This is a genomic window from Acidiphilium sp. MT5, from assembly GCF_054767495.1.
Map to the genome: position 1 here is coordinate 1 of NZ_BAABMR010000010.1, position 55,896 is coordinate 55,896.

A 55,896-nucleotide genomic window follows, 5' to 3' on the forward strand; every position below is an offset into this window, starting at 1 on the left:
CCGTCAGATTTGTCGCACGCGCATGAAAAAATCAGACCAAATTACGAGTCAGACTCTGAGATTTTTGGGATTCGCCGTCGCCGGGTCGCGTATTTTGAGCAGCCGGTGCAGTTGCTCGGGGGCAGACGGGGATATTTAGATTTATTTTGGAAAGGCACACTGCTCGTTGAGCAAAAAAGTGCCGGGCGGGCCTTGGTTCCTGCGAAAAAGCAGGCGCTCGATTATTTTCCGGGTCTGACGGATGACGAACTGCCGCGTTATTTGCTGCTCTCAGATTTTCAGAATTTTGAACTTTATGATCTTGATGAGGGCACCGAGATTAGGTTTCGGCTCGCGGATTTGCCGCAGCATGTTGAGGCCTTTGGCTTCATTATGGGGGTTCAGGCGCGGACGTTTCGTGACCAAGACCCGGTGAATTTGCGCGCTTCGGCGCTGATGCAGCGGCTTCACGATGATTTGAAGGCGTCCGGGTTTGAGGGGCATGCGCTGGAGTTATTGCTGGTTCGGCTGCTATTTTGTTTATTTGCCGATGATACGGGTATTTTTCCGGAACGTGGCATGTTTCAGGCATTTTTGGCTGAGCGGACGCGGGCGGATGGTTCGGATGTTGGGCCGCTGATTGGCAAGTTGTTTGAGGTGCTCAATCAGGCTGAGGACCGGCGGCAAACGACGCTCGATGCTGATTTGGCGTTGTTTCCTTATGTTAATGGCGAATTATTTGCTGAACGGCTGCCGCTGCCTGATTTTGATGGTGGGATGCGCGCGACGCTGCTTGAGGCTTCGGCGTTTAATTGGGATGCGATTTCGCCGGCGATTTTTGGTGCGTTGTTTCAGGGGGTGATGACGCCGAAGGAGCGCCGGGCGAAGGGGGCGCATTATACGACTGAGAAGAATATTTTGAAGGTGATTGAGCCATTATTTCTTGATGAATTGCGTGCCGAATTTGGGCGGTTGAAGGCTCGGCGAGGTGCCGGGCGCGAGGCTGCGCTGAAGGCGTTCCATGATCGGCTTGCGACTTTGACATTTTTTGATCCGGCCTGTGGATGCGGCAATTTTTTGATTATTGCTTATCGGGAATTGCGGGCGCTGGAGATTGATTTGTTGCTTGAAATCCATCGGGATCGGCTGGCGGATATTAAGGGAAGTTTTGCGACGTTTAATGTTGCAACGTTTGTGAAGCTGGATGTTGATCAGTTTTACGGAATTGAATTGGAGGAGTTTCCGGCGCGGATTGCAGAAGTTGCGCTGTGGATGATGGACCATATTATGAATAATCGGCTGTCGCTGGCGTTTGGCGAAGCCTATGCGCGGATTCCGTTGCGGAAGGCGCCGCATATTTTGAATGCGGATGCGTTGGAGACTGATTGGAGCACGCTGCTTGCGGCGGAGCGATGCAGTTATGTGTTTGGCAATCCGCCGTTTATTGGTGCGAAGATGCAGAGCGAGGCGCAACGGGCGCAGGTTCGCCGACTGGCGGCTCTTGGTGGATCGGGCGGGACGCTTGATTATGTTGCGGCGTGGTTTTTGAAGGCTGGGGCCTATGTGGGGAAACGGCCCATCCGCATTGGTTTTGTTGCTACCAATTCGGTGACGCAGGGCGAGCAGGTTGGGCAGCTTTGGCCGATTTTGTTTGATCGGCTTGGTCTGGAGATTGCCTTTGCCCATCGCACTTTTGCCTGGGGTTCTGATGCCAAGGGGGTTGCGCATGTGCATGTGGTGATTATTGGGCTGACGCCGCGCGATATTGAGCCTGCGGAAAAACGATTGTTTTCCTATGCGGATATCAAAGGCGACCCAACCGAGACACGACACGCGGCGCTATCGTCGTATTTAGTTGATGCAACCGGGCTTGCTGATCGGCATTTGGTGGTGCGGGAGACGGCGCAGCCGTTATGTGATATCCCGAAGCTTATTATCGGTTCGAAACCTATTGATAATGGACATTTTATTTTTGACGAAGGCGAGCGGCTTGCATTGCTAAAAGCCGAACCGGATGTTGCTCCATTGTTGTTTCCGTTTGTTGGGTCAGAGGAATATTTGAATGGCGGGAACCGCTGGATTTTATCATTGCAAGATGCAGATCCCGATAGGCTTAGAAAGATGCCGCGCGTTATGGATCGCGTTCATGCGGTTCGGAAGTTTCGTGAAAAAAGTCGTAGTGTGCAGACCCGTAAATTAGCCAATTCGCCAACGCGGTATCATGTGAACGTGATTCCGACTCGACAATTTTTGGTTATTCCAAAAGTCAGTTCTGAGCGACGGCCTTATTTGCCGATTGGTTGGTTAAACCCGCCTGTTATACCCAGCGACCTTGTATTCGTGCTGCTTGATGCGACGCTTTGGCATTTTGGGATTCTGACGTCGGCGATGCATATGGCTTGGCTGCGCCATGTTGGCGGGCGGCTCAAAAGTGATTATCGTTATTCTATTGGCTTGGTTTATAATAGTTTTCCTCGGCCTGACGTGGAGCCAAAGCAGCGGCAGCAGGTTGAAAAGCTTGCTCAGGCGGTGCTTGATGCGCGGGCGCAATTTCCTGATGCGACTTTGGCGGCGCTGTATGATCCGGATTTGATGAAGCCGGTGCTGCGGCGCGCGCATGCAATGCTGGATGTTGCGGTGGATCGGCTGTATCGGGCGGTGCCGTTCGGCTCTGAGCGGGAGCGGGCGGAACATTTGTTTTCGCTCTATGAGCGTTTGAGTGCTCCGACGGTGGCGGCGATGCAGACGCCCGCAAAGCGGCCGCGGCGGCGAATTTAGGCGGTGAACTCGCGCTTGACAGCGATTAGGTTGTGATGGTGGTATTAGACTGGATATCGAAGGGCATTGTCGCGCGGTGAATTGGGTATCGACTTTGACGCCACTTGTTAGTCTTGATTTATTTAAAGGGAGATTTGTGAGATGAGTGACCCGAGTTCAACGACAACTCCCGGTCAGGGATCGGAGCAGCCGAACAGTGTTGTAGGATGTAAATGTTACAACAAACTTTTAGATAAGATCAAAAAATGCGCATTATTAACCAAAAAATTGACAGAAACTGAATTAAAGTCCGTTGAAGGGAAGGATAAAATTATATTAAAATCAATCTGGCTTTATGTCGATTTGCTAAAGTGGAGTTTAGTTTCAATTTCTTCAATTGGAATTTTTTTTATGTTTGATCATAGCGATATAAATTTTGCGAAAAATTATTTTTCCATCTTTTTAATTGCACTGACTTTACCTGTTTCTGTGGCTGTGTTTTCGATAATCAGAATTAGCGAGATGGATCTGTTATTAAATGCGATACTTAAATCATCTACCCCCAAAGTATCGTTGATTAATCGTTTAATAATATATGTCACAATAGCCGTGCCTGTTTTATTGTTTTTTTGTGCTATCCGTTACGGTGTATGGCACCCATCTTCGTCAATTTCAACTTCCACAGCATCTAAAAAATGAAGTGGTTTTACAATGTGCAGTTGCTGCTTTGAATTTTAGGCACCACAAGAATTCAGTTGGTGGCGTCCGCGATTTTGGCTGATGGCAACTCCTGGAATAAGGGTGGGAAGCTCAATCCAACAGCGCGACAGGCCGGATCGATACTGGCGCATGGGGCGGAGCGGAGGCGGGAGAGAAAATTAGCGGAGTTCGCGGCGGAGGATTTTGCCGGTGACGGTTTTGGGGGCATGATCGCTCGAACAACATCGCGCATGGGCGGATGGTTTTTCCGTTGCGGTGGTTGGCTCGGGCGCGGTGGATGATACCAAGTTGTTGATTGTTGTTTCTAGGCCAGATCGATGAAGGGGTTCCACGCGACTTCCCAAAGGTGACCATCGGGGTCCGAGAAATATCCGGAATAGCCACCCCAAAACACGTCTTGGGGTGTTTTGACTGGTTTGGCGCCTGCGTTTAGGGCGAGATCAAATGCAGCGTTGACGGCTTGTTTTGACTCGGCGTTATGCGCCAGTGTTATGTTAGGGAAGCCACTGCCATTTGGCGGGAGTTGGGCGTCGTCGGCGAGTTTTTCGCGCGGATAAATTGACAGCCAGGTGCCTTCGAGCTTGAAAAATACGACGTCGTCGCCGTCCTTGTAGTTATATGTGGGGAATCCAAGACCGTCACGGTAGAAGGCTAACGATTTTGCGATGTCGGCAACCCCGAGGGTGATGAGGCCGATTTTCGGTTTCATAGATTGGGTTCCTGGTTTATGCGTTTGGCTGACTGAAAAAATTGATCTGGTTTGAGCGGCTTGTCAATTTTTTTGCGCCCCGGCCCGGCCCGGCTTGAGCGCGGGCGCGGGTGGGGGTGGGGGCAAAAATTTGGGTTAGGTGCGGAAGGTGGAGGCGGGGTAGCCTTGGAGGAATAACAGAGCGCGCAGATCGGCGTGGTCGATGCGGAGTTTGGCGCGTTCGAGCAGGATGTTTTTGCCGTGATAGGCGACGCCGGCGCCGGCATCTTCGATCATGGCGAGGTCGTTGGCGCCGTCGCCGACGGCGAGGGTGGCGCGGAGTTGGACGCCGCGCTGGGCGGCGATTTCGTGTAGGGCGGTGCGTTTGGCGTCCCGATCGAGGATGGGTTCCTGCACGAGGCCGGTGAGGCGCGAGCCGTCATCGAGCAGGGTATTGGCGCGGTGCAGGTCAAAGCCGAGTTCGGCGGCGGCGCGGGCGGTGAAGAAGGTGAAGCCGCCGGAAACCAGCGCGGTGAGGGCGCCGTTGGCGCGCATGGTGGCGACCAGTTCGCGCGCGCCGGCGCAGAATTCGGTGCGCCGCCAGGTGCGTTCGAGGGCGGCGAGGTCCAGGCCTTTGAGCAGGGCGACGCGTTCGCGCAGGCCTTGGGCGAAATCGATACTGCCGGCCATGGAGCGGGCGGTGATGGCGGCGACTTGATCGCCAAAGCCGGCTTCGGCGGCGAGATCATCGAGGGTTTCGGTGGTGACGATGGTGCTGTCCATATCCGCGATCAGGACGGCTTTGCGGCGGCCACGGGCTTTGATGGTGAAAAAATCGACCGGCTGATGATCGAGCGCGGCGAGCACGGCGGCGGCGTTGGGCTCGATCATGCAGGGGATTTCGGCGGCCTCGCCGGGCGAGAGCCAGACCGGGACGCCGCCGGCGATGACATCGCGCACGCGGGCGACCATGGCATCGGTGAGGGAAATCTTGTGTCGTGCGGCAACCAGGACCAATAGGAATTTCATGAGTGAAGCGGCTAGCGCACTGGAACGGGATCAAGCAAGGGCCTTGCCGATCATTGTGGGGCCGACGGCGTCCGGCAAGTCGGCGTTGGCGCTGGCGCTGGCGGCGCGGCTGGGCGGGACGATCATTAATGCCGATGCGATGCAATGCTATGCGGATTGGCGGATTATCACGGCGCGACCGAGTGCGGCGGATGAGGCGCGGGCGGTGCATGTTCTGTATGGGGTGCGGACGCTGGATCAGGCGGTGGATGCGGCGTGGTGGCGCGGCGCGGCGTTGGGCGTGCTGGCGGGGGCTAAAAATCCGATTTTATGCGGTGGGACGGGATTGTATTTGCGCGCGCTGATTGAAGGTTTAGCGCCGGTGCCGGATTTTGCGCCGGAGGCGCGGATGCAGGCGCGGGCGATGCTGGCGGCGCACGGGGCGGTTTGGCTGCATGGGTTTTTGGCGGCGCGTGATCCGGTGACGGCGGCGCGGGTGCGGCCCCACGATCCGCAGCGTGTGGCGCGGGCGGTCGAGGTGTGGCTCGGCACCGGGCGGGGCCTGGCCTATTGGCAGGCGCAACCGACCGAGCGGCTGCGCGGATTTGCGCCCGTGGTGATTTGGCTCGATCCGCCGCGTGACGCGTTGCGGGCGGCGATTGAGCGGCGGTTTCACGCAATGCTGGCGGCTGGGGCGGTTGAGGAGGTGCGTGCGGTGGTAGCGCGAGGATTGCCGGATGATTTGCCGGGGTTGCGGGCGCATGGGGTGCCGGAATTGCGGGGTTATTTGGCGGGAAAGATGGATTTGGCGGCGGCGACGGCGGCGGCGATTGCCGCGACGATGCGCTACACCAAGCGCCAAGCGACCTGGTTCCGCCATCAGCGATTGGCCGATGCGCGTTGGACGCAGGTGATCAATGCGCGGATTGATGATTCTACGCAATTTTTGGAAAGAACCCTAGACGAAATCATGTCACTTATTAAGTGCTGCGGTTGACGCCGGGGACACCGCCGGGCTACCGCTGATAAGCTGAAACAGGAAATTTTGGATGAACGCCGTGACCACTACCAAACAGGCTGGAACCTCTGGGGCCGAAATCTTGCTGCAGGCGCTGAAAGCGCAGGGGGTTGAGGTTATTTTTGGCTATCCGGGCGGGGCGGTTTTGCCGATTTATGACGCGTTATTTCAGCAAAACGCGATCCGGCATATTTTGGTGCGCCATGAGCAGGCGGCGGTACACGCGGCGGAGGGCTATGCGCGCTCGACCGGCAAGGTGGGGGTGGTGTTGGTGACCTCCGGGCCGGGGGCGACCAATGCGGTGACCGGGTTGCTCGATGCGTTGATGGATTCAATCCCGCTGGTGTGTTTGACCGGCCAGGTGCCGACGCATTTGATTGGCAATGACGCGTTTCAGGAGGCGGATACCACCGGGATCACGCGGCAGGCGACCAAGCATAATTATCTGGTCAAGCGCTCGGAGGATTTGGCGCGGGTGGTGCATGAGGCGTTTTATGTGGCGCGCACCGGGCGGCCAGGGCCGGTGCTGATTGATTTGCCCAAGGATGTGTTGATTAATCCAGCACCTTATGCCGAGCCGGCGACCGGGCCGCATCGCAGCTATCGGCCCCGCACCGAGCCGGACCCGGCGCGGATTGCTGAGGCGGTGGCGCTGATCAAGCGGGCGGAGCGGCCGGTGATTTATTCGGGCGGCGGGATTATCAATGCCGGGCCGGAGGCGGCATCGCTGTTGATTGAGTTTGCGACGATGATTGGCGCGCCGGTGACCTCGACGCTGATGGGGTTGGGGGCGTTTCCGGCATCGAACCCGCAATTTATCGGCATGTTGGGCATGCACGGCACCTATGAGGCCAATTTGACCATGCATGGGTGCGATGTGATGGTGAATATCGGTGCGCGGTTTGATGATCGGGTGACCGGGCGGTTGAATGCGTTTGCGCCGGGCTCGAAAAAAATCCAGGTCGATATTGATCCGGCGAATATCAACAAGAACGTGCCGGTGGATGTGCCGATTGTGGCGGATGCGGTGTTGGCGTTGCGCGCTTTGATTGCGGCGTGGAAGCGCGATGAGGCGCCGCAAGATCGGGGCGCGCTCGCTTCATGGTGGCGGCGGATTGATGGCTGGCGGGCGAAAGATTCGCTGAAATTCACGCAATCATTCGAGCCGGGTTCGGTGATCAAGCCGCAATATGCGATCCAGCGTTTGTGGGAAATGACCCGTGATCGGTCCAGCTATATCACCACCGAGGTGGGCCAGCATCAGATGTGGGCGGCGCAATATTATCGCTTCGAGCAGCCTAATCGGTGGATGACATCGGGTGGGTTGGGGACCATGGGGTATGGCTTGCCGGCGGCGATGGGGGTGCAGGTGGCGCATCCGGACGCGTTGGTGATCGATATTGCGGGTGAGGCCAGTATTCTGATGAATATTCAGGAAATGGGCACGCTCGCGCAATATCGGCTGCCGGTGAAGGTTTTTATTCTGAATAACGAGTATATGGGCATGGTGCGGCAATGGCAGGAATTGCTGCATGGCGGGCGCTATTCGGAGAGTTATTCGGCGGCGTTGCCCGATTTCGTCAAGCTGGCGGAGAGTTTTCATGCGACCGGGCTGCGGGCGCGCACGATTGATGATCTGGACCGGGTGATTGCCGAGATGATTGCGACCGATCGGGCGGTGATTGCTGATATTTGCGTTGATCCGCGCGAGAATTGCTTTCCGATGATCCCATCCGGGGCGGCGCATAATGAGATGATTTTGGGGCCGGAGCATGAGGATGAGGCGCGCGGCATTACCGATGAAGGGTTGGTGCTGGTATGAACGCGATTGTGCAACAGGCGCTGCGCTCGGCGACGATTTCGGTACTGGTGGAGAACGAATCTGGGGTTTTGGCCCGGGTGATCGGGCTGTTTTCCGGGCGGGGTTATAATATTGAGAGTTTGACGGTGGCGCCGGTGGATGATGACCGGCGGCGCAGCCGGATTACCATTGTCACGCACGGGACCGAGATGGTGATTGAGCAGATCAAGGCGCAGCTTGATCGGCTGGTGCCGGTTTATCGGGTTGCTGATTTGTCGCGCGAGGGGCCGCATTTGGCGCGGGAATTGGCGTTGATCAAGGTGGTTGGCACCGGGGACCACCGATCAGAGGCGCTGCGGTTGGCCGATGCGTTCCGCGCCCGGGTGATTGATGCGACGACCGAGAGTTTTGTGTTTGAGCTGACCGGGGCGACCGATAAGCTCGACGCGTTCTTGGATTTGATGCGACCGTTGGGGTTGGTGGAAGTATCACGCACCGGGGTGGCTGCGATCGCGCGCGGGCCGCGCACGATCTGAGTGATCCCCGCGATCGGGCCCCTCCCAGCGTGCGCGGATCAGGTAAATCGGGCGCTGTTTGCTTTCCTCATAGATGCGCCCGAGATATTCGCCGATCACGCCGAGGGCGAGGAGCTGCACGCCGCCGAGGAATAAGATCACCACGATCAGGGACGGGTAGCCGGCGACGGCGTTGCCGAACATGATTTTCCGGAAAATGATGATCGCGGCGTAGATGAAGGCGAAGATCGAGACGGTGACGCCGAGATAAGAGGCAAGGCGCAGCGGCGCGCTGGAAAATGAGGTGATGCCTTCCAGGGCGAAATTCCAAAGCTTCCAGTAATTCCAACTGGTTTGCCCGCCATGGCGCGGGGCGCGCTGATAGGGCACATCGGTGGTGCGAAATCCGACCCAGGCGAACAGGCCCTTCATGAAGCGGCGGCGTTCGCGCAGGCCGTTTAGCGCTTCGAGCGCCGGGCGGGCGATCAGGCGGAAATCGCCGGTATCGGAGGGGATGGGCACGTCGCTGAGGCGGTTGATCACCCGGTAAAAGCCGCGCGCGGTGGTGCGTTTGAGCCAGCCATCGCTGGTGCGGCTGGCGCGGACGGCGTTGACCACGTCAAACCCCTCACGCCATTTGGCGATCAGGGCGGGGATTAGCTCGGGCGGGTCTTGCAAATCGGCATCGAGCGGGATGACGGCCTCGCCGCGCGCGTGATCGAGGCCGGCGGTGAGGGCGGCTTCTTTGCCGAAATTACGGGCGAGATCGAACACGCGCACGCGCGGGTCTTGCTGGCTGAGCGCGATCAGCCGGGCTAACGTGTCATCACGCGAGCCATCATTGACGCAAACCAGTTCCCAATCCTCGCCGGTCATGACCGCGCAAAGCCGATCATAGAGGAGCGCAATATTGGCGGCTTCGTTATGACAGGGGACGACGATGGAGATCATGGCTCACACCTAGCCGATTTGTGCGGCGACACCAACGGTTGTTACGTTTGGTTGTTACGTTTGGGTGTTCGGTTTGGGTGTTCCGTTGACAGGCTGGCAGCCAGACGGCAGGGAGTGCTTCGCATGGCGGAGCAATTATGAACAGGATATTCCGGCGATTTTCAATTGCGCGCCCGAACTGGCTGGTGATGGTGTTTTTGCTGGTCTGTGGGGTCACCGGGCTGCGGCTGGTTTATGCGACGCCGATGGGCCAGGTGGCGGATGAACCCTCGCATATTGCGCGGGCGGCGGCGCTCACACGCGGGATTGTGATTGGCCGGAAGGTGCAATTCAACGTGGGGAAGGTCGCCGGGGTGATGGTTGATCAGGGGCTGATTGACGCCTCGGAATCAGAGTTGGTGCCGCCGGGTTTCAATGTTCATATTCCACCGGCCCAACGCAAAGCTGCACGCGCGATCCGATGGGCCAATAGGCTGGGGTTTGACGGGGCGAGCGGCTCGGTTGAGTATTTGCCGGTTTTCTACATCCCCGGCAGTTTGGGCATCGGGATTGGGCATTGGATCGGCCAATCGCCATTGCAGGCTTTATATACCGGGCGGTTATTCATGCTGCTTGGATTTTTGCTGATGGGGGCGCTGGCGCTGCAAAGGGCGCAATTTGGGCGGCCCTTATTATTTGCATTTCTGGCGCTGCCGATGACCTTATCGCTGGGTGCATCCTTCAACCAGGATGGGATGTTGATTGCCGCCTGTGTGCTCTGTGCGGCACTCCTGACCGAGGCGGAGGAGCGCGCGCCCACGGCACGCTGGATTGCTGCCGCGATTTTTGCTGCCGTTATCTGCTCCAAGCCACCTTATGGGTTTTTGTTGTTTTGCGCGCTGATCCCGCTACGCTGGCGCGGGCTAGGAAGACGATTTGTGCTGCTGTCGCTGTTTGCGATCCCCTCGATCATCTGGGTGTTGGTGATGCTGCGCACCTCATTCACACCATCATGGGGGCCGCATTATCACCCTGGACCGCTTTGGCCGGGCAAGGCGAGCGATGTGTTTACGTCACCCGATGCGGTGGCCAATCTGCGCGTGTTGTTGGCGCATCCAAGCCAGATTATTTTGATGCCATATCATTATATTACGTTGTATTTTACTGGGCTGACGCACGAGTTTTTTGGGATTTTCGGATGGCTGACCATCGTGATGTCCGATCAGGTCTATCATTTTTGGGAGTTGGCGCTGGCGGCGGCGGCACTGGCCAGCCTCGCCGGTTCGAATGCGGCGGCGCTGCGCTGGCATTTGGTTGATGCGCTGTGGATTTTGGGGTTGGCGGTGGTGACGGTGGTTTTGATGGAGCTGGCGCTTTATATTTCCTGGACCCATGTTGGCACGACGATTATTGCCGGTGTGCAGGGGCGCTATTTTCTGGAGATTGTACCGTTTTTGGTCTTGGCGCTGCCGCGTTGGGGACGTTGGATCAATCGGGTCAGCCGGTGGCGGTATGCGGCGCTCTCGCTGGAGACGGTTTTGACGCTGCCGGTGGTTGCGATGGCGATTTATGATGGGTTTTATCTGCCGCATTTGATTTATGCGCGGTTTTCCTGAGCGGTGCCGATGGTGAGATTGGGTTGCGCGCTCCGATCGGGCCTTGATTACGGCGGGGCGCACGCGCTGACGCTGCTATTCGTGGCGATCACGCTCTATACCGGCCTGCATCTGGCCTATGGCACGCCGATTGGCGATGTGGCGGATGAGCCGGCGCATATTTCGCGCACGGTGGCGTTGCTGCATGGGCAGATTTTCGGGGTTCGGCACGCCACGCCACGTGGGCCGGATTCCGGGGTGTTCATCGATAGCGGCTTGGCGCGGGCAGCGCGGGCGGAGCTGTTGCCGCGGCCAACCGGGACGGCGATTTATGTGCCGAAAATTGGCGCAAAGCAGGTGGCGACGGCACGCGCGATCCGCTGGAGTGGCCAGCGCAAATTTGTCCAGGCGAGTGGCGCGGTTGAGTATTTTCCGGGCCTTTATCTGCCCGGCGCGCTGGCTGCGGCGGCCCTCGCCACGCTGCTGGGCGCCTCGGCGGGGCGGGTACGCTGGCATTGGGGGGATGCTTTGTTGGTTCTGGCGTTGGTCGGGGCCAGTATCATCGCCGTGGAATTATCGCTGTATTTGGATTGGACCAATGTCGGCGGGGCGCAGATTATTGGCGTGCAGGGGCGCTATTATTTGCTGCTGGTGCCGCGCTTTGGCGCTTGGTTCGATCGCGGGACGGGCTGGCGTTATGGCCGAGATGCGGCTAGCGTTTTATTGACGTTGCCGGCGATTTTGGTGGCGCTCAAAGCTGCGTTGGTGCTGCCCACTCTGATTGCTCGGTCATTTTATCAATGAAATCTGCCCTGCCTCCGATCATCGCTGTGGTGATCCCGTGTTTTAAGGTGCGTGCGCATATTTTGCCGGTGCTCGCGGCGATTGGCCCCTCGGTTGCGCGGATTTATGCCGTCGATGATGCTTGCCCTGAGCAGAGTGGCGATTGGATCGCGGCGTCATGCGCCGATCCACGGGTGGTGGTGCTGCGCCATGCGCAAAATCAAGGCGTGGGCGGGGCGATGGTGACCGGCTATCGTCGAGCGCGGGCGGATGGGGCGGATATTATTGTGAAAATCGATGGCGATGGGCAGATGGACCCCCGCTTGCTCGAGCATTTTACCGCACCGATCATTGCCGGGCGGGCTGATTATACCAAGGGCAATCGGTTTTTTGATGTGACCGCGTTAAAGCCGATGCCGCCGGTGCGGGTGTTTGGCAATGCTGTTTTATCGTTTTTGACTAAATTATCCTCGGGCTATTGGACCTTGTTTGACCCGACCAATGGCTATACCGCGATTCATGCGGCCTTGATCGATTTCATTCCGTTGGACGCCCTGCCCCGCCGCTATTTCTTTGAATCGGACATGCTGTTTCGCTTGGGCACGTTGCGCGCTTGTGTGATCGATATTCCGATGGCGGCGGTGTATGGCGCTGAGGTTAGTAATATGAACATCAAAACCGTGATTCCCGAATTTCTGCGCGGCCATGCGCGCAATTTTGGCAAGCGGCTGGTGTATAATTATTTTCTGCGGGATTTTTCGCTCGCCTCGCTGGAGTTTCTGGCCGGATTGCTGCTGATGGGATTTGGCACGCTGACCGGGCTGTATTTCTGGGTTCATAATAGTTTGCTCAATGTCACCACCAGTTCAGGCACGGTGATGTTGGCGGCGCTGCCGATTATTTTGGGTTTGCAGCTTTTATTGTCGTTTATTGGCTATGACATTGCGAGCGTACCGAGCCGGGCGATTTTTCCAACGCTGCCTGAACGAGTGGGGCCTGAGCGGGTGGGGCCAGGGCCACTGGGGTCTGAGCCGCTGGGGTCTGAGCAGGAGGAGATTGGCCGGCATGGTTAATACGATCGCGTTGTTGCTCTTTACGATCATTTTGGCGAGCGGCCAGCTTTTGTTCAAGAAAGTGGGGTTGTCGCTGCGCGGACGCCCACCCTTGGAGGCCGTGAGCACGGTGCTGAGCCAGCCTTCGATTTATGCGGCGGGGTTGCTCTATGGCGTGGCGACGGTGCTGTGGATTTGGATTCTCTCGCGCGTGCCGCTGAGCCGGGCCTATCCGTGGGTGGCGGTGGGAATTGCGCTGGTGCCGATGCTCTCGATCAAGCTGTTTCACGAGCGGGTGGGCCCGTGGTTTTGGGTGGGGGTGGCCTTGATCCTGGTTGGTATCCTGGTGACGCAAATCGGCTATAAACCCAACTGAGCGCCCGCGTGGGGCGATTCGCCTGATCGATGGAGCCTGCATGACGCTGATTGCCGCGATTCTCTTTGCCATTATGCAAGGGGCAACCGAACTTTTCCCGGTCTCCAGCCTGGGCCATGCGGTGATTGTGCCGAGCTTGCTGCATTGGCGGGTCAACCAGCATGCGCCATCGTTTTTGCCGTTTGTGGTGATGCTGCATGTGGGCACGGCGACGGCGTTGCTTGCTTATTTTTGGCGCGATTGGTGGGATATGGCGTTGGCGCTGGTCAGCCGACACCAAAGCCCGGGAGCGAAAGCGCAGCGGGGCTTGCTGGTGAATTTGGTGATCGCCACACTGCCGGCGGTGGTGATTGGTTTTGCGCTGAAAAAGCCGATCCAGCATTTATTTGCCTCGCCGATGATTGCGGCGGGGTTTTTGATTGTGAATGCGGGGTTGCTGCTGGCGGGTGACCGGCTGCGGCGGCGGGTGAGCGGCAAGACCGTGGAGGGGCTGACGGCGCTGGATGCGCTGGTGATTGGGTTGTTTCAATGTTTGGCGTTTTTGCCCGGCTTGTCACGCTCAGGGGCGGCGATGGTGGGCGGGTTGGCGCGCGGCGTTGATCATGGCGGGGCGGCGCGGTTTGCGTTTTTGATGGCAACCCCGGTGATTGCCGGGGCGACGGTGGTGGAGGTGCCGAAATTATGGCATCATCATCAGGCGTTGGGCGGGGGAATTTTGGGGCTCTCGGTGCTGGCCGCCGTCGTGGCGGGGATTGTGGCGTTTCTCTCCACCGCGTTTTTGATGCGCTATTTTCGCGATCATGAACGCTGGGCGCTCGGCCCGTTCGCGGCATATTGCGCTGGCATGGGCGTGCTGAGCCTGGTGCTGTTATCGGCGGGGATTTGATCAAGGATTTAGCACCAACGGTGCTGCGGCTGATGGCGGCGCGGCTCGCGCGCAGTATTGCGCAGGGCGCGTTGGTCACCGATTTTGCGCTTTATGCGCGCACGCTTGGCTGGAGTGCGACGCGGCTCGGCTTGGTGTTTGCGCTGGCGATTGGGTTTTCGGTGGTGCTGACGGCGGGCATCGGCCCGGCGAGCGACCGGTTTGGGCGGCGGCAGTTTTTGCTGGTCTATGAAATTCTCTCGGTGGCGACTTCGATTATCGCATTGGAGAGCAGAATTTTTTTGCCGCTCGCGGTGGCCGCGATCATTGGCGGGTTTGGCCGGGGGGCGAATGGCGCGGCGGGGCCGTTTGCGCCGGCGGAGCAATCATGGATGTCGGTGTTGATTGCCCCCAAGCAATTGGGCGCACTGCTCTCGTTGAATGCGAGCCTTGGATTTTTCGGCATGGCGGTGGGAGCGGTGGTGGCGGGGTTGATCGGGCCGGTGCAACCGATATTTTGGCTCCCGCTCGGGGCGGGCTTGATCGCTTTTTCGCTATTATGGCTGAGCCCGGACCCGCAACGGCTTGTGGAGCGTTTCACCGGACCCGCGCAACAGGCCGAGGCGGCGACGGCGCGGGTGGAGCGCGGGCTGCTTTGGCGTCTGGCGGGGCTGAATTTGCTGAACGGGACTGGGATTGGGATGGTGGGGCCGTTCATGTCCTGGTGGTTTGCGGCGCGCTTTGGGGTTGGCGCGGGGGCCATTGGGCCGTCTTTTGCGTTGGGGTTCATCGCGGCGGGCAGTGCTTCCATGGTCGCGGGGCGGCTGACGCCGCGTTATGGCGCGGTGCGCACGGTGGTGGTGATGCGCGCACTCGGTTTGGCGAGTTTGGTCGCGATGCCGTTCATGCCGAGTTTTGCGGCGGCGGTGCTGGTCTATACGCTGCGGTCGGCGTTAAATCGCGGCACGGCGGGGGCGCGGCAAGCCGTGGCGCTGGGGCTGGTGCGCGGCAAACGGCGCGGGCTGGCCGCGAGTATTAACACGCTCTCGACGATGGCACCGCGCGGGATTGCGCCGGCCTTTGCTGGCGCGTTGTTCGCCGAGGGGGCGCTGGTGGCGCCGTTTTTGATCGCCGGGCTGTTTCAGGGAGCGTATTTGGTGCTGTATCCGCTGGCTTTTTCCAACCATGATCAATCGAGGCCGTGATGACTGGTTTGCGCGTCGTTATTTTTATCCTGGCCCTGCTTGCCCTATCGGGCGCCGCGCAAGCGGCCCCGCGTCCGCGGGTTAATTTGGCGGCGGTGCCGATCGGGCGGATGGATTTGCCCTGGTGGCGGGCGCGCTTTGCGCAGACATTGGACCAAGCACGGGCCGATCCGGGTGCCAAATTGATCTGGCTGGGCGATAGTATCACCCAATATTGGACCCGCAAATCCCCTGTAGCGTCCGAGACGATTTTGCCGGTGTGGCAGCATTATTATGCGCCGTATAACGCGCTGGATTTCGGTTTTATTGGCGATACCACGGCGAGTGTGATCTGGCGGGTGGATCATGGGCAATTGGCCGGGCTGCATCCCAAATTGATCGTGATTTTGATCGGCGCGAATAATCTTGGCTTGCCGCATTGGGGCGCACGGCGAACGGTGCCGGGGATCGAGGCGGTGGTGAATGATGTGCATCGTCATGCGCCGGGAGCAAAAATTTTGCTGTTGGGAGTGCTGCCCTCGATCCGATCCGCGTGGGTGGATGCGCAAACGACGCTGATTAATGCAGCACTCGCGCGGATTTATCGGCATAACACGCTGGTGACGTTCCGCAATCCGGGGGTGGTGCTGGTGCGGCATGGGCGGGTGGATCGGAATTTGTTCATTGATCCGTTTTTCGCCAAACCGGAGCCGGCGCTGCACCCGAACCGGCGCGGCATGAGCTTGATTGCGCAGAATTTGGCCCCGACGGTGACGCGCTTGATGGGTGCGGCGCCGTAAGGTGGATGGTCAGCGTTGAATAGTTCAAATTCAACTTTGGCGCTTGCTAAACGGTGAATTGCTCGCGGATGATCCGTTCGGAGAGGGCGCGGTCGGGGTCGGAGAGAATGCGGGCGCGCACCGCGCGGTCTTCGCTGACGGCGACGGTGAGAATATCGCGCACTTCGGTGAAATCGGCGACGGCGGCGACCGGGCGTTTTTCTGGCTCCAGGATTTCGAACAACACATCGCTGTTGCTGGCGAGCAGCGCGCCGCGCCAGCGCCGGGGGCGGAAGGCTGAGATTGGCGTGAGGGGCAGCAAATTGGCCGAAAGCGGCACGATGGGGCCGTGGGCGGAGAGATTATAGGCGGTGGAGCCGGCGGGGGTGGCGAGCAGCACGCCATCGCAGATCAGTTCGGGCAGGCGCACCGTGCCATCGATGGCGATGCGGATTTTTGCGGCCTGGCGCAATTGGCGCAGCAGGCTGACTTCGTTGAAGGCCAGCGCCTCTTCGACCGCACCGGACATGGTGACCACATGCATGCGCAGCGGAAAAATATCATTGCCGAGGGCGCGGCCCACCCGCTCGATCAGGCCGGCTTCGGCGTAATCATTCATCAAAAACCCGACCGATCCGCAATTCATGCCGTAGACCGGCACACCGCGCGCGAGGGTGGCGTGGATGGTTTCCAGCATCAGCCCGTCACCGCCGAGGGCGACGATGATTTCGGCGGCTTCGACGGGAGCCTGGCCGTAGCGCGCGGTCAGTCGGTCAAATGCGGCGCGCGCAGCATCGGTCGGCGCGGCAGCGAAATGCAGGGCGATCAAGCGCGTTTTCGGTGATCGGGGGCCGACATGCCGAGCACGCGATGCTCCAGAATTGGCATATCGCGGCGGATGCGGGCAATCATCGCGGGATCGATGCGGGCGGTGGCAAAGCCTGGCCCTTCGGAGACGCGGGCGATCACCGCTCCCCATGGATCGGCGATCAGGCTGTTGCCGAAGGTGACGCGCGGTTCGTTCGAGCCGTCATAATGGGTGCCGGTGCAGGCGGGGGCGACGATATAGCATTGGGTTTCGATGGCGCGGGCGCGCAGCAGCACGTCCCAATGGTCTTTGCCGGTTTGCAGGGTGAAGGCGGCGGGGACGAAAATAATCTCGGCCCCCGCTTCGCGCAGCGCGCGGTACAGCTCAGGGAAGCGCACATCATAACAAATGGTCAGGCCGACGCGATAGCCGCCGATGGGGACGGTCACCACTTGATCGCCGGCGCCATAGACCGCGCTTTCGCGGTAACCCTGGCCGTCAGGGGTGACGATATCGAAGAGATGGATTTTGCGGTAGCGCGCAATCTCGCGCCCATCGGGGGCAAAGATCAGATTGGTATTGAACAGGCGCTCGCCGCCCAACTCGCCAATCGAGCCACCATGCACATGGATATTGTGGGTGCGGGCCATCATGCGCAGAAACTCGTAGGCTTCACCGCCGGGGGCGACGCTACCAGACTGCGATGAGCCGGGGGATGGCAGGGTTTCGGCGGCGGCGAATTTGGTCGCGCGGTCACCGCCGAGGCAGGTCCAGATTTCGGGCAGGGCGACCATGTCAGGCCGGTCTGCCGCCACCGCTTGCTCGATCAGGCGGCGCGCTTGGGCAATATTTTGCGCTTTGTCCGATCCGGGGGCCATTTGTATCGTGCTAATGCGCATGATTTTCTGCTCCTCATCCGATGCTTCGTTGCCAAGCGTGCGCCGGGCGAGCGGGTTACGCAAGCCCCCGGCGGCGCGGTATTTTATTGCCGTGGCTCGTCGATTTCGCGCAGCTCACCATTGGCGACGCTATCCATCGCACTTTGCAAAATGCGCAGCACCGCCTCGTCGGGTAAATTGGCCGAGAGCACGTTGAGCGCGCCGCCGAGCAGGGCGGAGGCGATGGCGATTTGGGGAATATCCTGTTTGACCATGCTCTCGATCAGGCGATCGACGATGACCCCGGCTTTCATCACCATATCGTGATCGATCGGGTCATCCATTTGATCTTCCATGTCGTTTCGCTCCAATTGTTACAGTAGGCGGGATTTATTCTGCGGCGCGCACGGCGGGTGCGGCCTCGATGGCCTCGGACTGCGCCTGCCACATGCTGGCATAGACGCCGCCGGCGGCGAGGAGAGAGATATGGGTGCCGCGCTCGACGATTTCGCCCTCACGGAGCACCAAAATTTCATCGGCATCGATCACGGTGGACAGGCGGTGGGCGATGACCAGCGTGGTGCGATCCCGCGCGACCTGACGCAGCGCCGTGCCGATATCTTGCTCGGTCGCGGTATCGAGCGCGCTGGTTGCTTCATCGAGGATCAGCAGGCGCGGGTTTTTCAGGATGGTGCGGGCGATGGCGACGCGCTGTTTTTCACCGCCGGAGAGTTTGAGGCCGCGCTCGCCCACCCGTGTGGCATAGGCTTCGGGCAGCGAGAGGACGAAATCATGGATTTGCGCGAGGCGGGCGGCTTGTTCCACCTCGGCCTCGGTGGCGCCGGGGCGGCCATAGGCGATGTTGTAGCGGATCGTGTCGTTGAACAGCACGGTATCTTGCGGCACCACGCCGATCACGGCGCGCAGGCTGGTTTGGGTAATATCTCGCACATCCACGCCATCGATACGCACAGCGCCGCCGGTGACATCATAAAAGCGGAACAGCAAGCGCGAAATGGTGGATTTGCCAGAGCCGGTGGGGCCGACCAGGGCAATTTTGCGGCCAGGGGCGGCGGTGAAGCTGACCCCGTGCAGAATTTCGCGGTTTGGATTATAGCCAAAGCGCACATTATCGAACTGCACGGCCACCGGCGCGCCGTGGGCGGGCAGGATTTTGGCGCCGGGCCGGTCCGCGATTTCTTCCTCGGTGCGCAGGAGCGCGAACATTTGCTCCATATCGACCAGCCCTTGTTTCAATTCGCGATAGACAAAGCCCATTAAATTCAGCGGCTGGTATAATTGCAGCAAATAGGCGTTGACCAGCACGAACTGCCCGACATTCATCCGCCCGGCGACCACGCCGGATGCGGCCATCAGCATCAGCGAGACCGCACCGGTGGCGATGATCACCGCCTGGCCGAAATTCAGCATGCTGAGCGTGACTTGTGAGCGTACGGCGGCTTTTTCGTAGGAGGTTAGGCTTTCATCGAACCGGCGGGATTCGTGGGTTTCGTTGCCGAAATATTTGACGGTTTCGAAATTGAGGAGCGAATCAATGGCTTTGGTTTGGGCGGCGTTATCGGTCTCGTTCATCTGCCGACGAAACTTGATCCGCCATGCGGTGAAGGACAGGGTGAAGACCATATAGGTCGCGACGGTGAACAAGGTGACCGCCGCATAGAGCCAGCCGAACAAATGCCAGAGGATGCCGATGGTCAAGGTGAGTTCGAGGATGGTCGGCAAGACTTGAAACGTGGCGAGGCGCAGCACGGTTTGGATGCCGGTGGCACCGCGCAAAATCACCCGCGACAGGCCGCCGGTTTGCCGGTCGAGGTGAAAGCGCATCGAAAGCCGGTGCAAATGCTCGAAGGTTTCGCGCGACACGGCACGGGCGGCGCGCTGCTGCACGGCGGCAAACAGGCCATCGCGCAATTCGCCAAAGCCCGATGACATCACCCGCACCAACCCGTAGGCGATGATTAAGGCGACCGGCAGGAGCAAGGCACCCGCTTTCGGCGAAAGATCGTTGACCGCGCGGGCATAGAGGATCGGGATCAGCACGATGGCGAGCTTGGCGGCGATCAGGGCGGCGATGGCGAGCACCATGCGCACCCGCAAGCCCCATTCGCGCTTGGGCCAAAGGTAAGGCAGCAAGGCGCGCACGGTTTGCCAACTATTGCGGGTGCGCGCGATCTCGACCGTTTGCCCCGGCGCTTGTGTGGGGGTTGGCGTGGGGGTTGGCGTATGGGTGGTGGCCGATGGCGGGCTGGGTAACTGATTTTGTGATCGCGGGTCCATTGACCGGACATGGCACTTGATCCCTTGATTGCCAATGGACCTGCCCTTGACCCTGACCAGTATTACCCCCCTGCTCCGCCATATTGCGGCCTGCCAGACCGCCATTCTGCCCGGTGATCGGCTGGAATGGCGCATCGGCGATGTGCCGGTGGGATTTCTCAAACCTGATTTTGCCGAAGCCTTCTGCGGCTATTTTGGCGCGCAGGCGTTGCGCTCGGCGCGTGGTATCAGCCTGGCGCCGCGCGCGGCGCGGCGGCTGAATGCGGCGGCGGCTTCGTTGGCACCGCAATTTGGCTTTGCGCTCCGGGGCGAAGATTTTGACGTGCGTGCGCCCGACTCGGCGCGGAGCTTGGCGGTGTTGGACCGGGGGGCGGTGCCGAGCTTTGGGGTGATTGGCGCGGGGGTGCATTTGAACGGCGTGGTGCGCCGGGCGAATGGGCCGCATCTGTGGATTGCCAAGCGCAGCGCTAGCAAAAAATTGGACCCGGGCAAGTTTGATAATCTGGTCGGCGGTGGCGTGTCCGCCGGGCTGACGCCAACCGCAACCTTGGCGAAAGAGGCGGCGGAAGAGGCGGCGATTCCGGCTGCGTTGATCGCGGCGGCGACACTTTCCGCCCAGATTGATTACGCGATGGAGCGGCCGGAAGGGCTACGCCGGGACCGGCTTTATTGCTTTGATCTGGTGCTGCCGGAACATTTCACGCCGCGCGCTGCGGATGGCGAAGTTGAATCCTTTGCTTTGTGGCCGGCGAAACGCATTGTGGAGGTGATGCTGGCGGGGGATGATTTCAAATTCAATGTCAATCTGGTGTTGATTGACTGGTTGATCCGTGAACAATTTTTCGCGCCGGACGCGGCACACCGACTGCGATCAGCGTTGGATGGGTCAAATGGTTAAGCGGTTTTTTGAGAGCTTGCTTGGCACGGCGGGGTGATGCGGGGTGCAAAGCAGCCTCGCTCGGCACATTGCCGCCTCCACCAGCGTGCAACTGTTAACAATTTAATTACGCTGGCAATTTACCACAAATTCGTTCATAAGTCCCGCTGGTACCCCGATGAAGCACAGTAAAGCCAATTAGCCAGCAGGATCATAATGTGACCGACGACTCTGATTTTGATGACGATTCCGCCGTGGCGAGCCGAACTGCCGCCACGACGACGCGCTATACCCGGCGCCTTTCAGATAAAATTTTGATTGCATTCCATCATGCGTGTGATCAGGAGGATTTTGAAGTCGCTGAGCGCCTCTTGGGTATTCTGGAGCAAATGCTGACGCGGCGCACCGTGCCGGTTGATGCGAACCGGCGCAAAGGCATTGAAAGCCTAGTCGCCGCGCATGAGCGTTTATGGCATTTACGCCACCCTGAGCGGAAATATGGCTAAGATTTTTGCGTCACATTGTGACGCGGTGCGTTAATCAACCCGAGAGCAAGGGGCCAAAGCCTCTGCGGTGATGCGGGGTTACTCCTAATTTTGTGATCGCGGCGCGATGCTGAGCCGTGCCATAGCCCGCGTTGCGCGCCCAGCCATAGCCCGGATAGCGGGCATCCAAACGCTGCATCAGCCGATCCCGATGGGTTTTCGCGATGATCGAGGCGGCGGCAATCGAGAGCGAAAGACCATCGCCGCCGATCACGGCGCGGCACGCCATTGGCAAATCCGGCGTGCGATTACCATCGACCAGCACATAATCGGGCGCGATGGCGAGGCGCAGCACCGCCCGGCGCATCGCCAACAGGCTGGCCTGTAAAATATTCAGCGCCGCGATTTCGGCCACCGAGGCGCTGGCAACCGCCCAGATGGCGCCCGAGCCGCGGAGCACGTCGCTGATGGCGGTGCGTTCGGCCTCGCTGAGCCGTTTGGAATCATCGATCCGGTTGGCCAGGGCGGGATCGAGGGCGGCGGGTAGGATGATGGCGGCGGCGAGCACCGGGCCGGCCAGCGGTCCCCGCCCGACCTCATCGACGCCGGCGACGCGGCCGCCGCAGGCTTGTTCATAGGCAAGGCTGATCCGGCGCGCGGTGGTCATGGGTCCAGAGCCGCGAGCAGACCATCGATGATGTGTTCGGGCGCGGGCGGGCAGCCCGTGACCGCGAGATCGACCGTGACCAGCCGGACGACGCCGCCGAGCACGGCTGGGCTGTCTTTAAAGACGCCGCCATCGACCGCGCAATCGCCGATCACCACCACCAGCCGGGCATCGGGCATCGCCTCTAGGGTGCGGCGCAGCGGCTCGGCCATGCCTTGGGTGGCAACGCCGGTGACCAGGAGAATATTGGCGGTGCGCGGATCATCGACAAAGTGAATGCCATAGGCGGCGAGGCCGCTTTGCCAGGCGCGCAGGCTGCGCAATTCCAGCTCGCAGCCCCCGCAACTGCCCGCATCGAGATGACGGATGGTCAGCGCCAAGCGCGGGTGCGCCCGGCCTTCGGCGGCGAGGCGTTGCGCCAAGGCGGTGCGGATGGCGGGATCGGGGTGCGGGGGTTTCATAGATCGATCATGCCAATCGGCGGCATCAGCAGTGCGGCGCGGCGGGCGAAGGCGGCGCGGGTTTGTCCGGGTGCGGCGGCTTCCAGCGCGGCAATGGTGGTCAGGCCTTGATTGGCGATGGTGCAGACCGTGATGAAGCCGCCATCAAGGCGCATCCAGCAATCGATCGGGCCATCCAGACCGTGCGCGTGGCCAAGGCCCGCGCCGCTCTGGCTGGCCAGCGCCACCGACCAGGGTTCGGCGCGCTCTGCCGCGCTGAAGGGGGCAAAGGCGCTGCTGGCGAACGCGGCGTCGTTGATCGCTTGCCCAACGCGCAATCGCACCGGTTCCGCGAGATCGGCCCAGCGCCGCCGCCAGCGCCAAGCGCCGAACGGCTGCAGCGCAGCGCGCACAGATTGCAGCAGCGCGATCAAGGCGGGCAGCGCGGTGAGGCGCGGCGCGGTATCGATGCCGCCGGGCACCACCATATCCATCATCAGGCGATGAAAAAAGATTGGCGCTGCAGCGTCGGCAATGTCGGTGCGCAGGGCGATCAATTTTGCCGCCAAGGGAGGTACCGCGCCCATGTCAGCGAGCCGGGCGAGGGCGAGCAAACAGGCCACGCAGCGTTCGGTGGCCGCCATCGCCTCACGCAGCGCCTCGACCGGCGCGGGGATTGCAGCACCACTGGCCGCTTCGGCGGCGCGGGCGAAGGCGAGACTATGCCCAACCGCACTCAGCCCGGCGATGCGGGCGGCGAAGCGCACGGCGGCGCGGGGTGATTTACCCTCGATCAACGCGAGAATACCGCGATGCGCATATCCGAAGCGATGATCGACGCGCAGCACATGATCTCCGGCGAGATGGAGGCGACGATGCATCGGCTCGGCAATCGCGCCGCCCACCGGCCCTTCGCCGATTTGATAGACCCCCTCGCCCGGCGCATCGGTGAACTCGCCACTGCGCTGAGCGAGGCCCAAGTGCGGATGGGCGCTGAGCATGATCGCGAGGGCGGGTTCCGCACCATCGGTCGCAATCGGCAAGACCCAATCATCGCGCCGCACGAGGCCCATGGCGCGGTTTTGCTCCGCCCAGAGTGCGGCGAGTTGGTAGCCGGGCAGCGAGGCGAGCCTCGCCCAATCGGGGGCGGTGAGCACCCGCAACGGCTCGGGGGCGGCGGGCTCGATGGCGGCGCGGGCGAGCAGCGCAATCAGATCATCCGGCGGCGCGGTCATCGCCGCACCCCGCGCAGGCGGATCAGCGCGATCATCGCCATGGTGAGCCAGCCAATCGCCATCATGATGGCCATGCCGCTTTGCTGGACCCGCACGGCTTGCAGCGTGATGACGTCACCCACGAACAGGGCAAAGGGCGGAAAGCCGGCGAGCGCGAGCAACGCCCAAGCATGATCGGGGGCGCGGGCGCGCCAGATTTGGGTGAGCGCGAAGCCGACCGGCAGACAGAATTCAAGCCAGGCGCGATCCAGCCCCGCGCCCGCGACGATGATGCCGATTTGCGCCATGGCCAGATAGGTCCAGGGCGAGTGCTGACCGCCACGCGGACGCAACGCAAACAGCATCAGGGCGCTGAGCACCAGGATCAGCCCGAATGCGGCATCAAGCGATGCGGACCCGCCCGGCGGATGCCAGCGCCACAGCAAGGCGAGGGCAGCGACCGGCGCCAAGGCGGCGCGCGGCCCGGCTTCGAGCGTGATCAGCGCATAGCCGGTCGCGCCGATGAGCCAGAGCAGGGCGGCGAGCGATGGATTGGCCCCAATGGAGATATGGTTGGCGATATTGGGGGTGATATCGGGCGCGATGGCCATCAGCATCACTGCGCCGCCCGCACGCAGGGTGGTGCGAGCGGAAGATTGCGCGCCGAGGCTGAGCAGCGTCACGCCGAGCAGGGCGGTGCCGAGGCTGGCGGTTGGTGCCGCGATGGCGGCGAGGGCGGCGGCGTAGGCGATGATGCGCCAAGCCGGTTCGGGCAGCGCCCCGCGCGGCGCGGTGAGGGGAGGGTTAAGGGTCAGGGCGGCGATCACGATCAGTAACGTGGCGCTGCCGGCGCAAAAATGCAGGATCAAAATTGTGATACTGGCAAGGGCGGCGAGGCGCAGACCGGCAATTGACCCGGTCCAGAGCAGCACCAGCCCGGCCGCGAGCGCGGACAAGGGCAGCACCAAATCGCGGCTGGGGGCAAGCGCCAGGGCGAGGAGCACGGATGCGATGGTGATCGCGATGCGCATCGGGTGCGTCGAGCGCGATGGCGTCATCGCGGCAGCACCATCACCAAGGCGAGGCCGATCAGCAGCATCGCGATCAGGCTGGCGCGCCAGACGCCGCGCGGGGCGATGGCCATGGCGATCATGCCGAGCCCCCAGCGCAGCCAGAAGCCGAGTAGCCCCATTGGCCAGCTTGAGAGCCGGTTGGCGGTGGCGAGCCAGAGCGGGGCGAACAAGGCGAAGACCAGAAGCAGGATGATGACGGGCCGAAGCTGGGCTTCGAGGCGCAGCATCGCGAGATCGGGGCCGGCCAAATCGCCCTCGGGGGCCGTGCCGGGCGCGGTTTGATCATTCGCGAGACCGACAATGGCGGCGGCGAGGGCGAGCAGCAGCACCAGCCGGTTCAACCCGGCCCCGCCCAAGGGCAGGCCGACGCCGAGTGATGCCGAGCCGACCGCGCTGGCCGCAGCGAGCGTGCCGATCAGCAAGATGGTTTGCACCATCCAGAAGCTGCGGGCGGCCAGCGCCGCTGCCAAGCCGCGTGCGCCCTGCCCGGCATCCAACGTGGCGAGCAGCCGCGCCATCCGGGCCAAAGCGAGCAGGCCGATGATCCAGAGCGCCAGACCGGGCACGCCGGTCCAGATATTTCTGGCAAAGCTCGGCACCAGCACCCCGGCCAGGATGGTGGCGGCGAGGGCGATGGCGGGCCATAGGCGCGCTAAGGGTGAGGCGAAATCTGGCTCCAGCCGGGATTGCTGCCAGAGGCTACGCCAATCGCGCAAAGGCTGGGCGAAGCCGCGCCAGCCGAGCCCGGCGCGCCAGCCGGACCAGCCGGTGATCATTGCGGGCGGGATCAGTATGGCGAGGACGATCAAGACGAGACCGATTAATTCGGCGAGGACGGCGCTGAGCAGGGTCATGGTGCCAGCACCTTGGCCAGCCATAATCGCAGCGCCTTGGTCTGATCATCCAGCCAGGCGGGGAGCAAAAATCCGGTGCCCAGCGTGATTGCGGAAAATCCGGTGGCGGTCATTTGGGTTTTTGGGTCATCGAAGGGCAGCCAGAGCGGCGGCTTGGCGAAGCCTTCGGTCCAATGCGGCTGTTCGAGGCGGCGGCGCTGCCGCACCAAGCTCAGGAGCAGGGCCACCAAGCCGCCCAGGCCGCCAATGACGCCGATGAGGGTGAGCTTGCTTGGCAGGGCGATCAGCCCGAGCAGCACCATGGCGGCGGCAAGCCCGGCCATGGCGGCAAAAATTCGGTCGCACGCATCTTCAGCGGCGGCGGCGCGCAGGCTGCGCGGCCGCCCGAGAGCGACCAGCGCAAAACCGCGCAAGGCGGCGACCGCCGAGAGCCCGGCCCAGAGGGCAGCGCCGAGAAAAAATGCACCGGCGCTGAGCGATGGCGCGGGGCCAAGCCCATGGGCGATCAGCACCAGGGCTGCGAAAGCCGGGCCGGGCGGCAAAGCGGAGACGCCCAGCATCAAGGCGAGCAGCACGAAGCTTAAATCCGGCATGCCGCGCGCCAGCCCGCCGAGCCAATCGAGCGCGACATGGCCGGCTTCTTCGCTCAAACGCTGTTCGATCAGCAGCAAGCCGCCGATACTGAACGCCGCACCCGCCGAGGCGACGAGCGTGACCGAGGCGAGGCCCAGCCCCGCGCCCCCGAGCGCGACCCCGAACAGGCCCAAGCCGAATCCCTGCGCCAGGCCGGTAAAATCGGGGGCGCGCAGGGCCAACAGCGCGCCGAGCGGCGCGAGCAGGGCCGCGACAATAAGGGTGATGGCGGCGCTGATGGCGGCAAGCGGGGCGGGCTGTGCGGTGATCAGCGCCCAGATTGCGGTGAGGATTAGGGCGGGTGCGGCACTCAGCGCGAGAGGTTTTGCGTCGGCGCAAAAGGCGGCGAGCATGATGGCAAAGAGCAGTCCGAACCCCGCAATGAGGGGGTCCGGCGCCCAAAAACCGAGGATAATTCCGCCGGTGATGCCGTATAATCGCAGCCGCGCGCTGCGGGGGGCGGCGATCAGCACGGCGAGCGCGACCAGCACCACGGGTGCGAGCAGGCCCCAGCGCAGCATTGATCCCTGCCCCGCGCCGCGCACGGCTACAATTATCCAGCCTGCCACGCCGTTCACGATCATAAGGTCTGCTAGCAGTGCGCGCGTGATCAGGGCAATCGCGGCCATGGTCGCGGGCGGTTAACAATCGGAAATTCCTATTATGATGTCATATAAAATCTATTTGACCTATATATTAGGTGCTGTAGAACCTTGGTCACAACCAACCCAATCCAAACGGAGTGATCATGGACGACGAAAGCAAATGCCCCGTCATGGGCAGCGCGCACAGGCGCATGACCTCGACCTCACTATCCACCCAACAATGGTGGCCCAATCAACTTAATTTGAAAATGCTGCATCAGCATGCGCCCGCGACCAATCCGCTCGGGCCGAAATTCAACTATGCCGAGGCGTTCAAATCGCTCGATTTGGCAGCCCTGAAGCGCGATCTGGTGGCGCTGATGACCGATTCGCAAGAATGGTGGCCGGCGGATTATGGCCATTACGGGCCGTTTTTCATTCGCATGGCCTGGCATAGCGCCGGCACCTACCGAATTGGCGATGGGCGCGGCGGTGCCGGATCCGGGGCGCAGCGTTTTGCGCCGATCAATAGCTGGCCTGACAATGTGAATTTGGACAAGGCACGCCGGTTGCTGTGGCCGATCAAGCAAAAATATGGCCAGAAGATTTCCTGGGCCGATTTGATGATTCTCGCGGGAAATTGCGCGCTGGAATCGATGGGTTTTGAGACATTCGGCTTTGCGGGCGGGCGTGACGATGTTTGGGAGCCTGAGGAAGACACGTATTGGGGGCCGGAGACCACCTGGCTTGGCGATAAGCGCTATACCGGCGATCGTGAGTTGGAGAACCCGCTCGCGGCGGTGCAGATGGGGCTGATTTATGTTAATCCTGAAGGGCCGAACGGCAATCCGGACCCGATGGCCTCGGCGCGCGATATTCGCGAAACCTTTGCCCGCATGGCGATGAATGATGAAGAGACCGTCGCCCTGGTGGCGGGCGGCCACACATTCGGCAAATGCCATGGTGCGGCGGACCCGAGCCAATATGTCGGGCCGGAGCCCGAAGGTGCAGGGCTGGAAGATCAAGGCCTGGGCTGGAAGAGCCGTTTTGGCGATGGCAAGGGCGTACACACGATTTCCAGCGGTCTCGAAGGGGCGTGGACCAAGAATCCGATCCTTTGGGATAATGGCTATTTTGATAATTTGTTCGGCTATGAGTGGGAACTGACCAAAAGCCCCGCCGGTGCGCATCAATGGACGCCCAAGGGCGGTGCCGCCGATGGCACGGTGCCGGACGCGCATGATCCGACCAAGCGCCATGCGCCGATGATGGCGACCACGGATATCGCCCTGCGCGTGGACCCGATTTATGCGAAAATCTCCAAGCGGTTCCACGAAAATCCGGCGGAGTTCGCCAAAGTGTTTGCGGCGGCTTGGTATAAGCTGACGCATCGCGATATGGGGCCGCATGCGCGCTGCCTCGGGCCGGAAGTGCCGCCGCCGCAACTCTGGCAAGACCCGGTGCCGCCGGTCGATCATAAGCTGATCGATGACGCGGACATAGCCGCGCTGAAGGCGAAAATCCTCAGCTCTGGGCTGACGGTTTCGCAATTGGTGACCACGGCCTGGGCCTCGGCCTCGACTTTCCGTGGCAGCGATAAACGCGGCGGGGCCAATGGCGCACGCATCCGCCTCGCCCCGCAGAAATATTGGGAGGCTAATCAGCCGGCGGAATTGGCGAAAATCCTTGCGGTGCTTGAGGGGATCCAAGCGGCGTTCAACGGCGCGCAATCGGGTGGCAAGCGGGTTTCGCTCGCTGATCTGATCGTGCTCGGTGGTGCGGCGGCGATTGAGCGTGCCGCGAAGGCAGCCGGGCATGCAGTGCAGGTGCCGTTCACGCCGGGCCGGACCGATGCGACGCAGGAGCAAACCGATACCGCCTCATTCGCGGTGCTGGAGCCGATGCAGGATGGTTTCCGCAATTATCAGCGCAAAGGCACGGTGCGTCAGGCCGAAGATGCGCTGGTGGATAAGGCCAATCTGCTGACGCTGTCGGCCCCGGAACTGACGGTGCTGATCGGGGGGATGCGGGTTCTGCAGGCGACGTTTGGCCAGAGCCAGCATGGCGTGTTCACGCACCGGCCTGAGCAATTGACCAATGATTTCTTCGTCAATTTGTTGGATATGGGCACGGTTTGGCACGGCGTTGGCGAGGGCGTGTTCGAAGGGCGCGACCGCAAAACCGGCGCGGTGCGTTGGACCGGGACCGGTGTTGATTTGCTGTTCGGCTCCAACTCACAATTGCGGGCGCTCAGCGAAGTCTATGCCAGCGAGGATGGGCGTGCGAAATTCGTCCATGATTTCATCGCCGCCTGGAACAAGGTGATGGAACTCGATCGGTTCGATCGGGCCTGATGCGCGGGGCCGAGATTTTCGAACGAAAGTCTCGGCCCTTTTTTCTCAAACCGCCTCGGTATCGACCGGCCAATCCATGGTGGCCAATCGGCCCGGCGCGAAAATCCAGATGATGGTGCCGCCGATCACGGCGATGGTTGCGATCACGGCGGGGACGGCGATGGTGAATATGCCGGACGCGGTGAGAGCGGCAAAGACGCCGCTATAACAAAATAAATAGCCGCTCATGGCGCAGAAGGCGGCGACGCCAATGCCGCCGAAATCATGCCAGAGTAAGGGCAAGGCTCCGAACAGGCTGCTGCCCAGCATGGTCGCTAAAATCAACACACCATCGATGATCGCGACCTCGATACTGACCATATGAAGCGCGGCGGCGATCGACATGCCGATAATGGCCACGAGCGCACAGCGGATGAACCCGTTGATCAGAAACACCCGAAACACCGATTGACTGTAATTCATCCGCCCGCCATAGCGCCCGGCGAGGAAGGTCAATGCAAAGCCGGAACGGTTTAGCAGCGATTGCGAAAGCTGTGCGACGGTCAGGCCTGCGACCAGGGCCATCGATTGTTCGGCGGCCATGTGCAGTCCGGTGGCGCTGATGCCCGCCATGTTATGATAAATGACGTAATCGACGCCGAACACAATGGCGTATTGCACCGTGATATTGATCAACAGACCGAGCGGCCCGGTGGCCAGCGCGAATTGCGCCGGCACCGGGGCATCCGGCCAGAAGCGGGGCCGCCAATGGATGACATCGATCAGGCGGGCGAGCGTGGGGCGCGATTGCCGCAACTCAGGGCGGGTGGTGTTGCGCGCATTGAGCTGGCGCAAGAAATTTGGCACGCGCCACAACACGCCGATAATCAGCGCGATCATGAGCACAATCAGCGGCAAGGTGATTATCGGCTTGGCCGCGACCAGCCAGCCGAACCAGTGATTTTCAAAGCCGAACAAGACCACGCCCGCGAGCAAAGCGAGGCGCAGGCGGGTTGCCCATAGCCAGAGCGGCCCTGGCATGCCGCGCGCCGAGACGAGCGGTGGCACCATGCTGCCGCTGATCACCACGCCGATGAGGGTTAGGGCGATCAACCCGCTGAGCGGCGCACCGAGCCGCGCCAGCGGGGCATCGATGATCGCGACCACGATCATCAGCATGACCAAAGCCGCCCGCAATTCCGCCGCCAGCAACCCGGGTACGGCGGGGGCATGGACGGCCAGAACCTGGCGCCAATACTGGGCAAGCACCACGCTAGGCAGAATCCAGCACGCGCCCCACAGCAAATAGACCGTGGCGCGATCATGATCGAGCAGTGCAATCGGGTTGCCGTGCTGAAACGCCGCCGTCAAAGCCGACGAGCCAATGATCCAGATGGCAGCGATCACCAGCGGATTTTCGCGCAGGAACACCATCGAGACGTAATTGCGCAAAGCCGCGATCATCGGGTCATTTCCAGGAACGCGGCTTCCAAATCGGGGCTGCGCACCTGCAAATCGCCACTGCCGCGCGCCCGCAAATCCGCTTCCGCCGCCGCGTCCCAGCCATCGACGAGCAAGGCACCATCATCGCGCGCGGCGCCCAACACGCTGAGACGCGCGGGCAGCAGGCCGTGCAACGATCCGCCATCGCTGCGCGCGATCCAACGCGTGGCGGTGCGAAAACGCTGCATCGGCACGTCATGCACGATGCTGCCGCGCCGCATGAACACGGCGCGGGTTGCTAATTTTTCGAGATCGGACAGGATGTGCGACGAGATGATGATGCTGCGCTCGGATGCCCGGCAATAATCGGTCAGGAGGGCGATGAAATCGAGCCTCGCCTGCGGGTCCAAACTCGCTACCGGCTCATCCAAAATCAACAAATCAGGCAAATGGCGCATGCCCAGAACGATGGCGAGGCGCTGTTTTTGCCCGCCCGAGAGTGATTTGACCCGGGCGCGCAAATCCAAATCCGCCCATTGCAGCAACCAAGCGGGCACCTCGCCCGGCGCGTCCGCGTAGAACCGGCCCAGATATTTGATCAGCTCGCCGACGCGATACCAGGTGAAGCCGGTCATGGTTTGTGGCACGAAGCCGGTGCGGCCACGCAAGCGGGGGCTTAAGTTGCTGGCGGTTTCGCCGAAGAGCCGCACATTGCCCGAACTGGGCAGTAAAAAACCAAGCAGACAGCCGATTAGCGTGGTTTTACCCGCACCGTTGGGGCCAAGCAGACCGACGATTTCGCCGCGCCCGACCGACAAGGTGACGTTTTGCAGCGCGGTTTTCGCGCCGTAAACCTTTCCAAGATCCAGCGCCTCCGCGAGCGGGACGCTAACGGCTGCATCCATCAAAACTCCTGTTCAGTCTGCCCTTAACCAATATCGGCCAAACGCGCCGTGCGCAAAATCGTGCGTCCGGCAAAGCGCGCGGCTTGGCCCAGATCATCTTCAATGCGCATCAATTGATTGTATTTGGCGGTGCGATCCGAGCGCGCAAGGCTGCCGGTTTTGATTTGCCCGGCATTCACCGCGACCGCGATATCGGCAATCGTTGCGTCTTCGGTTTCACCGGAGCGATGGCTTACCACGCAGGCCATGCCCGCGCGATGCGCCAGCTCCATCGCTTCGAGTGTTTCGGTGAGGGTGCCGATTTGATTGAGCTTGACCAAAATTGCGTTGGCTGAGCGTTCGGCAATGCCCCGGCGCAAGCGTTCGGGGTTGGTGACGAAGAGATCATCGCCCACCACTTGCAGCGTGTGGCCGAGGGTTTTGGTGAAATGCGCCCAGCCGGCCCAATCATCTTCCGCCAGCGGGTCTTCAACCGAGATGATTGGGAAGTTTTTCGCCAATTGGCCGATATAATCGGTCATGCCGCCCGCATCGAGAATTTTGCCCTCGCCTTCGAGATGGTAGCGGCCCTCTTTGAAAAATTCGGTGGCGGCGCAATCAAGCGCGAAGGCGATATCCGCGCCCGGCTCATAGCCTGCGGCCTCAATCGCGCGCATCATGAAGCCCAACGCTTCCTCGGCGGAACGCAGGCCCGGCGCAAAACCGCCTTCATCGCCGATATTGGTATTATGCCCGGCTTTGTGCAGCAGCGATTTCAGCGCGTGAAAAACTTCCGCGCCCATCCGCACCGAATCATGCACATCCGCCGCACCCACCGGCTGGATCATGAATTCCTGGATGTCGATCGGGTTGTCAGCGTGCTTGCCGCCATTGATGATATTCATCATCGGCACCGGCAGCGTGCGGGCATAGGCCCCGCCGACATAGCGATAGAGCGGCAAACCCAGCTCATCGGCGGCGGCCTTGGCGATGGCGAGCGAGACGGCAAGGATGGCGTTGGCGCCGAGGCGCGATTTGTTCGGCGTGCCATCTAGATCGATCATCATTTGATCGAGCATCACTTGCTCGGTGGCTTCCAGCCCGCTTAGCGCGTCGAAAATTTCGCCCTCCACCGCGCTGACCGCTTTGGTGACACCCTTGCCGCCATAGCGTTGGGCATCGCCATCGCGCCGCTCAACCGCCTCATGGGCGCCGGTTGAAGCGCCGGAGGGCGCGGCGGCGCGACCGACCGAGCCGGATTCCAGCGTGACCTCAGCCTCGACGGTTGGGTTGCCCCGCGAATCCAGAATTTCGCGGGCGATGATGTCGACGATATCGGACATGGCGCACTCCTGATTTTGCTTCCTGCGGCGTATCCCAGCGCTGAGAGCGGCGCAACCAGTGCGCGGCACGGGCGTGCAAATTCATGGCAGGGGCGATGTTGCCAAGCGCGCACGGGTTGGCTATGACGCGCCCACGGATCCCAGATAGCTCAGTTGGTAGAGCAAGCGGCTGTTAACCGCTCGGTCGTAGGTTCGAGTCCTACTCTGGGAGCCATTTTTGGCTGGTCCGTGGGCGAACGCCGATATAATCACATGAAAATAGGGGCGGGCAGCGGATCATGGGATTCATTTTCGCGGTGCTGGCCATTGATGCGCTCGGCTTTGGGCTGGTGGCGCCGATTTTGCCGCGCCTGGTGCAAAAACTAACCGGCTTGCCGCCCGAACATGCCGCTCTCTGGGTTGGCACGCTGAGCATGGCCTTTGCCGGTGCGCAGTTTTTTGCGGCGCCGATTCTGGGTCAGCTCTCGGACCGGTTTGGCCGGCGGCCCTTGATCCTGATTTCGCTTTCAGGGGCGGCGGCGAATTATTTGCTGCTGGCCTTTGCCCCCTCGATTGGCTGGTTGTTTTTAGGCCGGTTGCTGGCTGGTGCCACGGCGGGCAATGTTTCGGCGGCGAGTGCGTATATTGCTGATATTACCCCGCCCGAGCAGCGCGCGCAGCGTTTTGGCATGATTGGCGCGGCGTTTGGGTTTGGCTTCATGATCGGCCCGGCTTTGGGCGGATTTTTGGGCGCGATTGATCTGCGGTTGCCGTTTTTGGTGGCGGCGGGGCTGGTCGCGGTGAATGTGATTTATGGGATTTTCGTGCTGCCGGAATCATTGCCGGTCGAGCGGCGGCGCGAATTGCGGCTGCGTGATGCCACACCGCTGGGCTCGATGCGGCTGTTTTTGACGGTGCCGCGCCTGTGGCGGCTGGCCGCCTCATGGTGTACGCGCTGGTTTGGCATTGGCACCATGCAGGCGGTGGTGGTGCTGTTTACCGAGCTGCGCTTTCATTGGGGACCGGAGCAAAATGGCGTATTTTTTGCCGTGGTCGGCGTCAGCTCCTCGGTGGTGCAATTATTTTTGGTCAAGCCTGCCGTGCAGCTTTTGGGTGAGCGCGGCGCCGCTTTGACCGGGTTTATGTTCAATGCGGCGGGGTTTTTGCTGATCGGGATTTCACCCCTGCCCTATTTCATGTTTCTGGGCGTGGTTTTGGTGGCGCTGGGCTCGGTTGGCAATTCGGCGATCCGCTCGATCCTGTCGCGCTCGCTGCCGGCGGACCAGCAAGGGCGGATGAATGGCGCGCTCTCCTCGGTTGAGGGATTGACCGCGATCATCGCCCCGCTGACCGGCGCTGCGGTGTTTGACCTGTTCAGCCGGGCCGGGCCGTTGCGGTTTCCCGGCGCGCCGTTTGTTTTGGCGGCGATTTTACTGGTGGGGGCGGCGGGATTGGTGGCGAGTTGGCGGGCGGCACCAACGCGCGATCGCTCGGCCACTTGAATTATCATGGATTTTGCCGTCTCATGATCCATCCGCACGCATTATTCCTGGTCGTGCGAAGCACCGGAGCTGCGATCACCGATCCCGATGTCTATCAGTGTGCGCCGTGAATTGATGGGGGACGATATGTTGCCGGAGGGCAGCGCGGTCGCGCATGGGCCTGACGCTGCTGGCGCGCTGCGGGTGCTGATGGCCACGCGCTATGGGCGGCTGGGGGCCAGCAGCCGGTTGCGCCTGCTGCAATATGCACCGGCCTTGGAGCGGCTTGGCATTGAATGCACCGCTCGACCATTTTTATCGGATGCGTATGTGGCGGCGCTCTATGGCAAGGGGGCGCGCTTGCCCTCGGCGCTGGCGGCTTATGGTCGGGCCTTGGGCTTGGCGCGGGCGATCCGGGCGCATGAATTGATTTGGATTGAGAAGGAATTATTGCCGTTCTTGCCGGCGGCATTGGAGCGCACGCTGCTGGGCGAGAAAAAATTCATCCTGGATTTCGATGATGCGTGGTTTTTGCGCTACCAAACCGGCAAGAGCCTGCCGGCACGCTGGCTGCTGGGCGGCAAATTCACCGATCTGGTGCGCCGCGCCGCTTTGACCGTGGTGGCCAATGAGACCTTGCAGGATTGGGCGACGCAGCAAGGCGCGCGCGCGGTGCTGCTGCTGCCCACGGTGGTGGATTTGGCGCAATATCCGGTGCTGCCGGAACCGGCTGGCCCGTTCACTGTCGGTTGGATCGGCACGCCGGTGACGGCACCCTATTTGCAGGCGATTGAAGCGCCGCTGCGCCAATTGGCGCGCGAGCAGCCGTTGGAATTATTGGTGATCGGCGCGCCGGATTTACAAATTTCGGGCGTGACCTGCCGCCACGTGCCGTGGAGCGAAAACGCCGAGGCCGCCTTGTTGGGGCAATGCCATGTCGGGGTGATGCCGCTCTCGGATGATGAATGGTCGCGCGGGAAATCAGGCTATAAATTGGTGCAATATATGGCTGCTGGGCGAGCGACGGTGGCAAGCCCGGTGGGGGCGAATCGGACGATTGTGGTTGACGGCGTGACCGGCATGCTGGCCAGCGATGCGGCGCAATGGCAAAGCGCGTTGCGGCAATTGCGCGATGATCCAAGCTTGCGCAGCCGCATGGCGTTGGCGGCGCGCGCGCGGGCTGCCAGCGATTACGCGCTGAGCGGTACCGCGCCAAGGCTTGCCGCCGCGATGCGGTTGGTGGCAGGACAAGCGGGCGGGCCATAAGGCAAGGCAATAAAGCGCAGCGGCGCTCAACTTCACGGCGGATCACGGGACCATGGCTGGACATTCACAATTCAAGAACATCATGCACCGCAAAGGTGCGCAGGATGCGCGCAAGGCGCGGCAATTTGCCAAGCTGATTCGCGAAATCACCGTCTCGGCGCGGCAAGGTCTGCCGGACCCGGCGGCCAATCCGCGCCTGCGGGCGGCCTGTGCGGCGGCGCGCGGTGCCAACATGCCGCGCGATACGATTGAGCGGGCGATCAAAAAAGCCAGCGGTGCGGCGGGCGGGCAGGATTATGTCGAGGTGCGCTATGAGGGGTACGGGCCCAACGGGGTTGCGGTGATTGTCGAGGCGCTGACCGATAATCGGAATCGCACCGCCTCGGATGTGCGCACGGCGTTTGCCAAGCATGGCGGCAGCCTGGGTGAGAGCAATTCGGTGTCGTTCATGTTCAATCGGGTTGGCGTGGTGCGCTACCCGGCGACGGTGGATGAAGCCGCGTTGCTTGAAGCCGCGATTGAGGCGGGGGCGGATGATGTGGTGAGCGGCGCTGAGGGGCATGAGGTGCTGTGCGGCGTCGAATCGTTTTTCGCGGTGCGCGATGCGCTGGAGCAGCGCTTCGGCGAGGCGGAGGGCGCAAAACTCGATTGGCGCCCGACCACCAGCACCCCGCTCGATGAGGAGGCGGCGCGATCCGTGCTCAAACTGATCGACGCGCTGGAAGAAAGCGACGATGTGCAGAATGTGTACGCCAATTTCGAAATCCCCGACGCGGTGATGCAGGCGCTGGCTGATTAGAGTTATTAGAGTCCGTCAGGTTCATATAGAAGGATAACCTGCGTGTTTGAGGTATGCGCGGTTTGAACTCATTAAGCGGTGTGCCGATGCGTTTCCACGTTGCCTCGACTGTGCGCACGGCGGACTTGCGGAGGAGATGTAAGAAACCTCGCGCCCCCAATATACAGCTGGTTTCATCGGACTATTTTCAGGTCGCTGTTCAAGTCGGGTCTGACAGCTTGAATGATCGTCACTTCACCGCAACGCGCTCCATCAAAATAACCAGACAATGCCCTACCGCGGCCCTAAGAAGGGCTCTTTGGTGTATTGTCCTGCCCAGGTACAAAATTTTCGTAAAGAACGAAAATATACCGCATTGCTTCCATCTTTCGGTAGATCACTGCACTGACCGGTCCCGTTAGCAGATTTGATCGTTTTATCAATAAAATTCGAAACGTTTTTACTCAAACTATAGTCTATATCAATTCCGGACACGCTCCGCCTACTTTTCTTGACAAGAGAAACAGCGTTCAGTATTATCTTAATTTTATTATCACTGATCCATTTAATAGAAATCGAATAATCGCTATTATTTTCAAATATTAAATAACGATTTTTTTGTGTATTTTCCATTTTTTCTAAATAAACTTTGGTATTCCATCTTGCTTCGTCGCCTACGATTGAAAAAATTGGGCACCCAGTTGTCAACTGAACCGCTTGCCAATCTCCGGCCGGGGAAGCGAATATTTCTTTTCCGTGAATGTTGCAGTCATATTTTGATGATATGAATATAAAAAACAGAACGATTGATATGATAACGATTGATATGACCGAAAGAAAGAAAGCCATTCCGAAAAATACAAGCTTCTTTAAGTTTTTCATGAGCAAAAATCACGTAAATCAGGAAAATTTTTCATTTCATAACTCCAAATGCACCTTGGTTCGCGGCACTCCACCCAGCAACCGTTTCAGCTAGGCGCTGCGCTTCACTTCCAGCCTATCCTTCGAGAGACGCGAAGCTGCCGGCAATACTCATTGTCTCTTGCAAACTATATCCCGCACCTGCCATATATACACCAACACCATAATTTGACGCATTTGCATACTGTAAATATAGCGTAGATCCATTTCTCTGATAATCGAAATTCCCCCCCCAACCGACTGCCGCTCCTAATATGGCAGCGTTTTCTGCATACCATGTCGCACCATTCAGTCCGCTTGACTGACCAGCCTGAAATTCTTCCTGAAAACTTGCATTTGGTGGCATGAAAAACATCTGTGGCTCTCCACCCAAGAGGCCGTAATACGTTACGGCGCCAGGTGGAACCTCATTTGTTACTGTGCAGTGACGGTCAACAGCATGGATTGCATTTCCGAGTATGCTCTAAAATCGTGCAACGATTCACACGCAAACTCAAATTATATTTCTGTTACATTTTATCATTCAGTTAGATTAAAATCGTTTGAAACATCTCTTTTCAGCCTCTTAACGGGCGGGAGCTTGCACAAAACATTAAAATTTTTCTTTTCTCCAGCCTGTAGTCTTTGAGCGTCTCTCGGTGCTGGTTGAATGGATGGTTGACTTCAATACCAATGAACATCGCAGCCAAGCATGCTGATCGCTAGTCCGATGGGCGCTAGCCCTGCGATAATCGGAGGCGAAGCGCGGGGGTAGCAACGGGTGATGAGACCGGTGATGAGGTGATTTTTCGGGATATTGTGAGTTTTTAGATGAACTGCATTTGGCCGCGCCCGTGTGCGCTCGCTCGCATCAACGCTGGTGGCGGATACGCATCCGCTGATTGTCCTGCGGGTGATCCGCTATCTGACCGAGACCGCAAAGTTTGATGACGCGGCGGTGCGGGTCTGGCGGGTGAACTGGTTCACCGCTGGCCTGCATGCGTTCGAGCAGCGTTTGCAGACGGAGGCGGATACCGGCGAATTCTGTCATGGCGATAACATTGGCCTTGCTGATATCTGCCTCGCCACTATTCGGATCGTGCTACCTTTGTTCAAGATTGAGATCACCGATACGCCGGTGAGCGACGGGATTTTTGCCGCCTGCCAAGCCCACGACGCCTTCGCCAAAGCCGCGCCTCTCCGCCAAGCGAGGGCGCCGACGTAAAAACGATTTCGCGCTGATGGTGCGCGTGCCTATAATTTGCCGTGGTTTTGGGGTTTACTCGGACCATGGCGATTCGCACGGTGCGCATTTTAGGGATTGATCCGGGGTTGCGGTTCACCGGCTATGGCATCGTCTCGCTCGCGGGCAATGCGCTGCGGCATGTTGCGGACGGGGTGATCGGCACGGATGGGTCGGCGTCGGTGCCGGAGCGTTTATTTGCGCTTGATACCGCTCTAGCGGCGTTGATCGCGCAATTTGCCCCTGATTATGCCGCCGTGGAAGAGACTTATGTGAATGTGAATGCCACCGCGACGCTGAAGCTGGGTTATGCGCGCGGCGTGGCGTTGCTCGCACCGGCGCGGGCGGGCGTGCCGGTTGCGGAATATGGCGCGAAGACGGTGAAGCGCTCGGTGGTCGGCACCGGATCGGCGGATAAGACGCAGGTTGCGATGATGGTGCGGCGCTTGCTGCCCGGCGCGATCATAACCCGCGCCGATGCGGCGGATGCCTTGGCGGTGGCGATTTGCCATGCGCATCATCTGGGTCAGGCGACGCTGATGGCGGCATCGCGCCGGGGGGCGGCATGATTGGGCGCCTGACCGGGTTGGTCGAGCAGATCGAGGAGGGGCGGTGCCTGATCGATGTGCGCGGGGTGGGCTATGTGGTGTATTGTTCGGCGCGCAGCCTGGCGTCCGTCGCGGCACCACCGGCGCTGAGCAGCCTGTTGATCGAAACCCAGGTGCGCGAGGATGCGATCACGCTCTATGGTTTTATCGATAGCGAGGAGCGCGATTGGTTCAATAAATTGGTGACGGTGCAGGGTGTGGGGCCGAAATTGGCGATGGCGGTGCTGTCCGCGCTGGCACCGGATGCGCTGGTCGCCGCCCTTGCCGGCGCCGATGCGGCGGCGCTGCGGCGGGTTTCCGGGGTGGGGCCGAATTTGGCCAAGCGATTGGTCACCGAATTGGGTGCGTTTGCCGCCGCGCGCGGCTTGGCGGCGCCAACCCGCGCTGCTTCATCGGCGGCTCCGGCGGTCGTAATGGGTGTTGGCGGTGAGGCGTTATCGGCCTTGGTGAATTTGGGCTATCGGCGGGCCGAGGCGGAACCCGCGATTTTCGCCGCCGTGGCCGAGGCCGGCACCGGGGTGGGGTTGGACGCGATTATTCGTGAGGCGCTGCGGCGCTTGGCCCGATGAGCGGGTTTGACGAGGCCGAACGGCTGGTCTCGCCGCGTGCGGAGGAGGCGGACGCGCCAGATGTAGCGTTGCGCCCGCAAAATTTGGACGCGTTCATTGGCCAGCAGGCCAGCCGGGAAAATCTGGCGATTTTTATCGAAGCCGCCCGCAGCCGGGGCGAGGCGCTGGATCATGTGTTGCTGCATGGGCCGCCGGGTTTGGGCAAAACCACCTTGGCGCAGATTGTGGCGAAGGAATTGGGGGTGGGGTTTCGGGCAACCTCCGGGCCGATTTTGCAGCGTGCGGGCGATTTGGCCGGGATTTTGACCAATTTGCAGCCGTTCGATGTGCTGTTCATCGATGAAATTCACCGGCTGCAACCGGCCATTGAAGAAATTCTCTATCCGGCGATGGAAGATTTCGTCCTCGATTTGATTATCGGCACCGGGCCGGGCGCACGCTCGATGCGGATTGATTTGCCGCGCTTTACCTTGGTGGGCGCTACCACCCGCTCGGGCTTATTGGCCAAACCGTTGCTTGATCGGTTCGGGATCCCGATCCGGCTGATTTTTTACACGCCGGCGGAACTGACCTTGATTGTGACGCGGGCCGCCGCATTGCTGGGGATGAATTTGACCGCCGAGGCGGCGCAGGAGATCGCCAAACGATCACGCGGGACGCCGCGCATTGCCGGGCGGTTGACCAGGCGGATTCGCGATTTTGCCACGGTGCAGGGTCAGAGCGTGATTGATCGCGGTGCGGTGGATGCGGCGTTGAACCGGCTTGATGTTGATCGGCGTGGCTTGGATGCGATGGATCGGCGCTATTTGCGGCGCATTGCCGAGCATCACCAGGGCGGGCCGGTTGGGGTGGAAACGCTGGCGGCGGCGCTGTCGGAGCCGCGCGATACGCTCGAAGACGTGATTGAGCCGTTTTTGATGCAGGAGGGCTTTTTGATCCGCACGGCGCGCGGGCGAATGCTGGGGCGCGATGGTTGGGTGCATTTGGGGTTGATGCCGCCCTCTGCCCTGCCTGAGCAGGGCGATTTACCGCTTGATCCGGCCTGATTGTGATCCAAGGGATTGATTTTCGATGAATTCTTCGCAAGACGCCGAGCCGGTCGCGGCGGTGCATCAGCATCATCTGCGCATCTATTTCGAGGATACGGACGCGGGAGGCATTGTTTATCATGCCAATTATCTGCGCTACGCCGAGCGTGGGCGCTCTGAAGCCTTGCGTGGGCTGGGGATGCCCCATGCCGAGATGATGCGGCGGCATCAGCGTATGTTCGTGGTGCGGCGCGCAAAAATCGACTATGAGCGGCCCGCGCGACTCGATGATTGCTTGATTGTCGAGACTCGCACGCTGTCCTTAACGGGTGCGAGCGTCACGCTCGATCAGGCGATCAAGCGGGCGGATGGGGTTTTGCTCGTGCGGATCGCGTTGTTATTGGCGTGTGTGGGTGTCGCGGATGGGCGGGCGGCGCGATTGCCGGCGGATATGCGGGCGGCGCTTGAGAAAATGCGGCAAGCCGCTGATCCTGATCGGGGGTTGGCGGTGCGACATATAACGGGCGGCGCTGCTGCTCTGGAAGGGTTTTGAGCGTGAATCAGGCTGTGAGTAGTACGGGGTTGGCGGCGCCGGGATCGAGCCTGTCACTGGTGGGGCTGTTTCTGCATGCCGGGCTGGTGGTGCAATTGGTGATCTTTTTGCTGCTGGCCGCCAGCATTTGGGTGTGGGCGATCATTATCGAAAAAATCATCACGCTCCGCCGAATCAATCGGGATGCCGATGCGTTCGAGGATAAATTCTGGTCTGGGCGCAGCCTTGAGGAGCTGTATGATGTTGAGGGGGCGGAGCCTTCGCATCCGCTGGCCGCCGTGTTTGGCGCGGCGATGGGCGAATGGCGGCGCAGCGCGCGGGTGGCGGGTGCTGATGTGTCGCGCACCAGCGTTAATCAGCGGGTCGAGCGGGCGATGGGGGTGACCACCATGCGCGAGATGGACCGGCTGGAGCGCCAAATGGTGTTTTTGGCCTCGGTCGGCTCGACAGCGCCGTTCATCGGGCTGTTCGGCACGGTTTGGGGCATTATGCACTCATTCTCGGCGATTGCGGCGATGCATAACACCAATCTGGCCGTGGTGGCGCCGGGCATTGCCGAGGCGTTGTTTGCCACTGCGATGGGGTTGATCGCGGCGATTCCGGCGGTCTTGGCCTATAACAAGCTCTCGACCGATCTGGGCCGGTTTGCCTTCCGGCTCGAAGGGTTTGGTGCGGAATTCAGCGCGATCCTGTCGCGGCAGACCGAGGAGCGCGGGTGAATGGCGGGCGGATTTATCCCCGGCAATAATGGCCGCTCGGGTGGGCGGCGCTATAAGCCGATGGCGGAAATCAACGTCACACCGCTGGTGGACGTGATGCTGGTGTTGTTGATCGTGTTCATGATCACCGCACCGTTGATCACCTCGGGGGTGACGGTGAATTTGCCGAAGACCAACGCCCAGCCGGTGAATTCTGACGCCACGCCGATCACCATCACGGTGAATGCGGCAGGCAGCGTGTATTTGCAGGATTCCAAGGTGCAGCTCTCGAATTTGGTCGCGACCTTGCAGCAAATCGCCAAGCACAACACCGATCGACGGATTTTCGTGCGTGGCGATACCAGCGTGCCGTACGGGACGATGCTGAAAGTGATGGCGACCATCACCCAGGGCGGCTTTACCAAGGTGGCGCTGCTGGCCCAGCAGCCAACGTCGACTGGGCACTGAGCCTTGAACCGCTGGATAGCAGATGACGCGGTGACACGCCGCGTGGTGCAAGGCTGACCGATGGAGCCTCGGCTTAAACGCACGGCGATTGCCTCGGCATTGGCGCATCTCGCGGTCATTTTACTGCTGGTTTTGGCGTTGCCGGAGGAAAAATTGACCGCCCCGGCCTCGACCGCTGTGGATGTGACGCTGGTGGGGCCGAACGTGCCGCAACAAGCCTTGCATAAGGGCAAAGTGCCCGCACCGGCCAACACGCCCACGCTGAACAAGGCGCATCTGGCCAAAAAGCAGCCTAAGCCGCAGCCAAATATTCCACCACCGCCGCCACCGCCGCCGCCACCGCCGACGCCGAAATCGGTGCCGAAATTGCCCAAGCCACCCGCGCCGTCACCACCGCCGCCACCGCAAACCAAGACGCCGGAGCCGCTGCCCAAGCCGCCGCCGCCGGAGCCGAAACATACGCAAAAAGCCTCGGTGACGCCGCCGAAAAAATTGCCGCTGCCCCCGAAAAAGCAGCCGCCAACGCCGGCGCAAAAAAGCCCGACCAGCCAAAAGCACGTGGTGAAAACCCCGGCGCCGATGAGCCAGTCGGTGTTGAACACGCTGGCGAAATTGCGCGCCCTGCAAAAGCAGAAAAAGGCACCAACCGCCCGCTATAACCCGGCGCAAGGCGGCGCTCCCAATGGCGGTGGCACCAAAATGAGCACCGCCAATTCCGGCCTGTCATCCGCTGATCGCAATGCCATTGCGAGCGAGGTGCAGCCGTGCTGGGGCATTGATGCTGGCTTGCCGGGCGTCTCGAAACTCTCGGTCTTGCTGCAAGTGACCACCGATCAAACCGGCACCGTGCGTGAGGCTGAAGTGGCGCCGGCGGATCAAGGAAAGCTGGGCGATCCGGCCTATGCCGCGTTCGCTCAACGCGCCGTGAACGCGGTTAAGAGTTATCAATGTGCCAAACTGCCCCTGCCTCCCTATATGTTGGGCGCGGTTCATACGTTTATTTTCCGCTTTACGCCCTGACCCGATGACCATGAGGATCAAGATGACCTTGGAAAACCTACCGAAAATATCGGTGCATCCGTATTTGGCCCATACGCTGGTCGAGCCTCTGGGGGGCCACCCTGTCGCCCGCCGGCGTTTGCTGCGCACCGGCATGGCGCTGGCGGCGAGCGGGTTGATTGTGCCAGGTCTTGCCCGTGCGCAGGCTGCGGGCGGCGCGCCGTCTGACACCATCAATGTCTCGGGCGCGCATAATGCGCCGATCCCGATTGCGATTTCCGGGTTTGGTGATGCGGCGAGCGGCGATACGGAGTTGGGCAATGAAATCGGCTCGGTAATCACCTCGGATTTGGATCATTGCGGGCTGTTTCAAACCATCGATCCAACCAGCTTTGTGCCGAATTCCATTGCGAATGGCGTTCCGGTTTGGAAAAATTGGTCGATTTTGGGCGCGCAGGCGCTGGTGACCGGCACGGTGACCGATCAGGGCGGCGGCACGATCCGGGTGGAATATCGGCTCTGGAGTGTGTCTGACCAAAAGCAGGTGCAAGGCACCGCCTACACCACCAGTGCGGCGAACTGGCGGCGCATCGCGCATATCGTTGCCGATGATATTTATAAGCAACTCATTGGCGAAAAAGGCTATTTCGATACGCGCGTCGCCTATATTTCGGTGGCTGGTTCACCAACATCGCCGGTGCGGCGCATGGCGATCATGGATTATGATGGTGCGAATAATCGGTTCTTGACCAATGGCCGCTGGATGGCGTTGTCGCCGGAGTTCAACCCGGTGCGCCAGCAGCTCGCTTTTGTCAGCTTTGAGGATAATCGGCCCCGGGTGTTCCTGTTTGATTTGGCAACCGGGGCGCGGCAATTGGTGGGTGAGTTCGGCTCCCTCAGCTTTGGGCCGCGTTTCAGCCCGGATGGTTCCGCCTTGCTGTTCTCGGTGGCGCGCGGCAGCGGGGCCGCGATTGTGCGGCTCGATTTGGCCAGCCGCCGACTGCAAAGCCTGACCGATTCCGATTCGATCAACGTCACCCCCTGCTATAGCCCCGATGGCAGCAAGATCGTGTTCAATTCGGATCGCGATGGGTCACAGCAATTATTCGTGATGGGGGCTGATGGCTCGGGCGTGCAGCGCATTTCCTTCGGCAGCGGGCGCTATGCCGAGCCGGATTGGTCGCCCAAGGGCGATATGATCGCCTTTACCCGATTGACCTCGGGCGGGTTTGGCATTGGCGTGATGAAGCCGGATGGCTCGGGCGAACGGCTCTTATCGCAGGGTTATTTGGAGGAATCCGCCAGTTTCTGCCCAAATGGCCGCGTGATCATGTTCTACCGGCAAACCCCGCTGCATTACGGCAATGTTTCGCATTTGGTGACGATTGGGGCCGATGGGTTCAATGAGCGGATTACGCCGACGCCGACCAACGCCACCGATCCCTCCTGGTCGCCCCTGCTGTCCTGATCCGGGCGGGCTGCGTGCGCTACGCGCTGTATTATGCGCCGGAGCGCGATGACCCCCTCTGGCAGGCTGGAACGCGCTGGTTGGGTCGCGATCCGGAGACCGGGTGCGGCTTGGAGCCACCGCCGGTGCCCGACATCATCGCGCGCACGGCGGCAGCCCGGCGTTATGGATTTCACGCCACTCTCAAAGCGCCATTTGCGCTCGCGACGAGCGAGACGGCGTTGATCGATACCATCGCCCAATTGGCGGCGCGGCTTCGCCCATTCGCGCTGCAGCACTTGGCGGTGATGCGGCTGGAGGGGTTTATTGCCCTTGGCGCGACGGAGAACGCAGCGGCCTTACGTTGCCTTGCCGCGCGCTGGGTGATCGGGCTGGACCGGCACCGGGCGGCGCTGCAGCCTGAGGACCGCTTGCAGCGGATCGCCGGGCAGGATTCGCGCGGCATTTTTTATCTGGATCGCTACGGGTATCCGCAGGTCATGGAGCGGTTTCAGTTCCACCTGACCCTGAGCGACCGATTGGCGTCGGCGGCGATGTTTGACGCGGCGCGAGATTATTTTGCCCCGAGTTTGGCGATGCCGCGCACGGTTCGCACCGTCGCACTGTTTCGCGAAGATGCGCCCGGGGCCGATTTGCGCTTGATCGCGCGGTTTGCCTTGGGCGGTGGGGCAGCGTGCTGAGCCCTTGCTGACAAGGCGGTTCTGCGGTCCATTGGCGGCTGGAGGCCAGAATGGATCAGGTGAGTGCAAGGATGAGCGCGCCGCAGCATGGGCGCGCACGCGGCGATTGGCGGATTGGGATTATCGGGGCGGGGTTTGGCGGGGTTGGTGCGGCAATCTCGCTGCGCCAGGCGGGGTTCACCGATGTCACCATCCTGGAAGCAGCAGATGCGCCGGGCGGCACCTGGCGGGATAATCGCTATTGGGGCGCGGCGTGCGATGTGCCCGCGCATCTTTATTCGTTTTCCTTCGCACCCAATCCGGATTGGTCCGCGACTTTCGCGCCGCAGCGCGAAATACTCGCGCATTTGCAGCGCACCATCCGTGATTTCGGTCTGGGCGCGCGGATACATTATGGCTGTAAGGTCACCGCTGCACGTTGGGACGCAGCGCGCGCGCAATGGCGCGTTGATCTGGCGCAGGGCGAGGCGCTGACATTTGATGTGCTGATCTCGGCCATCGGCCAGTTAAGCCGGCCGAAACTGCCCGATATTCCAGGGCTGTCGCGCTTTGCCGGTGCCGCCTTTCACACCGCGCAATGGGATGAGAGCGTGCCGCTCGCGGGAAAGCGGATTGCCTTGATCGGCTCCGCCGCGAGTGCGGTGCAGGTGGCGCCGGAATTGGCGGCGCAGGCGGCACAATTGACCGTGTTTCAACGCACCCCGAACTGGATTGTGCCCCGCTTTAATCGCCCGCATAGCGCGCTCGAACGATTTTTGTTCCGGCATGTGCCCGGTGCCAGGCTCGCGATGCGCGCGGCGATTTATGGGATTGTCGATTTCGCGGTGTATCGCGGGTTCCGGCGCGACACGCCGGCCAATCGGCTGATGACGGCCCTCGCTGGCTGGCAGCGGCGCCGACAGTTGGCCGACCCGGCGGTGCGGGCGAGATTGACCCCTGATTATCCGTTTGGCTGCAAGCGTATGCTGCTGACCGATGATTATTTGCCGATTTTTTCGCGCCCAACCGTCGCACTGGTCACCGAGGCGATTGCCGCCATCGAGCCACGCGGCGTGCGCACGACCGATGGCGTGCTGCATGAGGCCGATGTGGTGATTTATGCGACCGGGTTTGATCTGAGCGAGGCGCTGACCGCGATAGACATTATCGGGGCCGAGGGCCACCAATTGCGTGCGGATTGGGCCGAGGGGGCGCAGGGATATTTGGGCACGGCGGTGCCGCATTATCCGAATTTCTTCACGATTTACGGCCCCAATACCGGGCTGGGTCACTCCTCCATCCTGTTCATGATGGAATGCCAGTTCCACCTGATCCGGCGGGTGCTGGCCGAGGCAACGGCCCGCAATGCCGATCAGGTGATGGTGCGCCCCTCCGCCACAGCTCAATTCAATGAGGCGCTGCAACGTGATCTTGCAAGCATGGTATGGTCGGCGGGTTGCCAGAGTTGGTACACCCAGTGTGGCAAGGTCACCGCGAACTGGCCCGGCTCGACCACGGCTTTTGCCCGCGCAACCAAACGCGCGCCCCTGGCCGATTTCGTCTATTTAGGGCATTAGATCAATCTTGGTTGAAGTTAAATCGACAGATTCACCCTCAACCAATGAAATTGATCGGCAAACAAGGATGGGAGCGAGATTGATGATAACCAATCACGCTCTAACGAATTTTATCACAGTCGAGGCTGAAACAAGGGCGAACGTATCATGTCAAAGGCAACGACAAGCGTGGTGACGGCACCACGTTCAGTTGATTTCTCCCTGAGCCTGATCGGCATTGGGTTTTTCGCCTCCGGTTTCTGTTCGCTGTTATACCAAATCATTTGGACCCGGCTCGCTTTCGCCGCTTTTGGCATTATTACGCCGGTGCTGTCCGTCGTTGTCTCGGTGTTCATGCTGGGGCTCGGGATCGGGTCGATCTGGGGGGGACGTTGGGCTGCTGCGGCCGCGCGACGCGCTGCACAAAGCATGCTGCATTGGCGCAAGCGAGGCACCACCATCGATCAAATCGCCACCCGGATCATCGATAGTCGGATTTCGTTTCGAGGCTTGCTGCCAAAGCATAACGCCGACATACCGGCTTTGTCTGACCAACGGCCATTCAACGAGTATTTCCTGCTCCGGCGCGTCGGGCTCTATCCGTGATCGGTGCTGACGAAGCGCTCTAGCCAGTGGATATCGTAATCGCCGTCGATGAATTTCGGGTCCTGCATGATCCGACGATGGAGCGGCAAGGTGGTCTTGATCCCGGCGACGACGAATTCATCAAGCGCCCGGCGCATCCGCGCGATGGCTTCGGGGCGAGTGCGGCCATGGACCACCAGCTTCGCGATCAAGCTGTCATAATGCGGGGGCACCCGATAGCCGGCGTATAGCGCTGAATCGATGCGCACGCCGAGACCGCCGGGCGCGTGATACATCGAGACCAAGCCGGGAGATGGCGCGAAATTATCGGGGTCTTCTGCCGTGATCCGGCATTCAATGGCGTGGCCGGAGAGCTGGATGTCGTCTTGCGTGTAGCCAAGCCGTTCGCCAGAGGCGATGCGGATTTGCTCACGCACCAGATCGATCCCACTGACCATTTCGCTCACCGGATGCTCGACTTGCAGGCGGGTATTCATTTCGATGAACGCAAATTGGCCGTCTTGATAGAGAAATTCCAGCGTGCCGGCGTTGCGATAGCCGAATTTCTCCAAAGCCTGAGTGGCGATGCGCCCGAGATCGGCGCGTTCGTGCGCGGTAATGCCGGGTGAGCCGGCTTCCTCGAGCAATTTCTGGTGGCGCCGCTGGAGCGAACAATCGCGCTCGCCCAGATGAACCACGGTGCCGAAATGATCGCCGAGCACTTGCAGCTCGACATGGCGTGGCCGATCGAGATATTTCTCAATATAGACTGCGTTGTTACCAAAAGCGGCGGCGGCTTCGGCGCGCGCGAGCGAAAAGGCTTCTTCAAGGCCCGCCTCGTCATGGGCGACTTTCATGCCGCGCCCACCACCACCGGCGGCGGCTTTGATCAGCACCGGATAGCGAATTGCCTGCGCGACCTCGATAGCGGCAGCAATATCGGGCACTTCGCCTGCCGAGCCGGGCACCAGCGGCACGCCAAGGGCGGCCATGGTGGATTTCGCGGTGATTTTATCGCCCATGGTGCGAATTTGCGCGGCGGTCGGACCGATGAAGGTCAGGCCGTGCGCTTCGACCATTTCGGCAAAATCGGCATTTTCGGAGAGAAAGCCGTAGCCGGGATGGATCGCCTCGGCGCCCGTGATCAGCGCCGCCGAGAGAATGGCCGGCATGTTCAAATATGAATCGCGGGCGGAGGCCGGGCCGATACACATGCTTTCATCCGCGAGGCGCACATGCATCGCCTCGGCATCGGCGGTGGAATGCACGGCAACGGTGGCGATGCCCATTTCAGCGCAAGCGCGCAGCACCCGAAGGGCGATTTCGCCGCGATTGGCAATCAGGATTTTTGAGAACACGGGCTTATTCCAGGATCACGAGGGGCTCGTCATATTCGACCGGCTGCCCGGCAGTGATCAGGATGCGGGTGATGGTGCCCGCACGGGGGGCCTTGATTTGGTTGAAGGTTTTCATTGCCTCGATCAGCAACAAGGTCTGACCCGCGCTGACCGTCTGGCCAACGGCGATAAAGGGTGCCGCGCCGGGTTCGGGGGCGAGATAAGCGACGCCGACCATCGGTGATTTCACGGCACCGGGATGCCGGGCCGGATCGGCGGCGTCCGGGCTGACGGTGGGGGTGCTACTGATGACCGGATTTGCGGCCTCAGGCGCAGCTTGCACCATGATCGGGGCGGGTGCCTGCGCCTGGACCAGGGTGCGCGCCAAGCGCAGACGCCGATCCCCCTCTTCGAGTTCGATTTCGGTCAGGCCGCTATCGATCAGCAGCGTCGCGAGGGCGCGTAGCGCATCAGGGTCGAAGGTGAGGCTCATGATTCTTGCTCCACGATTTCGGCGATGGCGTCGAGGGCGAGTCGGTATCCGGCGAAGCCAAAGCCACAAATGACGCCGCGCGCGGCAACCGACACGTAGGAATGATGACGAAAACTTTCGCGTTGATGGATATTGGATAGATGGACTTCAACCACCGGTAGATCAACCGCTGCCAGCGCGTCCATCAGGGCGATTGACGTGTGCGAATAGCCGGCCGGGTTGATCACGATGCCAGCAGCACGGCCACGGCATTCATGGACCCAGCTGATCAGTTCACCCTCGCTATTGGTTTGGCGAAAATCGATGGCGATGCCCAACCGTTCGGCGGCCTCCGCGCAAACGGCTTCAAGATCATCCAGCGTTTGAATGCCGTAGATTTCGGGCTCGCGCAGGCCGAGCAGGTTCAGATTAGGGCCGTTGAAAACGGCGATCAAAGGTGCGGTCATGCAGGGCCGCCTAGCACAGCGGGGCGATCCGTCAAAACCGGGCTGGGTTCGAGCGGCGCTTTGCCGGTGGCCGAATCGAGGATGTAGGTCGGCAAAGCAATGCCAGACAGCGTGCCGCGCAGGGAAGCGATCAGCGCGCGGCCTTCGGCGATCGGCACATGAAACCGCGCCGTGCCAGGGGCGGGATCAAGCTGATGTAGGTAATAGGGTTTGACGCGCGCGGACAGCATCGCGGTGAATAAAGCGCGGAGCGCTTCGGCACTGTCATTCACGCCGCGCAGGAGCACCGATTGACCGAGCACCGGAATCGCCTGGCGCTGCAGCCGACGCAGCGCTGCGATACCGGCGGTGGTGAATTCACGGGCGTGATTGGCGTGCAGCACGACGAACAGCGGCTTTGCACAATCGAGTGTTTTGGCCAGCGCATCGGTCACGCGCTCAGGTGTCGCGAGCGGGATGCGGGTATGGATGCGCAGCCGTTCGATGTGCGGAATCACACAGAGTCGTTCAAGCAGGCCCGCGATCCGGCGATCGGAGAGCAAAAGCGGGTCGCCGCCGGTGAGAATGACTTCCTTGATCGCCGGACGGTCAGCCAGCCAGGCGAAAGCGGCATCGAGCTCGGCTGAGGTCAGCAGCCCACCATCAGGGCCGACATGGGTGCGGCGAAAGCAGAACCGGCAATAAACCGGGCACGCCAGCGTGGGCTTGAGCAAAGCCCGGTCCGGGTAGCGGTGAACGATACCCTTGATCGGCGACAGCGCGTCATCGCCGATCGGGTCCGCACTTTCATGCGGCTCGGTGCGGCATTCATCGGGATCGGGGATGAATTGGCGTCCGATCGGATCGGTGGGCGTTGCGATCAATGCTGCGAATTGCTGCGGGATGGCCGTGGCATAGCGCGCGGCGACACGGTTGAGCGCATCGCGCTGATCGGCGGGCGCAAAACCGGCTTGGATCAGCGCATCGGCGGTGCGCAGGGTTCGTTTGGACATAGGGTGGTGCTATCGTGCGGCGGATGAGCCGACAAGACCCGCACCAGCCTGATATCAAGACAATGCCTTGGGCGCCCGAGCGTTTGGCGGCGCGCCGGGGCTATTTGCAACGCCGGGATTTGCTACGCGAGGCAACGCGGGCGTTTTTCCGGGCGCGAGGCTATTGCGAGGTGGAGACGCCGTATGCGGTCACAGCGCCGGGTGAGGAAGTGTTTCTCTCGGCATTCGCAACCGAGCGCGTGGCAACCGATGGATCGCGCACGAAGCTTTGGCTGCATACCAGCCCCGAATTCGCGATGAAGAAATTATTGGCCGGCGGCGCGGGACCGATTTTCCAACTCGCCCGAGTGTGGCGCAATGGCGAGGGGTCCGACACGCATGCCGCAGAATTTACCATGCTTGAATGGTATCGCACCGAGGCTGATATGGACGCGCTGATGGATGAGGCGATCGGCTTGCTGCGGGCCGTGTTGCCGCCGGAAGTGACCTGCCGTGGCGTGACCACCCGATTGGATCACGTTGAGCGGATTAGCGTTGCGGAGGCTTTTTCGCGCTATCTCGGCGTCGATGTGCTGGCCAGTATCGGCGATGCGGCACAGTTGGCGGCGGATGCGCAGGTGACGTTGCGCGCGGGCGAGGCGTGGGATGATTTGTTTTTTCGGCTGATGCTAGGCTCAATCGAGCCGCATTTGGGGCGCGCTCATCCAAGCTTAATCACCGATTGGCCCACACCGTTAGCCGCCTTGGCGCAACGCCGCCCGCATGATGGGCGCGTGGCGCAACGTTTTGAGCTGTATGTGTGTGGTATCGAGCTGGCGAACGGCTTTGTTGAACTGACCGATGCCAACGAGCAGCGCGCCCGCTTTATCGCGGACCGCGCAAGGCGGCATCAAATGAATGGGCATGATGATTGGCCGCTTGATGAAGAATTCGTCAGGGCGGTTGCGCATTTGCCCCCCTGCGCCGGTATCGCCATGGGTTTTGACCGGCTGGCCATGATCGCCAGTGATGCGCCCCATATCACAGATGTGTTATGGCTCTGACATATTGGCGAAACATCACCAGAGTATAACTACCCACTCAAGGAGGTTACCATGAGACGAATATTGCTCGCGACGCCGGCCGTCGCTCTCGGTCTAGCCGGATGTGCGGTTGGTCCCACCCATGCGGAAAAAATGTCCGCCTTGGTTGGTCAACCAACATCGGTACTGGTGGCCCGATTAGGCGTGCCCAATCGGCGAATCACAGTCGGCGGCGTCACTTACTTTGCCTATGTTAAGCATCGTGTATCGTACACATCCGGTTCCTACGGCGTTGGCCCCATCTATTACGCCTATTACGGCCCGTTCATCGGCGGCGGCTTCCCGCCCGAATATAACAGCGAAAGCTGCACAACGACTTTTGCCATCCAAGGCAAGCTGGTGCGATCCTTCACGCTACGCGGCAATGATTGTAACTGATGGCTGGCTGACGGCGGCGCCACCACACCACGGCGCCGTGCCTTACCCGGTCTTATTGACGCTTTGAACGGCGGTGAATGGCACGGACAGGGCACCGAGACTGAGCGATAGGGCGTTATTAGAGCTGGTGACGCCCGTGGCCGTCCCGGTAATGGTGAATGGCAGGGCGGACGTTGAGCCATCCGGGTTCGCCCCGATCACCGCGACGCTATAAGCGCCGTCCGGCACCGTCGAGCCACTGCTGTCTTGACCATTCCAGGTCCAGCTATTCGTTCCTTGCTGCGCATTGATGGTAGTATTGAGAATTTGCTGGCCGGCAGAATTATAAATGGCGATGGCGGCAGGTTCTGCAGCGGGGGCGGTGAAGCTGAGTTGCCCTTTACCATTTTGCAGCGGAATCTGACTGGATTGCGCGGTTACCGTGCTACCCAACATCGAACTGGCTTGGGTCAGGTCGCCGGCCTGGGTCAATTGAATCAGTTGGCCCAGACTTGAATTGGTGCTGATCTGTTGCTCGACCTGCGAAAATTGCACCAACTCCGACGTGAATTGGTTGGAATCAAGAGGACTGGTTGGATCTTGGTTTTGCAATTGTGTCATCAGCAGATTCAAAAAGCTGTTAAAATTTGTGCTGAGTGAACCCAGCGCATTTGCGCCAGTGCTGGATGATGCGGCGGATGACCCGGATGCGCCGCTGACGCTGGAGGCGGTATTACTGATGCTGAACGCCGCATTATTGGCGGCGGCGGCGAGCTGACTTTGTTGGTTGGCGACGGCGGCAATGGTCATGGTGTTATCCTGCGGATTAAGCTGTTACGCTGTGACGTCTAGTCCAAATTTCTTTAGATTCGATGAATGAACCGACAAAATCCCAGGCTCCGACCCGATCGCAACGCCGGGTAGCGTTGCGGCGCGCGATGCCAAGGGCATAGGCTCGCTTGGCCGACCACCAAAGGGTTGGCCAGCACCTTGTTGTCCCATGCTTTGGTCCCCCGCGCCTTGGTGGCCAACCGCCCCCTGCCCTATCGATAGAGCGTCCGAGGGATGATGCGCCGCACCGGAATTGAGGAGGCTGGTGCTGGCAGCTTGCGCAATCGGCGTGATCGCAACACCCGCATGGGAAGCGAGTTGAAAGCTGATCCCGGATTCGGGCGCCGTGATGCCTGCTTGGGCAAGCGCTTGGGTGATGGCGGCATGGTCATTGCGCAGCGCCGACAAGGTGACCGGATCGACCGCGCTGATCGCAATCCGCGCCGTGCCATCTGCACCTCGATTAATCGCGACGGTGACGGGGCCAATCGCCGGTGGCGCTAGCGCAATCGTCAATTGGTGCGAGCCATCGGCGTTGAGCGGCCCGGAGGCCACCAACGCAGCGCTGACCTGTTCGCTCGCTGGGCTCGGCGCGGCAGGCTGCGCAGGCGTGAGTATGGTCGCTGACGTTGGCGCGGCGTCCGCTACAGAATTGGCCGGCGGCGCCAATATCGGCGTGCCGATCATGCTCGCAGCGTTATGATGAGCCGAGGGCGCTGAGGTCGATATTTTGCCGAGATTTGGCGACGAGGCAGATGTCCCCGGCGGTCCCACAGGCTGCCCTTGAATGCCCGATGGCGTCTGCGTCCATTCATTGCCCCCTGCGTTGGACAGCCGCGTTTGCGGGCTGCCGACTGACACCGCACTGGCAGCGTTCGGCCCTCCGGCGCTCAGGGCATCGCCATGCCCTTGGGTGACATGCGCGACCATGATGGGCGTGGCTGGCACAACCGGCATCGGCTGCACCACGGCAAGCGCGCTGGGTGGCAACTGAGGTTGCAGATCGGGCGTGAGCGACGGGCGAGACTTAGCCGCGATCTTGCCTTTAGCCTGAGCGCTCGGAACGGCTGATTTGGTGCCTACGGTTTTGATGGCGATCATCGGCGCGCGCCCGGCTCCATCGGGAGGTGCCGTGATGCTGGATACTCCCACTGACGCGGCTGACTGATCAGCAGGAGCATGATGAGAAATCAATGCCGGTCGATCCGGCTTGCTTGCCGCCACGCCCACCGCCCCATCGCTGCGCTGGGGGCTTGGCCGGGCATTTTCTGGAGCCGTCGCGCCATCGTGCGGACTATCTTTGGAGCCAACGTTCGGGGACGATTTTGACGTGCCCGCCAATTGATGCAACGTCGCATCGAAACGAGCGCCCTTTGATCCGCCCGCCAACCCGCTCGGAGAGCGAGACGCTGGTGCCGAGGGAGCCATCGGGGGTGAACCAGCACCGGCCAAAGGCAGGGGCGTTGGTGGCATGGGAAAAGTCATAAGGACATACCAGCAAAATTTGTGCCAAATCCAAATCCCGATTCTATTCAATATAGACGTGTCTTTTTTTACTTATTATTGATCTTTATCATCGCATTGGCGCGGCATAAATTGCCGATCGCTGGGCACATTATGCCGCGCTCACCACCCATGCTGGGTCATTTTTGCCGCCACCGCGCGCTTGCCACCGCATAATCCGCCAGATTTGGTTTTGGCACGAAAGATGCAGAGCCATGCCTGTCCATTGATCATGCTTGGGGCCGTGATGGCGCGGCGCAGGGCATGATCGTTCAGCAGCGAGGGTGCATGTCAATTTTTGGAGCTTTGGATACCGCCGTCAGTGGCCTGCAAGCGCAGTCTGGCGCTTTTACCAATATCAGCGATAATATCGCGAACAGCCAATCGGTGGGTTATAAGGGCGTCAACACCAATTTCATCAATTATCTGACCCAAAGCACACCGACCAGTAACGGCTCGGACGCCGTGGTGGCTCAGCCGCAATATACGAATGACGTGCAAGGTGCAGTGAGCCAAAGCACCGACCCGTTGGCGATGGCCATTAGCGGCAATGGATTTTTTGCGGTGAGCGAAGCCGCCGCCAACACCGCTGGCGCATCAACCACAACACAAACCTTTCAGAGCCAGCAATATTACACCCGCGCTGGCGACTTTACCCTGAATAATAAGGGGTATTTGGTTAATGGCGAGGGCGCCTATCTCGACGGTTGGTCGGTCGACCCGACCACCGGCGCCGTCAACACCGCCTCGCTCGCGCCGATACAGGTGCCCCAAGGCAACGTCGCCCCCATCGCCACCAGCACCGCCACGCTGTCCGCCGAATTGCCAGCAACCCCAACGCCCGGCCAGCCGGTCTCCACCCAGATTAGTGTCTATGACAGTCTTGGCACCCTGCATCAACTCAATCTGAATTGGACGCAAAACGCCACGAATGACTGGACCGTGTCCATCTCCTCGCCGGACGCAAACCCAACAACCATCGGCACCGCCGAGATCAAATTCGGCAGCACCAGTGGCAACCCGGTTGCGGCAGGTACCATCGGTAGCATCACGAACGCTACTGGCGCCCTCACGGGATCAAGCTATGCCAGCGGCGGTGCGGCCACACTCAACCTGAGCGCCAATTTTGGCAGCGGCGCACAGCCGATCGCAC

General features: G+C 60.8%; 58 protein-coding genes and 1 tRNA gene (1 of these 59 only partly in view). 35 read left to right on the plus strand and 24 right to left on the minus strand.

Features of this window, described 5'->3' with window-relative positions; all coding sequences use genetic code 11:
* Both ACYUCQ_RS11365 and ACYUCQ_RS11370 read left to right on the plus strand, forming a co-directional pair.
* On the plus strand, positions 1-2,757 hold a 2,757-nt coding region (locus ACYUCQ_RS11365), incomplete at its 5' end, for a class I SAM-dependent DNA methyltransferase (RefSeq protein ID WP_460254649.1).
* 141 nt (positions 2,758-2,898) lie between these two features.
* On the plus strand, positions 2,899-3,435 hold the full coding sequence (locus ACYUCQ_RS11370; protein WP_460254650.1) for a hypothetical protein: 537 nt from the start codon (positions 2,899-2,901) through the stop codon (positions 3,433-3,435).
* Between the two features lie 325 nt (positions 3,436-3,760).
* Here the strand turns inward: ACYUCQ_RS11370 and ACYUCQ_RS11375 are convergent, their stop codons facing one another.
* On the minus strand, positions 3,761-4,165 hold the full coding sequence (locus tag ACYUCQ_RS11375) for a VOC family protein (protein WP_460254651.1): 405 nt from the start codon (positions 4,163-4,165) through the stop codon (positions 3,761-3,763).
* 135 nt (positions 4,166-4,300) lie between these two features.
* The gene (gene serB / locus ACYUCQ_RS11380) at positions 4,301-5,173 is read right to left on the minus strand and encodes a phosphoserine phosphatase SerB (protein WP_460254652.1); all 873 of its coding nucleotides are present in this window, start codon (positions 5,171-5,173) and stop codon (positions 4,301-4,303) included.
* On the opposite strand from serB, the gene miaA reads away from it, so the two are divergent.
* Genes miaA through ilvN form a run of 3 tightly spaced genes read left to right on the plus strand, consistent with a single transcriptional unit; the run spans position 5,172 to position 8,507 of the window.
* The gene (gene miaA / locus ACYUCQ_RS11385) at positions 5,172-6,149 is read left to right on the plus strand and encodes a tRNA (adenosine(37)-N6)-dimethylallyltransferase MiaA (protein WP_460254653.1); all 978 of its coding nucleotides are present in this window, start codon (positions 5,172-5,174) and stop codon (positions 6,147-6,149) included. The two genes, serB and miaA, sit on opposite strands and share 2 nt — an antisense overlap.
* A gap of 52 nt (positions 6,150-6,201) precedes the next feature.
* On the plus strand, positions 6,202-7,992 hold the full coding sequence (locus tag ACYUCQ_RS11390) for an acetolactate synthase 3 large subunit (RefSeq protein WP_460254654.1): 1,791 nt from the start codon (positions 6,202-6,204) through the stop codon (positions 7,990-7,992).
* Positions 7,989-8,507, plus strand: a complete 519-nt coding sequence (gene ilvN, locus ACYUCQ_RS11395) for an acetolactate synthase small subunit (protein WP_460254655.1) — start codon at positions 7,989-7,991, stop codon at positions 8,505-8,507. The genes ACYUCQ_RS11390 and ilvN overlap by 4 nt, the downstream gene beginning before the upstream one ends.
* On the opposite strand, the gene ACYUCQ_RS11400 is transcribed toward ilvN, so the two are convergent.
* Positions 8,460-9,437, minus strand: coding sequence for a glycosyltransferase family 2 protein (locus ACYUCQ_RS11400; protein ID WP_460254656.1), 978 nt, complete (start codon positions 9,435-9,437; stop codon positions 8,460-8,462). The two genes, ilvN and ACYUCQ_RS11400, sit on opposite strands and share 48 nt — an antisense overlap.
* A gap of 137 nt (positions 9,438-9,574) precedes the next feature.
* On the opposite strand from ACYUCQ_RS11400, the gene ACYUCQ_RS11405 reads away from it, so the two are divergent.
* The 7 genes from ACYUCQ_RS11405 to ACYUCQ_RS11435 are packed head-to-tail and all read left to right on the plus strand — an operon-like array spanning position 9,575 to position 16,071.
* On the plus strand, positions 9,575-11,032 hold the full coding sequence (locus ACYUCQ_RS11405; protein WP_460254657.1) for a DUF2142 domain-containing protein: 1,458 nt from the start codon (positions 9,575-9,577) through the stop codon (positions 11,030-11,032).
* A gap of 9 nt (positions 11,033-11,041) precedes the next feature.
* Entirely contained in the window at positions 11,042-11,815 is a 774-nt protein-coding gene (locus ACYUCQ_RS11410; RefSeq protein WP_460254658.1) for a DUF2142 domain-containing protein, read from the plus strand.
* Entirely contained in the window at positions 11,812-12,867 is a 1,056-nt protein-coding gene (locus tag ACYUCQ_RS11415; RefSeq protein ID WP_460254659.1) for a glycosyltransferase family 2 protein, read from the plus strand. Before ACYUCQ_RS11410 ends, ACYUCQ_RS11415 begins: the two co-directional genes overlap by 4 nt.
* Complete coding sequence (locus tag ACYUCQ_RS11420) at positions 12,860-13,222, plus strand: SMR family transporter (protein ID WP_460254660.1); 363 nt, start codon at positions 12,860-12,862, stop codon at positions 13,220-13,222. The genes ACYUCQ_RS11415 and ACYUCQ_RS11420 overlap by 8 nt, the downstream gene beginning before the upstream one ends.
* A gap of 40 nt (positions 13,223-13,262) precedes the next feature.
* Positions 13,263-14,108 carry an undecaprenyl-diphosphate phosphatase gene (locus ACYUCQ_RS11425; RefSeq protein ID WP_460254661.1) on the plus strand — a complete coding sequence of 282 codons (846 nt, stop codon included), beginning with the start codon at positions 13,263-13,265 and terminating at the stop codon, positions 14,106-14,108.
* Entirely contained in the window at positions 14,105-15,292 is a 1,188-nt protein-coding gene (locus ACYUCQ_RS11430) for an MFS transporter (RefSeq protein WP_460254662.1), read from the plus strand. The genes ACYUCQ_RS11425 and ACYUCQ_RS11430 overlap by 4 nt, the downstream gene beginning before the upstream one ends.
* Entirely contained in the window at positions 15,292-16,071 is a 780-nt protein-coding gene (locus ACYUCQ_RS11435) for a GDSL-type esterase/lipase family protein (RefSeq protein WP_460254663.1), read from the plus strand. Before ACYUCQ_RS11430 ends, ACYUCQ_RS11435 begins: the two co-directional genes overlap by 1 nt.
* 46 nt (positions 16,072-16,117) lie before the next feature.
* Here the strand turns inward: ACYUCQ_RS11435 and ACYUCQ_RS11440 are convergent, their stop codons facing one another.
* From ACYUCQ_RS11440 to ACYUCQ_RS11455, 4 genes are all read right to left on the minus strand, one after another.
* Positions 16,118-16,876, minus strand: coding sequence for an NAD kinase (locus ACYUCQ_RS11440; protein WP_460254815.1), 759 nt, complete (start codon positions 16,874-16,876; stop codon positions 16,118-16,120).
* Positions 16,876-17,757 carry a carbon-nitrogen hydrolase family protein gene (locus ACYUCQ_RS11445; protein ID WP_460254816.1) on the minus strand — a complete coding sequence of 294 codons (882 nt, stop codon included), beginning with the start codon at positions 17,755-17,757 and terminating at the stop codon, positions 16,876-16,878. The genes ACYUCQ_RS11440 and ACYUCQ_RS11445 overlap by 1 nt, the downstream gene beginning before the upstream one ends.
* 83 nt (positions 17,758-17,840) lie before the next feature.
* Entirely contained in the window at positions 17,841-18,080 is a 240-nt protein-coding gene (locus tag ACYUCQ_RS11450) for a hypothetical protein (RefSeq protein ID WP_460254664.1), read from the minus strand.
* Between the two features lie 46 nt (positions 18,081-18,126).
* The gene (locus tag ACYUCQ_RS11455) at positions 18,127-20,034 is read right to left on the minus strand and encodes an ABCB family ABC transporter ATP-binding protein/permease (protein WP_460254665.1); all 1,908 of its coding nucleotides are present in this window, start codon (positions 20,032-20,034) and stop codon (positions 18,127-18,129) included.
* Positions 20,035-20,080: 46 nt separating this feature from the next.
* Here ACYUCQ_RS11455 and ACYUCQ_RS11460 point away from each other — a divergent pair, with 46 nt between their 5' ends.
* Together ACYUCQ_RS11460 and ACYUCQ_RS11465 are read left to right on the plus strand one after the other, a co-directional pair.
* Entirely contained in the window at positions 20,081-20,932 is an 852-nt protein-coding gene (locus ACYUCQ_RS11460; protein ID WP_460254666.1) for an NUDIX hydrolase, read from the plus strand.
* A gap of 233 nt (positions 20,933-21,165) precedes the next feature.
* Positions 21,166-21,417, plus strand: a complete 252-nt coding sequence (locus ACYUCQ_RS11465; protein WP_460254817.1) for a hypothetical protein — start codon at positions 21,166-21,168, stop codon at positions 21,415-21,417.
* 34 nt (positions 21,418-21,451) lie between these two features.
* Here ACYUCQ_RS11465 and ACYUCQ_RS11470 read toward each other — a convergent pair whose 3' ends face one another.
* Genes ACYUCQ_RS11470 through ACYUCQ_RS11495 form a run of 6 tightly spaced genes read right to left on the minus strand, consistent with a single transcriptional unit; the run spans position 21,452 to position 26,846 of the window.
* A complete protein-coding gene (locus tag ACYUCQ_RS11470; RefSeq protein WP_460254667.1) occupies positions 21,452-22,063 on the minus strand; it encodes a ribonuclease HII in 612 nt (203 codons plus the stop codon).
* A complete protein-coding gene (locus tag ACYUCQ_RS11475) occupies positions 22,060-22,524 on the minus strand; it encodes an NADH-quinone oxidoreductase subunit B family protein (protein ID WP_460254668.1) in 465 nt (154 codons plus the stop codon). Before ACYUCQ_RS11475 ends, ACYUCQ_RS11470 begins: the two co-directional genes overlap by 4 nt.
* Positions 22,521-23,738, minus strand: a complete 1,218-nt coding sequence (locus tag ACYUCQ_RS11480) for a hypothetical protein (protein WP_460254669.1) — start codon at positions 23,736-23,738, stop codon at positions 22,521-22,523. Before ACYUCQ_RS11480 ends, ACYUCQ_RS11475 begins: the two co-directional genes overlap by 4 nt.
* Positions 23,735-24,775: a hypothetical protein gene (locus tag ACYUCQ_RS11485; RefSeq protein WP_460254670.1), complete on the minus strand. Its 1,041-nt coding sequence runs from the start codon at positions 24,773-24,775 to the stop codon at positions 23,735-23,737. Before ACYUCQ_RS11485 ends, ACYUCQ_RS11480 begins: the two co-directional genes overlap by 4 nt.
* Positions 24,772-25,668: a hypothetical protein gene (locus ACYUCQ_RS11490; protein ID WP_460254671.1), complete on the minus strand. Its 897-nt coding sequence runs from the start codon at positions 25,666-25,668 to the stop codon at positions 24,772-24,774. Before ACYUCQ_RS11490 ends, ACYUCQ_RS11485 begins: the two co-directional genes overlap by 4 nt.
* Complete coding sequence (locus ACYUCQ_RS11495; RefSeq protein WP_460254672.1) at positions 25,641-26,846, minus strand: hypothetical protein; 1,206 nt, start codon at positions 26,844-26,846, stop codon at positions 25,641-25,643. Before ACYUCQ_RS11495 ends, ACYUCQ_RS11490 begins: the two co-directional genes overlap by 28 nt.
* A 179-nt stretch (positions 26,847-27,025) precedes the next feature.
* Between ACYUCQ_RS11495 and katG the strand changes: the two genes are divergently transcribed.
* The gene (gene katG, locus ACYUCQ_RS11500; protein WP_460254673.1) at positions 27,026-29,215 is read left to right on the plus strand and encodes a catalase/peroxidase HPI; all 2,190 of its coding nucleotides are present in this window, start codon (positions 27,026-27,028) and stop codon (positions 29,213-29,215) included.
* Positions 29,216-29,260: 45 nt separating this feature from the next.
* Here katG and ACYUCQ_RS11505 read toward each other — a convergent pair whose 3' ends face one another.
* Genes ACYUCQ_RS11505 through eno form a run of 3 tightly spaced genes read right to left on the minus strand, consistent with a single transcriptional unit; the run spans position 29,261 to position 32,864 of the window.
* Positions 29,261-30,658 carry a hypothetical protein gene (locus ACYUCQ_RS11505; RefSeq protein WP_460254674.1) on the minus strand — a complete coding sequence of 466 codons (1,398 nt, stop codon included), beginning with the start codon at positions 30,656-30,658 and terminating at the stop codon, positions 29,261-29,263.
* The gene (locus tag ACYUCQ_RS11510; protein WP_460254675.1) at positions 30,655-31,542 is read right to left on the minus strand and encodes an ABC transporter ATP-binding protein; all 888 of its coding nucleotides are present in this window, start codon (positions 31,540-31,542) and stop codon (positions 30,655-30,657) included. Before ACYUCQ_RS11510 ends, ACYUCQ_RS11505 begins: the two co-directional genes overlap by 4 nt.
* A 23-nt stretch (positions 31,543-31,565) precedes the next feature.
* On the minus strand, positions 31,566-32,864 hold the full coding sequence (gene eno, locus ACYUCQ_RS11515; protein WP_460254676.1) for a phosphopyruvate hydratase: 1,299 nt from the start codon (positions 32,862-32,864) through the stop codon (positions 31,566-31,568).
* A 138-nt stretch (positions 32,865-33,002) separates the two neighbouring features.
* On the opposite strand from eno, the gene ACYUCQ_RS11520 reads away from it, so the two are divergent.
* The 4 genes from ACYUCQ_RS11520 (at position 33,003) to ACYUCQ_RS11535 (ending at position 36,389) form a co-directional block, all read left to right on the plus strand.
* A tRNA-Asn gene (locus ACYUCQ_RS11520) sits at positions 33,003-33,078 on the plus strand.
* Between the two features lie 64 nt (positions 33,079-33,142).
* The gene (locus tag ACYUCQ_RS11525; protein ID WP_460254677.1) at positions 33,143-34,345 is read left to right on the plus strand and encodes an MFS transporter; all 1,203 of its coding nucleotides are present in this window, start codon (positions 33,143-33,145) and stop codon (positions 34,343-34,345) included.
* A gap of 87 nt (positions 34,346-34,432) precedes the next feature.
* A complete protein-coding gene (locus ACYUCQ_RS11530; RefSeq protein ID WP_460254678.1) occupies positions 34,433-35,590 on the plus strand; it encodes a glycosyltransferase in 1,158 nt (385 codons plus the stop codon).
* Positions 35,591-35,642: 52 nt separating this feature from the next.
* Positions 35,643-36,389, plus strand: coding sequence for a YebC/PmpR family DNA-binding transcriptional regulator (locus ACYUCQ_RS11535; protein ID WP_460254679.1), 747 nt, complete (start codon positions 35,643-35,645; stop codon positions 36,387-36,389).
* A gap of 273 nt (positions 36,390-36,662) precedes the next feature.
* Here ACYUCQ_RS11535 and ACYUCQ_RS11540 read toward each other — a convergent pair whose 3' ends face one another.
* Both ACYUCQ_RS11540 and ACYUCQ_RS11545 read right to left on the minus strand, forming a co-directional pair.
* Positions 36,663-37,250 (minus strand): hypothetical protein, encoded by a 588-nt coding sequence (locus ACYUCQ_RS11540; RefSeq protein ID WP_460254680.1) that lies wholly within the window; start codon positions 37,248-37,250, stop codon positions 36,663-36,665.
* Positions 37,251-37,365: 115 nt separating this feature from the next.
* On the minus strand, positions 37,366-37,644 hold the full coding sequence (locus tag ACYUCQ_RS11545; protein WP_460254681.1) for a hypothetical protein: 279 nt from the start codon (positions 37,642-37,644) through the stop codon (positions 37,366-37,368).
* A gap of 504 nt (positions 37,645-38,148) precedes the next feature.
* On the opposite strand from ACYUCQ_RS11545, the gene ACYUCQ_RS11550 reads away from it, so the two are divergent.
* From ACYUCQ_RS11550 to ACYUCQ_RS11605, 12 genes are all read left to right on the plus strand, one after another.
* Complete coding sequence (locus ACYUCQ_RS11550; RefSeq protein ID WP_460254682.1) at positions 38,149-38,493, plus strand: glutathione S-transferase family protein; 345 nt, start codon at positions 38,149-38,151, stop codon at positions 38,491-38,493.
* Positions 38,494-38,558: 65 nt separating this feature from the next.
* Positions 38,559-39,080: a crossover junction endodeoxyribonuclease RuvC gene (gene ruvC / locus ACYUCQ_RS11555; RefSeq protein WP_460254683.1), complete on the plus strand. Its 522-nt coding sequence runs from the start codon at positions 38,559-38,561 to the stop codon at positions 39,078-39,080.
* A complete protein-coding gene (gene ruvA / locus ACYUCQ_RS11560; RefSeq protein WP_460254684.1) occupies positions 39,077-39,688 on the plus strand; it encodes a Holliday junction branch migration protein RuvA in 612 nt (203 codons plus the stop codon). The genes ruvC and ruvA overlap by 4 nt, the downstream gene beginning before the upstream one ends.
* The gene (gene ruvB, locus ACYUCQ_RS11565; protein WP_460254685.1) at positions 39,685-40,734 is read left to right on the plus strand and encodes a Holliday junction branch migration DNA helicase RuvB; all 1,050 of its coding nucleotides are present in this window, start codon (positions 39,685-39,687) and stop codon (positions 40,732-40,734) included. Before ruvA ends, ruvB begins: the two co-directional genes overlap by 4 nt.
* A 25-nt stretch (positions 40,735-40,759) precedes the next feature.
* Positions 40,760-41,269: a tol-pal system-associated acyl-CoA thioesterase gene (ybgC, locus tag ACYUCQ_RS11570; protein WP_460254686.1), complete on the plus strand. Its 510-nt coding sequence runs from the start codon at positions 40,760-40,762 to the stop codon at positions 41,267-41,269.
* Between the two features lie 2 nt (positions 41,270-41,271).
* Positions 41,272-41,988: a protein TolQ gene (gene tolQ / locus ACYUCQ_RS11575; protein WP_460254687.1), complete on the plus strand. Its 717-nt coding sequence runs from the start codon at positions 41,272-41,274 to the stop codon at positions 41,986-41,988.
* On the plus strand, positions 41,989-42,435 hold the full coding sequence (gene tolR / locus ACYUCQ_RS11580) for a protein TolR (RefSeq protein WP_460254688.1): 447 nt from the start codon (positions 41,989-41,991) through the stop codon (positions 42,433-42,435).
* A gap of 60 nt (positions 42,436-42,495) precedes the next feature.
* Positions 42,496-43,455: a hypothetical protein gene (locus tag ACYUCQ_RS11585; RefSeq protein ID WP_460254689.1), complete on the plus strand. Its 960-nt coding sequence runs from the start codon at positions 42,496-42,498 to the stop codon at positions 43,453-43,455.
* Positions 43,456-43,477: 22 nt separating this feature from the next.
* On the plus strand, positions 43,478-44,902 hold the full coding sequence (gene tolB / locus ACYUCQ_RS11590; RefSeq protein ID WP_460254690.1) for a Tol-Pal system beta propeller repeat protein TolB: 1,425 nt from the start codon (positions 43,478-43,480) through the stop codon (positions 44,900-44,902).
* Positions 44,903-44,916: 14 nt separating this feature from the next.
* Complete coding sequence (locus ACYUCQ_RS11595) at positions 44,917-45,582, plus strand: DUF1045 domain-containing protein (RefSeq protein ID WP_460254691.1); 666 nt, start codon at positions 44,917-44,919, stop codon at positions 45,580-45,582.
* A gap of 50 nt (positions 45,583-45,632) precedes the next feature.
* Positions 45,633-47,138: a flavin-containing monooxygenase gene (locus ACYUCQ_RS11600; protein ID WP_460254692.1), complete on the plus strand. Its 1,506-nt coding sequence runs from the start codon at positions 45,633-45,635 to the stop codon at positions 47,136-47,138.
* Positions 47,139-47,285: 147 nt separating this feature from the next.
* Entirely contained in the window at positions 47,286-47,723 is a 438-nt protein-coding gene (locus ACYUCQ_RS11605) for a hypothetical protein (protein WP_460254693.1), read from the plus strand.
* On the opposite strand, the gene accC is transcribed toward ACYUCQ_RS11605, so the two are convergent.
* From accC to ACYUCQ_RS11625, 4 genes are read right to left on the minus strand one after another with little or no spacing between them, the layout of a single operon-like run.
* On the minus strand, positions 47,714-49,060 hold the full coding sequence (gene accC / locus ACYUCQ_RS11610) for an acetyl-CoA carboxylase biotin carboxylase subunit (protein WP_460254694.1): 1,347 nt from the start codon (positions 49,058-49,060) through the stop codon (positions 47,714-47,716). The genes ACYUCQ_RS11605 and accC overlap by 10 nt on opposite strands.
* 4 nt (positions 49,061-49,064) lie before the next feature.
* Positions 49,065-49,532, minus strand: a complete 468-nt coding sequence (accB, locus tag ACYUCQ_RS11615) for an acetyl-CoA carboxylase biotin carboxyl carrier protein (RefSeq protein ID WP_460254695.1) — start codon at positions 49,530-49,532, stop codon at positions 49,065-49,067.
* Positions 49,529-49,978: a type II 3-dehydroquinate dehydratase gene (gene aroQ, locus ACYUCQ_RS11620; RefSeq protein ID WP_460254696.1), complete on the minus strand. Its 450-nt coding sequence runs from the start codon at positions 49,976-49,978 to the stop codon at positions 49,529-49,531. Before aroQ ends, accB begins: the two co-directional genes overlap by 4 nt.
* The gene (locus ACYUCQ_RS11625; RefSeq protein WP_460254697.1) at positions 49,975-50,970 is read right to left on the minus strand and encodes a lysine-2,3-aminomutase-like protein; all 996 of its coding nucleotides are present in this window, start codon (positions 50,968-50,970) and stop codon (positions 49,975-49,977) included. The genes aroQ and ACYUCQ_RS11625 overlap by 4 nt, the downstream gene beginning before the upstream one ends.
* Before the next feature lie 62 nt (positions 50,971-51,032).
* Between ACYUCQ_RS11625 and epmA the strand changes: the two genes are divergently transcribed.
* On the plus strand, positions 51,033-52,013 hold the full coding sequence (gene epmA, locus ACYUCQ_RS11630; protein WP_460254698.1) for an EF-P lysine aminoacylase EpmA: 981 nt from the start codon (positions 51,033-51,035) through the stop codon (positions 52,011-52,013).
* Positions 52,014-52,064: 51 nt separating this feature from the next.
* Positions 52,065-52,430: a hypothetical protein gene (locus ACYUCQ_RS11635; protein ID WP_460254699.1), complete on the plus strand. Its 366-nt coding sequence runs from the start codon at positions 52,065-52,067 to the stop codon at positions 52,428-52,430.
* Positions 52,431-52,472: 42 nt separating this feature from the next.
* Here the strand turns inward: ACYUCQ_RS11635 and ACYUCQ_RS11640 are convergent, their stop codons facing one another.
* On the minus strand, positions 52,473-53,075 hold the full coding sequence (locus ACYUCQ_RS11640) for a flagellar hook assembly protein FlgD (RefSeq protein ID WP_460254818.1): 603 nt from the start codon (positions 53,073-53,075) through the stop codon (positions 52,473-52,475).
* Here ACYUCQ_RS11640 and ACYUCQ_RS11645 point away from each other — a divergent pair.
* Positions 53,059-53,187: a hypothetical protein gene (locus tag ACYUCQ_RS11645; RefSeq protein ID WP_460254821.1), complete on the plus strand. Its 129-nt coding sequence runs from the start codon at positions 53,059-53,061 to the stop codon at positions 53,185-53,187. The genes ACYUCQ_RS11640 and ACYUCQ_RS11645 overlap by 17 nt on opposite strands.
* A gap of 56 nt (positions 53,188-53,243) precedes the next feature.
* Here ACYUCQ_RS11645 and ACYUCQ_RS11650 read toward each other — a convergent pair whose 3' ends face one another.
* Entirely contained in the window at positions 53,244-54,341 is a 1,098-nt protein-coding gene (locus ACYUCQ_RS11650; protein ID WP_460254700.1) for a flagellar hook-length control protein FliK, read from the minus strand.
* 690 nt (positions 54,342-55,031) lie between these two features.
* Between ACYUCQ_RS11650 and flgE the strand changes: the two genes are divergently transcribed.
* Positions 55,032-55,896, plus strand: partial view of a flagellar hook protein FlgE gene (gene flgE, locus ACYUCQ_RS11655; RefSeq protein ID WP_460254701.1) — the 5' portion only. It continues 452 nt past the right edge of the window; the window shows 865 of its 1,317 coding nt (coding positions 1-865); the start codon lies at positions 55,032-55,034; the stop codon falls past the right edge of the window.

Coding starts and splice junctions, on each gene's coding strand:
- ACYUCQ_RS11370 (WP_460254650.1), top strand. CDS start 2,899: ATGAGTGACCCGAGTTCAACGACAACTCCCGGTCAGGGATCGGAGCAG.
- ACYUCQ_RS11375 (WP_460254651.1), bottom strand. CDS start 4,165: ATGAAACCGAAAATCGGCCTCATCACCCTCGGGGTTGCCGACATCGCA.
- miaA (WP_460254653.1), top strand. CDS start 5,172: ATGAGTGAAGCGGCTAGCGCACTGGAACGGGATCAAGCAAGGGCCTTG.
- serB (WP_460254652.1), bottom strand. CDS start 5,173: ATGAAATTCCTATTGGTCCTGGTTGCCGCACGACACAAGATTTCCCTC.
- ACYUCQ_RS11390 (WP_460254654.1), top strand. CDS start 6,202: ATGAACGCCGTGACCACTACCAAACAGGCTGGAACCTCTGGGGCCGAA.
- ilvN (WP_460254655.1), top strand. CDS start 7,989: ATGAACGCGATTGTGCAACAGGCGCTGCGCTCGGCGACGATTTCGGTA.
- ACYUCQ_RS11400 (WP_460254656.1), bottom strand. CDS start 9,437: ATGATCTCCATCGTCGTCCCCTGTCATAACGAAGCCGCCAATATTGCG.
- ACYUCQ_RS11405 (WP_460254657.1), top strand. CDS start 9,575: ATGAACAGGATATTCCGGCGATTTTCAATTGCGCGCCCGAACTGGCTG.
- ACYUCQ_RS11410 (WP_460254658.1), top strand. CDS start 11,042: ATGGTGAGATTGGGTTGCGCGCTCCGATCGGGCCTTGATTACGGCGGG.
- ACYUCQ_RS11415 (WP_460254659.1), top strand. CDS start 11,812: ATGAAATCTGCCCTGCCTCCGATCATCGCTGTGGTGATCCCGTGTTTT.
- ACYUCQ_RS11420 (WP_460254660.1), top strand. CDS start 12,860: ATGGTTAATACGATCGCGTTGTTGCTCTTTACGATCATTTTGGCGAGC.
- ACYUCQ_RS11425 (WP_460254661.1), top strand. CDS start 13,263: ATGACGCTGATTGCCGCGATTCTCTTTGCCATTATGCAAGGGGCAACC.
- ACYUCQ_RS11435 (WP_460254663.1), top strand. CDS start 15,292: ATGACTGGTTTGCGCGTCGTTATTTTTATCCTGGCCCTGCTTGCCCTA.
- ACYUCQ_RS11445 (WP_460254816.1), bottom strand. CDS start 17,757: ATGCGCATTAGCACGATACAAATGGCCCCCGGATCGGACAAAGCGCAA.
- ACYUCQ_RS11450 (WP_460254664.1), bottom strand. CDS start 18,080: ATGGATGACCCGATCGATCACGATATGGTGATGAAAGCCGGGGTCATC.
- ACYUCQ_RS11455 (WP_460254665.1), bottom strand. CDS start 20,034: ATGGACCCGCGATCACAAAATCAGTTACCCAGCCCGCCATCGGCCACC.
- ACYUCQ_RS11470 (WP_460254667.1), bottom strand. CDS start 22,063: ATGACCACCGCGCGCCGGATCAGCCTTGCCTATGAACAAGCCTGCGGC.
- ACYUCQ_RS11475 (WP_460254668.1), bottom strand. CDS start 22,524: ATGAAACCCCCGCACCCCGATCCCGCCATCCGCACCGCCTTGGCGCAA.
- ACYUCQ_RS11480 (WP_460254669.1), bottom strand. CDS start 23,738: ATGACCGCGCCGCCGGATGATCTGATTGCGCTGCTCGCCCGCGCCGCC.
- ACYUCQ_RS11485 (WP_460254670.1), bottom strand. CDS start 24,775: ATGACGCCATCGCGCTCGACGCACCCGATGCGCATCGCGATCACCATC.
- ACYUCQ_RS11490 (WP_460254671.1), bottom strand. CDS start 25,668: ATGGCTGGCCAAGGTGCTGGCACCATGACCCTGCTCAGCGCCGTCCTC.
- katG (WP_460254673.1), top strand. CDS start 27,026: ATGGACGACGAAAGCAAATGCCCCGTCATGGGCAGCGCGCACAGGCGC.
- ACYUCQ_RS11505 (WP_460254674.1), bottom strand. CDS start 30,658: ATGATCGCGGCTTTGCGCAATTACGTCTCGATGGTGTTCCTGCGCGAA.
- ACYUCQ_RS11510 (WP_460254675.1), bottom strand. CDS start 31,542: ATGGATGCAGCCGTTAGCGTCCCGCTCGCGGAGGCGCTGGATCTTGGA.
- eno (WP_460254676.1), bottom strand. CDS start 32,864: ATGTCCGATATCGTCGACATCATCGCCCGCGAAATTCTGGATTCGCGG.
- ACYUCQ_RS11525 (WP_460254677.1), top strand. CDS start 33,143: ATGGGATTCATTTTCGCGGTGCTGGCCATTGATGCGCTCGGCTTTGGG.
- ACYUCQ_RS11530 (WP_460254678.1), top strand. CDS start 34,433: ATGTCTATCAGTGTGCGCCGTGAATTGATGGGGGACGATATGTTGCCG.
- ACYUCQ_RS11535 (WP_460254679.1), top strand. CDS start 35,643: ATGGCTGGACATTCACAATTCAAGAACATCATGCACCGCAAAGGTGCG.
- ACYUCQ_RS11540 (WP_460254680.1), bottom strand. CDS start 37,250: ATGAAAAACTTAAAGAAGCTTGTATTTTTCGGAATGGCTTTCTTTCTT.
- ACYUCQ_RS11545 (WP_460254681.1), bottom strand. CDS start 37,644: ATGTTTTTCATGCCACCAAATGCAAGTTTTCAGGAAGAATTTCAGGCT.
- ruvC (WP_460254683.1), top strand. CDS start 38,559: ATGGCGATTCGCACGGTGCGCATTTTAGGGATTGATCCGGGGTTGCGG.
- ruvA (WP_460254684.1), top strand. CDS start 39,077: ATGATTGGGCGCCTGACCGGGTTGGTCGAGCAGATCGAGGAGGGGCGG.
- ruvB (WP_460254685.1), top strand. CDS start 39,685: ATGAGCGGGTTTGACGAGGCCGAACGGCTGGTCTCGCCGCGTGCGGAG.
- ybgC (WP_460254686.1), top strand. CDS start 40,760: ATGAATTCTTCGCAAGACGCCGAGCCGGTCGCGGCGGTGCATCAGCAT.
- tolR (WP_460254688.1), top strand. CDS start 41,989: ATGGCGGGCGGATTTATCCCCGGCAATAATGGCCGCTCGGGTGGGCGG.
- ACYUCQ_RS11585 (WP_460254689.1), top strand. CDS start 42,496: ATGGAGCCTCGGCTTAAACGCACGGCGATTGCCTCGGCATTGGCGCAT.
- tolB (WP_460254690.1), top strand. CDS start 43,478: ATGACCTTGGAAAACCTACCGAAAATATCGGTGCATCCGTATTTGGCC.
- ACYUCQ_RS11600 (WP_460254692.1), top strand. CDS start 45,633: ATGGATCAGGTGAGTGCAAGGATGAGCGCGCCGCAGCATGGGCGCGCA.
- ACYUCQ_RS11605 (WP_460254693.1), top strand. CDS start 47,286: ATGTCAAAGGCAACGACAAGCGTGGTGACGGCACCACGTTCAGTTGAT.
- accB (WP_460254695.1), bottom strand. CDS start 49,532: ATGAGCCTCACCTTCGACCCTGATGCGCTACGCGCCCTCGCGACGCTG.
- aroQ (WP_460254696.1), bottom strand. CDS start 49,978: ATGACCGCACCTTTGATCGCCGTTTTCAACGGCCCTAATCTGAACCTG.
- ACYUCQ_RS11625 (WP_460254697.1), bottom strand. CDS start 50,970: ATGTCCAAACGAACCCTGCGCACCGCCGATGCGCTGATCCAAGCCGGT.
- epmA (WP_460254698.1), top strand. CDS start 51,033: ATGCCTTGGGCGCCCGAGCGTTTGGCGGCGCGCCGGGGCTATTTGCAA.
- ACYUCQ_RS11635 (WP_460254699.1), top strand. CDS start 52,065: ATGAGACGAATATTGCTCGCGACGCCGGCCGTCGCTCTCGGTCTAGCC.
- ACYUCQ_RS11650 (WP_460254700.1), bottom strand. CDS start 54,341: ATGATCGCCATCAAAACCGTAGGCACCAAATCAGCCGTTCCGAGCGCT.